A 55,444-nucleotide genomic window follows, 5' to 3' on the forward strand; every position below is an offset into this window, starting at 1 on the left:
CGCGACGTCGTCGCCGAGTTCCTCCGCGATAGTCGCCGACAACGGCTCGGCGTCGTCGACGTCCGCCACGCTGTACGGGCGGATCGTCTCCGCGAACAGATCGCGAACGTCCGCTCGGCGGTCGGCGTTGGCTGTCTCGCTATCGGCTATCGGTGCGGAGCGAACGGTGGCAACAGTCGAAGCGGGCACGGCCCGGCCGCCATCCGCGATGCGGGCGGTCGCGCGAGCGGGCGACGAAGACATCGCCGCCACCGCCGGAAGGGCATCGACGCCTTTGGCGAACCGGTCGACCGCCGACAGTTTTTCCGACACCGCTTCCCGTTCGTCCGTGACCCGCGCCGTTGCGTTCTCGAGTAACGCAGGAACGGCGTCGGTCATCAGCGGGTCACCCCGGACGCGAGGACCAGTCCTCGGGAGCGATCCATCGGATCGGTCGTAACTGTCGCCCGATAGGTCGACGGATCGGAGCCACACTCGACGCCGGTCTCAGCGTCAGCCTCAGCGCCGGTCTCAGCGCCGGTCTCAGCGCCGGTCTCAGCGCCGGCGATAGCCAGATTACGGCTCGGGGATCGGCGGAGGAGTTCGAGCGAGATCGGCAGCGTCACGATGCCGCCGTTGCCAGCGTTCGGGACGGGTTCGTCGAGTGCGTAGTCGTCGATAGTAACCGTCCACGAGCGCGCGCCAGTCCCCGGTTCGACCGTTCGGGACCGGATCGTGTATGCTCCGAGGAGCGCCGACCCCTGCAACTGTGCCAGCGTCGATTCGAGCGGGTCCTCCGCCGGCGGGGAAGCGGGAAGCCGCCGGGCGGCTCCGAGGAGAAGGTCTCGTTGCTCGGTCGGGTCGAGGACCGCCATCTCCGCGGCCATGCTCTCGAGCAGGCACAGACAGAGTTCGTCGGTGTGCTCGATACGCTCGGCGACATCGAAGTAGGTGTCCATGATCGCGTTCTCGAGGTCGTCGTGGGCAGAAACGGCGATCGCCTCGAACACCGCCCCGGCGACGGCGTGACAGAAGTCGATCAACGAACCGTCGCCGAAGGATTCGGTCGACGCCGGACGCTCCGGAGCCGTACTCTGCTCGGCCCGCTCCCGTGTGCTCTCCGACGACGAGTTGGGGGAGTCCCCCGCCGGTTCTCGGTTCCGCTCACAGACGATGACGTCGTAGGTCGGGAGACTCGGATCGTAGCGTCGAAGTGCTGCCCTGTACTGTTCGGTCGCTCGCGCCGCGGCCCTGGCAACCGGCCGATTCCGGAAAGACAGTCCCGCCGCCGGGACCGGTTGCTCGCCGGTCCGGCCGCAGACGAGGTAGTACCGGCCCGCATCGCTCGAGAGCGACGTGACGTACTGACGAATATCCTCGAGCGTCGTTCCAACCATTTTAGGTCAACCTAAATGCTGGCTGCCATAAATAGTTTAGGTGAACCTAAACGACTGGCGACGGGCCATGCTTTGAACTGTCGGTCCCCGCTGGTGGTGCGAAGAACCGGACCGGACCGCAGTCGATGCAGGCGGACCTATCGCTCCAGAGTGTACTCGGTTCGCGAAAGAACGGCCGTATTAGAACTCGTGTTCGACTTCTTCCTCGTCCGCTTTCTGGATGATAATTTTACCGTCCCGTACCCGGACGAAGACCTCGTCGCCGATATCCATGCCCGCGACTGCGAGTTCGTCCTCGTGGAGATTCAGATGGACGTTGTGGTAGTTGCCGTCTTCGTCTTTCGCACCGCTTGGACTCAGCTTCTTTTTCCGAACCATCGCGGGATTCTATGACGAACTTCGCCGTAGGATATACTTAAGTGTTTTCTACCCGCCAACGACCGGTCACTGGACACGAAACCGTTCTCCGGACAAAAGCCTCGGCCGCCGGAGACCGGATACTGCGGGGAAGTGACGTCCGTAACCACTTAAAGATACCGACGCAGTCGGTCGATTTTCGGGGATATCTTTATACTATCCCGTGCGCTGGGTTGACACGGAGGCGAAAACCATGGTACGCGAAGACGGGAAACGAAACTTTGCGCTGCGAGAATCGGACGGCGAAGAGTCGAGCGTCTTCTCGGGGAACACTCCCCGACAGGCGGCGCTCAAGGCAGCCCGGCGACTCGAGCCCGGCTCGAGCGAAGACGAGGCCGAGCGCGTCGAACTCCGACTCCGCGAGAAGGGAACCGACAAGGTCCACATCTACGACGGCTGGGCCTGGGAAGAGACCGCACCGGACGACAAGCCCGACTGGATGCCCGAGGAGATCACGGAGGCCAACGTCTCCAAGAAGGGAATCGAACACCTCGACGAGTGAGAGTCCGGCCTTTTTCACGCTCACACCCGCTCGAGCGGCTGTGACAACGAGCAGTAACGCGGACGAGAGCTCGGTCCCCGCGAGTGTGGCGACGGCACAGCCGCCGAACGCGCCGTGAACTCGAGATCCGAGACTCGGGATTCGAGAGTGCCTACTCCGTCGTGATCTCGAACCGGGCACCCCCCTCGTCGCCGTCCGTGACCGACACCGACCAGCCGTGGGCCGAGACGATCCGGTCGACGATCGACAGGCCGAGTCCCGTTCCACCGTCACCGGTGTACCCCTCCTCGAAGATCTGCTCGCGGCGATCTTCGGGGATGCCGACGCCGTCGTCCTCGAGCGCGAACCCCTCTTCTATCTCCTCGACCCGGATCGATACCGCGTCGCCGTTGTGTTCGACGGCGTTGCGGATCAGGTTCTCGAGCGCCTGCCGGAGCCGGCCCCGGTCCGCCTCCAGCGTGGGGAGATCGTCGGGCTCGAGTTCGAGGGTTGCGCCGTCGGTGGCGACGTCGTCCCAGGCGTCCCTGACGACCGACTCGAGGGCGACGGGTTCGGTGTCGCCGACGCGGACCCCGTCGCGGGCGAGCGTCAGGAGGTCGTCGATCATCGCCTCCATCCGGTCGGCCGCGTCGATCACGTCATCGAGATAGGCGTCGTCGCCGGTTTCGGAGACGAGTTCCGCCGACCCCGAGATGACGTTCAACGGGTTCCGAAGGTCGTGGCTAACGACGGAGGCGAACTGCTCGAGGCGCTCGTTCTGGCTGACGAGTTCCCGTCGCCGCTGGCGGCGCTCGAGCCGGTAGCCGACGAGTTCACCGAGCGTCCGGAGCTGTCGCCGGAGCTGTTCCGGCCAGGGACGGCACTGCCGCCCCGCGACGGCGAGGACGCCGGTCAGTTCCCAGTCGACGACGATCGGAACCGCGAGCAGCGCATCGAGGTCGCGTTCTTCGAGGTACGGATGCGGGTCCCGCGAGCAGTCAGGGGAGCCACGATCCGTGCCGCCGCGGATGCCCGCGGCCGCCCCCAGATCGCCGATGAACCCCTCGGGGATCTCGAGGCCCTCCTCGGCCCCCAGGTCGATCGCCGACTCCCCGACCGTACCGGTCGCCGTCTCCGCATCGGTCCCGGCCGGCACTGCGTGAACGTCGAACGCACGAATCGCCTCCTCGAACCCGGGGAACGACGCGGCCGGGAGCGGTTCCGGCTCCGAGTCGGTCGACTCGGGCCGGGCGAACCAGGAGTGAGTCGGGACGAGCCGTTCGTCGTCCCCGTCGTACTCGAAGACGAGCGACCGGTCGGCATCGAGCCGTCGCCCGACCGACTCGAGTCCCCACTCGATCTCGATGTCGACCTCGTCGTGGGCCGCTCCCATCAGCGAGCGCGCGACCTCGAGGACGGTCTCGCCGGCGTCGGAGATCGACGCCTCGTAGACGGCGTCGATCCGGTCCCGGAGCCGTCGGGGAGCGTCCGTTCCCGGCTCCGACCCGGCGTCCCGGTACACGACGTCGTCGACGCTCGCCCGGAGCAGCGCCCGCACCCACTCCGGGCTGTTGCCCGTCAGCTCCGACCGCGACACGAAGGGAACGATCGGAACGTCGGGACGGGCCGCGGCGACCGACTCGAGGCAGTCGACGACCGACTGCGACTCCGCGGTCGCCCCCGCTGCGAGCACGAGACAGTCGACGTCGTCCGCGAGCAGGTCGGCCGTCGAATCGACCCCGGCGACCGTCGTCACTCGATAGGTCGACTCGAGCGCGTCGACCGCCCGGTCGCGGACCGATCCATTTACCCCGGCGTACCGGACGTGAAAGGATCTACGCTCGCTCCCTACGGCCACTGGTGTGCACCTCCATCGTGAGCCAGTCCTTCCGTAAGAGTTCGTCAGTTAGCCGAAATAATTTGTGGCAGAGAATGAAGCACTGTCGTCGTCGACCCGACGCGTTTTTGCGGGCGTCCCTGCAATAGGCTGGCAATGACCGCAGTTACGCTCGGTCCCGAAGGAACCTACTCACACCGGGCGACGACCGCCGTCGCCGACGAGGACGAGATCGACTTCCGCCAGTCGGTGACCGCGATCGTCGACGCCGTCGCCGCCGGCGAACACGACCGGGGCGTCATCCCCATCGAGAACAGCATCGAGGGCTCCGTGACGGAGAGTTTAGACGCCCTCGCCGAGTACGAGGTCGCCGTCGTCCGCGAGATCGTCACCCCGATCAGGCACGCCCTGCTCGCCCAGGGACCGGAGTTCGACACGATCGCCAGCCACTCGCAGGCGCTCGCACAGTGTCGCTCCTACCTCGAGCGGGAACACCCCGACGCCACCCTCGAGGCGGTCGCGAGCACCGCCCAGGGAGTCGAGTTCGCCCGCGACGATCCCTCGATGGCCGGGATCGGCCATCCCGCAAACGCCAGCAACGGCACCGACCTCGAGGTGCTCGCGGAGGACATCCAGGATCAGGACTCGAACGCGACGCGGTTCTTCGCCGTCGCGCCGGCCGACGAGCGCTCGAAAGGGGGCGGCAAAACCTCGCTGGTCGTCTACCCGAACGCCAACTACCCGGGCCTGTTGCTCGAGTTGCTCGAGCCGTTTGCCGACCGGTCGATCAACCTGACCCGCGTCGAGTCCCGGCCCAGCGGCCGACGACTCGGCGACTACGTCTTCCACGTCGACATCGAGGCCGGCCTCTACGAGTCCCGGACGAAAGAGGCCTTAGAGGAGATCGAGGAACTCGCGGAGAACGGGTGGGTGCGACGACTGGGATCGTACGATACGGAACACGTCGTGGAGTGACGGCGGCCGAGGTTACCGAAAGCCGTTTCCGCCCGTTCGCAGTACGGGCACCCATGACGCTCGAGACCGGCGCGGACGCACCCGACGTCACCGCACCCAACCAGAACGGCGAGGAGGTCTCCCCCGCGTTCGAGGAACCGACCGTCCTCTACTTCTACCCGCGGGACGATACCCCGGGCTGTACCGTCGAGGCGAATCAGTTCCAGCGGGAACTCGAGACCTACCGCGACGCCGGGGTCGCGGTCTACGGCGTCTCGACCGACGACGTCGACTCCCACCGGGAGTTCCGCGAGTCGGAAGGCCTCGAGTTCGACCTGCTCGCGGACCCCGACGGGGAGGTCGCCGACGCCTTCGACGTCGACGTCCGAAGCGGCGCGACCGCACGGACGACCTTCGTGCTCGCCGACGGCGAGGTGAAAGCGGTCTACGAGGGCGTCGATCCGGACGGCCACGCCCGCGAGGTGCTGCAGGACGCCCTCGAGGAAGGGATCGCGACGCTGCCGGAGTGATCGTCGAAGGACCGAGGATCGCGAGAATCGCCGGAGGGAAGCGGCATCGAGCAGTCGTTCTGTCCTCGCGGTGCGGGCAGAATTTATCTCGCTGGAAGCCATACCACTGGACATGCGACGGAACCCGTTCGACGAAATCGAGGAAATGCTCGACCGCGTCAGCCGACAGGTCGAAGAGGGGATGACCGGCGGCGGCCTCCAGGTCCCGGGCTCGGTGCCGGTCGACGTCGCCGACACCGACGAGGAGTACGTCGTCACCGCCGACCTCCCCGGCTACGAGACCGACGACATCGAACTGACCCTCTCGGACGGCACCCTCCGCCTCGACGCGACGCGCGAGGACGACCTCGAGTTCGCCGAGGGCGAGTACCTGCGACGCGAGCGGACCCGCAAGACGGCGAGTCGCCGGGTTCGCCTGCCGGAGCCAGTCGAGGAAGACGAGGTGACGGCGGGGTACGAGAACGGCGTGCTCACCGTGCGACTGCCGAAGGTCGGCGGCGGCACGGGCTCGAAGTCGATCGACATCGAGTAGCGAGTCGTCACTCCGAGAGCAGCCGTTCGATCGCGGTCGCCGCGTCACGGAACGCGGCGACGTCCATGCTGTCGGTCGTCAGGACGACGCCGACGTCGTCGACGATCTTTCTGACCACGAACCCGTCCCCGTGGACCCGAATGGTAAAGGAGTACTCGCCGATCCCGTTGGCGTGCTCTACGGCCTCGAGGCCGTTGCGGATGGGCACTTCTGCGAAGCCGACGGTCTCCATGTCGATCAGTTCCGACTTCGCCTCGCGGGCCTCGTCGGTGGATTCGTACAGGTCCTGGCGGACGTAGAGGACGTCGAACGCGCTCGGCGTGAAGTAGATGGCGCTGCGGAGCTCGTCCCCGAGCCCGGTTCGAGCGATGCGTACGATTTCGTCGGCCGATCCTCCCGAGATGCCGGTTTCGAACGTGTGGTGTGTCATCGCGGAGTATACGCGCCTCGAGATATCAAGGGTTTCGGCGCTAAAACCGCCGAAATACCGACGTTTCGGCAGCTCGAGCCGCATCGGACGAGGGGCGGGCAACGACCCGACGGTGACCCCGAACGCGAATCCGGCCGACGAGGGACCTGGACCACGGCCGCCGGGAAATCGGTCTCCGTGGCTCGAATCCATTATAAGGTGTCAGGTCCCACGTCTACACAGCAATGAGTGACGCGGGATACGACCACGCAGCGGTCGAACGCCGCTGGCAAGAGGCGTGGGACGACGCGGACGCGTATCGGACGCCCGACGACGTCGAGGACCCGACGTACGTCCTCGGGATGTATCCGTATCCGTCCGGCAAGCTCCACATGGGCCACGTCCGCAACTACACGATCACGGACGCCTACGCCCGGTACCGACGAATGCAGGGCGACGACGTCCTCCACCCGATGGGGTGGGACGCGTTCGGCCTCCCGGCCGAGAACGCGGCAAAGGAACGCGACACCAACCCGCGGGACTGGACGTTCGACTGCATCGAGACGATGCGCGACCAGATGACGGCGATGGGCTTTGGCTACGACTGGGACCGGGAGGTCACCACCTGTACGCCGGAGTACTACCAGTGGAATCAGTGGCTCTTCCGGCGGTTCCACGAGGAAGACCTCGTCGAGCGCCGCGACGCCGAGGTCAACTGGTGTCCCCACTGCGAGACCGTCCTGGCCGACGAACAGGTCGAGGGCGAAGCCGAACTCTGCTGGCGCTGTGACACGCCCGTGGAGACGCGCGAACTCGAGCAGTGGTTCCTGAAGATCACCGAGTACGCGGACGAACTGCTCGAGGACATCGACGACCTCGAGGGGTGGCCCAACTCGGTGCGCCAGATGCAGCGCAACTGGATCGGCCGGCAGTACGGTAGCGAGGTCGACTTCGAGATCGAAGGACACGGACCAGTCACCGCCTTCACCACTCGTATCGACACCATCTACGGCGCGACCTTCTTCGCGCTCGCGCCGGACCACCCGATCAGCGAGGAACTCGCCGAGGAGGACGAGGAGGTTCGTCACTTCATCGAGCACGAGGCCGACCCCGACGGCGACGAGCCGAACGGCGTCGAGACCGACCTGACCGCCACGAACCCCGCGACCGGCGAGGAGATCCCGGTCTACGTCGCGGACTTCGTCCTCTCGGACGTCGGGACCGGTGCGCTGATGGCCGTCCCCGGCCACGACGAGCGCGACCACGCCTTCGCCGAGAAGATGGGCGAGGAGATCGTTCCTGTCGTCGCGCCCGAACCCGAGGACGGCGAGGACCCCGAAGCGCCCGACGTCGACGACGCGGCGTTCACCGAGGACGGCGTCCTGGTCAACTCCGGCGACTACTCCGGACTGGACAGCGAGACCGCCCGCGAACGCCTGACCGAGGACCTGGAGAGCGCCGAGCACGCGACACAGTACCAGCTCCGGGACTGGGGGATCTCGCGCCAGCGCTACTGGGGGACGCCGATCCCGGTCGTCCACTGCGACGACTGTGGCCCCGTCCTGGTCCCCGACGAGGACCTGCCCGTCGAACTACCGGAGTTCATCAACACCACCGGGAACCCGCTGGACGCCGCCGAGGACTGGAAGGAGACGACCTGTCCCGACTGCGGTGGGCCGGCCGAACGGGAGACGGACACGATGGACACCTTCGTCGACTCCTCGTGGTACTTCCTGCGGTACGTCTCCCCGGGCCTCGAGGACGCGCCGTTCGACCTGGAGCGGGCCAACGACTGGATGCCGGTCGACCAGTACGTGGGCGGCATCGAACACGCCGTGATGCACCTGCTGTACTCGCGGTTCTTCACGAAGGTACTGGCGGACCACGAGGGCCTCGAGCACCGCGAGCCCTTCACGAACCTGCTGGCCCAGGGGATGGTCCAGCTCGAGGGCGAGAAGATGTCCAAGTCGAAGGGCAACGTCGTCTCCCCCCAGCGGATCGTCGAGGAGTACGGCGCGGACACGGCGCGGCTGTTCATGATGCAGGCCGCCCAGCCCGAGCGCGACTTCGACTGGAGCGAAGAGGGCGTCCGCTCGACGAACGCCTTCCTGGCCCGACTGAAGGAGATGGTCGAGGAGTACGCGGCGCCACGCGCCGCGGAAGACGCGAGCGGCGAGGAGCCGCGAGCGAACGGGTACGACGGCGGGAAAGACGCCGTCGCGAGCTACGTCGACGCCGAGATCGACGCGACGATCGCAATCGCCGACGCGGAGTACGACGACCTCACCTTCAACAAGGCGCTGCGTGAGACCCAGGATCTGACGCGGACGCTACGACAGTACGCCGAGTACACCGAGCCCCACGCCGAAACCTACGAGCGCGGGCTGTCCGCGGTCGTCCGACTGCTGGCCCCCGTCGCGCCGCACCTCGCCGAGGAACTGTACGACGAACTGGGCAACGACGGCTTCGTCGTCGACGCACCGTGGCCGACCGCGGAGGTCGATCGCGACTACGTCGAGAAGCGCCGCCGCCTGGTCGAGAACACCCGCGAGGACGTCCGGGACATCGTCGAGGTCGCCGGCATCGAGGATCCCGAACGGATCGACGTCGTCGTCGCTCCCGAGTGGAAGTACGACGCCCTCGAGATCGCGATCGAGAGCGACGCCGACAACCTGATCGGCGAACTCATGGGCCACGACCACATCCGCCAGCAGGGCGACGCCGCGGCCGACTACGGTCAGGACCTGCAGGCCGAGCGCGAGGCCCTGGAGCGAACGCTCGGCCCCGACGAGGAGTACGCGGCCCTGGAGTCGGCCGCCTGGCTGTTAGAGCGCGAGTTCGACGCCGACGTGCGAGTCGTCTACGCGGAGGAAGTCGACGAGAGCGTGCTGAAAAACGCCGAACCGGGTCGACCGGCGATCGAGATCGAGGACTGACGGGCCTCGGCGGTCGGTAGTCCGTTCGATCCCGCCCGGGTTCTTTCTCCCGTTTCGACGGCGATCGTCCGCCGCCGAATCGTGACGAGTGCCGGCGCTGTCAGCACCGCGCCACCGCGCCGGTCCTGTAGAGCCCCGTGACGACTCCGTCGCGTCGCTCGTGTTCGTCGACCCGAAGGGGCGAAGGGAACGCAACACCGTTCAAATCGAAGCTCCGAAGAAGAGTCGCGACCGGTTCAGTCAGCCGCAATTTCTAGATCGGCCGTCTCCTCCCGACCGATCGCCTCGACGATCAGTTCGGCGACGTCGACGACCTCGATCTCGTCCTCGTAGCCGCCGGTCTTGCGGCCGTCCTCGTACATCGTCATGCACATCGGGCAGGCGACGACGAACTTCTCGACGCCCGCGCCGGCGTCGGTGTCCTCGAGCGCCTCCCGAATCCGTTCTTCGCTCGGTTTGGGCTCCTCCTCGAAGTCCATCCAGAGGCCGCCACCGCCGCCGCCACAGCAGAAGGAGTTGTCGCGGTTGCGGGGCATCTCGTCGAGTTCACAGCCCGTGGCACGGATGAGTTCGCGCGGGGCCTCGTACTCGTCGTTGTACCGACCCAGGTGACAGGGGTCGTGGTAGGTGACGGTGTAGTCGAGTTCGTCGCCGTTCAGGTCGAGTTTGCCCTCCCGGACGAGTTCCTCGACGGCCTGGGTCCAGTGGTAGACGTCGATCTCGCCGTCTTCGTTCCACTGCTCGTCGTACTCGAACGGCATCATCGGGTCGTCCGCGAACTCGTCGAAGTTGAGCTCGGGGTACTCGTTTTTGAACGTGTTGTACGAGTGGGGGTCCGTACAGACGATCGTGTCGAACTCACAATCCTCCCAGGTCTCGACGTGGTGGCCGGCGAGTTCGACGTACAGCAGTTCTTCGCCGACCCGGCGGATGTCGTTGCCGTCGTACTTCTCGTCGTCGAAGAGGATGCCGAAGCTGACGTCCGCCTCCTTCAGGATCGTCGCCAGCGAGCGGGCGACCTGCTTGTTGCGCTCGTCGTAGCTCGGGAAGTCACCGACGTACCAGAGGTAGTCGACTTCCTGCTCGCGGGCGTCGGGGACGTCGAACTCGAGGTCGTCGGCCCAGTCGCCCCGGTTGCGCGGCGAGTCGCCGAAGGTGTTGCCGTTCTGCATGACGTTCTGGAAGACGTCCTGCATGTTGGAGTCGACGTCACCCTGGTCGGTGAGCTGTCGGTTGAGTCGGGTGAAGGACTGGAGGTGTTCGATTTCGACCGGGCAGGCGTCCATGCAGGCCATACAGGCCATGCAGGACTCCATCGTCTCCGCGTTGATGACGGAGGTGCCGCCGTCGGCGACGATCGGCTGTTGCTCCCCGCCGGCCTCGAGTTCCTCGCGGTACTGTTTCAGGTCGAGGATGACGTTGCGCGGGTCGAGCGGACGATCGGACGCCTTGGCGGGACAGACCGACGAACAGCGGCCACACTTGGTACAGGCGTCCTGGTCGAGGATCTCCTTCCAGGTGAAATCGTCGATGGATTCGGCGTTGGTCGCGTCCAGGTCCGACGGGACGTTCGGCAGGCGCTTGCCGGCCTTCTCGTCGCGGACGACGACGTTCGCGAACGAGGAGAGCATGTGGAACGGCTTGGCGTAGGGGATCCACGCGATGAAGAAGAACGCGATCAGCGAGTGGGACCACCAGGCCAGCCAGTGGAGGTTCTCGGCGTTCAGCCCGGCGCCGTTGACCCCGGCCTGCTCCGCGCCCAGAACGGACAGCCCCGCCGCGTCGAAAGCCAGCGCGAGCCCGTAACCGACGAAGCTGACGATTTCGTGGTCTGGGATGCCGGCGCTGTAGATGCGCAGCCCCTCGAGGAGGAAGCCGCCGACGCCCAGCAGGAACAGCGTCCAGATGAAGACGTCGTCCTCGCTCGAGGTATGGCGATCCCAGAGGCGTTCGTTGCGGACCCAGTAGCGGCGATACATGGCCATCCCGATGCCGACGACGAACAGCAGTCCCATCGCGTCGACGATGAACTGGTAGGAGAGATAGAAGGTTCCTTCCCAGAAACTCGTGTGCAGGACCTTCTGGAAGGCGTACTCGTCGACCATCAGGATCAGCGTCGCGATGAACAGCGTCAGGAACCCCCAGAGGATAAACGAGTGCATCAGGCCGCCGTAGAGGTCCCTGTTGAACTGCTTCTCGTTCGAGAGGACGATCTTGGCCCCGTTGACGATTCGGCTCGGTAGATCGTTCAGCCGGGCGAACGGGTCGTCGTCGCCGTCCGTGTACCGGCTGAACCGCTGGTAGACCCCGTAGACGAACGTCGCGATAGCGATCGCCGCCAGGAGGTAGAACACCGCGTACTCGGTGTTCGTGATCCCCCAGTAGGTCTCGCGTGCGACGTCCGACTGGGCTAGGACGTTCATGTTCAATCACGGGGGTGGGCATGACTTAATTCTTGTCACACCGCACCACGTTGCACCCTGCCGCCGTCTTGCGGAAATTTTCCGTCTATTGCTCGTTTATAACTGTTGTTTGTGGTCGTTCTTCGCCCACGCTATCTGGCAACAGGCTTAAATAGCCGCCCGTCGCGAGTGTCCACCCATGAACGAAAAAACGGAGGAATTGCGCGATATCTTCACTGACGTCACCGACGGGGAGGAAACCGTCACCGAGTCCCAGCAGGACACCCGGGGCTCCCTCGATCGGGACGAGCGAACCGACGAGGAACGGCTGGAAAGCGTCGTCACGCAGATGCGTGAACGCTACGAGTTCGAGGTCGACCTCTCGAACGAAGAACTCATCACGATCGCCAGAGGGTTCTACGACGAGAAAACCGACGCCGAACTCGCCGAGGATCTCGACACCGATCCGGAGGAAATCTTCGAGGCGCGCATGTCGTTGCACCTGATCAGCGACGAAGACGCCGACGAGGTCGACCTGGCCGCGATCCGCGACCGCGACGAGGACGACGCGACGCTGGCCGAAGAGTACGGCGTCGACGAGGAGGCGATCCGGCGCTACCGGCGGGTCGCGAAGGCCGAAGACGAGTCCCGAACGGCGAACGACCGCTACCGGGACGAGTTCGACAGCATCCTCGCCGACGCGGAACTCTCCCAGCAGATTACCAGCGACGTCCGGGAGGACGGCCTCAAGGATGCGACCGAAGGGATGGAAACGGACGTCGACTTCTAGTCTTTCGACGGGTTCGGCTTCGCCTTCGCTGTCTCGTTCTATCGACTCGAGCGTTCGGGTTACCGTACCGTCGAACGCGGGTTTTTGTACGATCGGGCGGCCAACCGGGGCGTGACCGTCGAGTACGTCTCGTTTACCGACCTGCGAACCGCGGCGTTCTGTCCGCGACAGTGTTACTACCGCCGAACCCGGCGGAACGACGGCGAGGACGATCCGACACCGCCGCCGGAAGTCACCGCCGTCCGTGGACTCGAACCCCGGTACGAGCAACTGCTCGCTGCCGACGACGACGTGCTCGAGCGCGAGCCGATCGAACCATCATCCGCCGCGTACCGGGACCGACTGGCGGCGACCCGCGACCGACTCGCCTCGGCTGGCCACTGGGAGCGGCTTCGCGATCCCGATGTACGGGACGCGTTCGTGACGGGCCGGGACTGTCGCGGAATCGTCCACAAGGTCCTCGCGGACCCGCTCGAGCCCGTCCTGGTCTCCGCGGGGCGGCCCCCGGAACGGGGCATCTGGCACCCCCAGTCGGTCCACGCCGTCGCGGCGGCGAAGGCGCTCGCCTGGGAGCGGAAAACGGTGGTCGATCGGGCCTGGATCGAGTACCCTGCCTACGGCGAGATCCGCTCGCTCGAGTTGACCACGCGCCGAAAAGCACGGTACCGGCGGACGCTCCGGACGGTCCGGGAACTCGACGGCCCGCCGCCGCGGATCGACGACGAGGCGAAGTGTCGTACCTGCGAGTTCGCGGACGAGTGTGGCGTCCGAACCCGGTCGTTGCGGTCGCTGCTCGGGCTCTAGTCCGCGAGCCAGGCCTCGATCTCGTCGGCCATCGCGCCGCGGCGGTGGATCGTCTCGCTCGAGACGTCGACGACGGTACTTTCGGTGCCCTCGGTCCGGCCGCCGTCGAGGACGACCGCGGCCGCCTCCCGGATCTCGGAGCCGAGGTCCCCCGCGGTCCGGACGCTCTCCCGGCCGCTGACGTTCGCGCTCGTGGCCGTGATCGGCGTCCCGGCGCGTTCACAGAGCGCGAGCGCGAGGTCGTGGTCCGGCACGCGGACGCCGACCCGGTCCGCACCGGCAGTGAGGACGTCGGGGACCTCCTCGCCGCGGCGACAGAGGACGGTGACGGGACCGGGCAGGAACGTCGCCATGAACCGTCGCTCGCGCTCGGTCGCGCGGACGTGTTGCAGCGCCGCGGGCACCGAGGGGACGGCGAAGGAGATCGGTTTCGACCGATCCCGGTCTTTCGCCTCGAACACGCGTTCGACGGCGTCGGCCTCGAGCGCGTCCGCCGCGAGCCCGTAGACGGTTTCGGTGGGGTAGACGACCAGCTCCCCGGATTCGATCGCGTCCGCCGCACGGTCGATCTCGCTCATTCGGGTGATACTCGGCGGATCCCGGGCAAAAAACTGTCGTCCGGTTCCGGCACGCCGGCTACGCGAGGCCGAGTTCCGCCTCGAGGTCGTCGTAGTCGGGGAACTCGGGCCACTCCTCGGCGACCCAGACCGCCTCGACGGTCAGGTCGTCGTCGAGCGCCACGAAGGCGGGTCGTGGTTCGCTCACGCCGGCCATTCCGTCCAGGTCGTGGGCCAGGCCGTACTCCTCGGCGACTTCGTTGGCCGGGTCGGCAAAGAGATCGAACGGGTAGTCGTTGTCCTCGATGAACCGCTTGACACCGTAGGGGTTCGCGACGGTGACCCCGACGACGCGGGGGGCGGCATCGTCCCAGCCGCGGTCGGCGAGTTCGTCCCAGACGTACTTCGCGAGGAACGAGCCTGTCATAGGCGTGAAAACGAGGATCGCCCCGGTGCCGTCGCTTCCCCCTTCGGCGACGAGGTCGGACAGCGACCGATCCTCCCAGTACTCGTCGTTGACCAGCGGCCGGGTAAACTCGGGGGCGGTGTCGCCCGGTTCGACGTGCTCGGTCGACTCGAGCGAGACGACCTCGAAGTCGGGCATCAGGCGTCACCCCCGGCGGTTGCGCCCGTCCCCGGGCTCTCGGCCTCGGTTCCGGAGCCGTACGTCGACTCGAGGTAATCGACGATGTTCGCGCTCTCGGCCATCGTCACGCCCGTATTCTCGTCGACGATCACCGGCACCGTCCGGACGCCGGCGACCCGCTTGACGACGTTTCGGTCGGAGTGCATCGGCTCGACGAACCGCGATCGGTAGGCCAGGTCGTACCCCTCGAGCAGGCGCGTCACCCGTTCGCAGTAGGGACATCCCTGTAGTCGGTAGAACGTGATCGGCGGATCGGCGTCGGTTGCGCGCTCGGTCATACCCACCCGTTCGGGAAACGGCCGGGTAAACGTGTCGTCGCCGGTTACCTGGGCGGAAAACAGTAAACGGTTAACCGGTCGGGCGACAAGACCCCACATCGATGGCGTTTTCGCTCCCGCTCGAGATCTCGAATGTCCTGTTCGCCGCCGAGGTGCCGGTCGTGGGCCTCGACGTCGCCCAGTCGACGGTGACGATTCTCGGCACGCTCGCGATCGTCGTTCTCATCCTGCTGTCCGGCTTTTTCTCCTCCTCCGAGATCGCGATGTTCAACCTGCCGAAACACCGCCTCGACGGAATGGTCGAAGACGGTCTCGAGGGTGCGGAACTCACGAAGGCGTTGAAGGACGACCCACACAGGCTGCTCGTGACGATCCTGGTTGGAAACAACATCGTCAACATCGCGATGTCCTCGATCGCGACCGCAGTGCTGTCGATCTACTTCGGTGGGCTGATCGGCGTCCTGCTGGCGACGTTCGGCATCACCGCGCTCGTCCTCCTGTTCGGTGAGAGCGTGCCCAAGTCCTACGCGGTCGAAAACACCGATACCTGGGCGCGCCGCATCGCCAAACCGCTGAAAGCCACCGAGTACGTCCTCTATCCGCTGATCGTTCTCTTTGATTACCTGACCAGGCAGGTGAACAAACTCATCGGATCGACGGGAGCGATCGAGTCGCCGTACGTCACCCGCGACGAACTGCAGGAGATGATCGAATCCGGCGAGCGCGAGGGCGTCTTGGAGGAGGAAGAACACGAGATGCTCCAGCGCATCTTCCGGTTCAACAACACGATCGTCAAGGAGGTCATGACCCCGCGGCTGGACATGACCGCGGTCCCGAAGGACGCCGACATCGACGAGGCCATCGAGACCTGTATCCAGAGCGGCCACGCCCGCGTGCCGGTCTACGAGGGGAGCCTCGACAACGTCCAGGGGATCGTCCACATCCGCGATCTGGTCCGCGATCTGAACTACGGCGAGACCGAGACCGACGAACTCGAGCTGGCCGATCTCATCCAGCCGACGCTACACGTCCCCGAGTCGAAAAACGTCGACGAACTCCTCACCGAAATGCGCGAAAATCGGATGCACATGGCGATCGTCATCGACGAGTTCGGTACCACCGAGGGGCTGGTGACGATGGAGGACATGGTCGAGGAGATCATCGGCGAGATCCTCGAGGGCGGCGAGGACATGCCCATCGAGGAACTGGACGACCGAACCGTGATGGTCCGGGGCGAGGTCAACATCGAGGACGTCAACGAAGCCCTCGAGATCGATCTCCCCGAGGGCGAGGAGTTCGAGACGATCGCCGGTTTCATCTTCAACCGCGCGGGCCGACTCGTCGAGGAAGGCGAGGAGATCACCTACGACGGAGTCCGAATCACGGTCGAGAGCGTCGAGAACACGCGGATAATGAAAGCGCGGCTGCGAAAACTTGCGATGGAAACGGAGGAGGTCGACGGTGACGCAGCCGACGATACAAACGGCGACAGCGAGGAACAGCCGCTCGAGACGGAACCCGACACGAGCGACATCGCCGACAGCGCGCCGGAGTAGCGGACCGGTTCCGGTTCCCAGTTCCGGGTCACGGTTCCCGGTTCCGGGTCACGGTTCTCGTTTTTCGACGGTTGAGGACCGACAGCGAGGATCGGAATCTGGATCGGGATCGGGATCAGGATCGGGATCAGGATCGGGGTCAGGATCGGGATCAGGATCGGGATCAGGATCGGGATCAGGATCGGGATCAGGATCGGGATCAGGATCGGGATCAGGATCGGGATCAGGGACTCGAGTCCACCAGTCCAGTGATCTCTTCGGCGACCGACGGCGGGACGACGATCCGTCTCGGTCCGGCGACGTACTGCCCGCCAGGCTGGGCGTAATCGAGGCTCAACACGGCGATGTCGCCGATTCGCCGAACTGAGACGTCTCGGATCACCTCGAGATCGATCGCTCGGTCGGGATCGTAGAGGTAGATCGTTCGCTCGGTGCGATCGACCGCGCCGACCGACCGCAGGAAGGATGCGAGCACGAGGGCGACGAGCGCGAGCGGGATCGAGATGGCGGCCAGGCCGGTAAACGCTGCCGGGCCGAGTACGCCGCCGACTCCGTTGCCGGACGCCGCGACCGATCGACCGACCACGACCAGTCCGCCGATGAGCCCGCCCATCACGACGGTCCCGACCGCGGCGTCGAGCGCCTGCGACAGGCCGCGTCGGGACGGCGATCCCGACGGGACGGGGAGCGCCTCGAGGAGGCGCTCGAGGCGCTGGACGGAGTTTCCGGAGACGGCGAGTGCGAGAACCGTTACGGCGACGGCCGCGATCGTCGCGAGGAGGACCGTCTGGACGATCTCCATGGTCGCGCCGCCGGCTTGCTCGGTGAAGTCGTACAGTCGCCAGAACACCACGTTGGAGATGGCGGCGAAGAACGTGCCGACGCCGAGCGACCAGAGCAGGCGAACGGTCCAGGAGGTCGACGCGTCGCGGCGCCACTGGACGGTCCCGGGGTCGTCAGGATCGACGGGATCGACCGGATCGACCGGATCGACGGCGTCGGCAGGGGAACCTGCCTCGGAATTCGCGTTCGCGTCGGCGTTCCCGCTCGCAGTCGCGTCCTCGTCCATGGTCGAACTCGCCGCTCGCGGGGTAAAGACCGTTCGATGTTTGACCTTCCCGGGTTCGACGGTCGAGGCCGACAGCGACGACTCGCGGGCGGTCAGTGCCGACGGCGCGCTCGAGGGGCTCCGGTTTCACTCAACCGACGTCAGAGAATCAACGAAAACGCGGTGAATCCGGCGTAGGAGATGAGGATCGAGCCGACGAGCGATCCGATCCACGCCAGGACGGTGTATCCCATCTTTCGAGCGCTGACGCCGCCACCGCTACCCGAGGCCGCGGCGTAGCCGCTGCCGATGATGGCGCTGACGATGATCTCGTTGAACGAGACCGGGATGCCGTACAGGACGGCCGTCTGGGCGATGATGAACGAGGGGATCAGGGCGGCGATCGAGCGCCGCGGGCCCAGCGAGGAGTAATCCTGCGAAATCGCCTTGATCATCCGCGGCGCGCCGGTCCAGGAACCGAGCAGCAGGCCGAACCCGCCGCCGACCAGCAGCGCGATCAGCGGCAACCCGACGTCGCCCGACAGCGGGATCAACGGCCCGATCGCCAGCCCGACCTGGCTCCCGCCGGCCGAGAACGCGACCAGACCACCCAGCACCAGCAGGAAGTGCCGTTCCCCGCGTTCGGTGCCGTTCCGGAGATCGATCCCGATAGCCGCGGTCCAGAACAGCGCCATGACGAGCGTCATCGCGGCGACCCCGAGGAGGTCCGGTCCCGGGATCCAGGCGCTCGAGGCCTCGGCGATCGACGCGCCGCCGGCCTCGGCGGGACCAAGAACCGCGAACTCGATGTTGGCCACGATGACCCCGACGAACGCGGCAAGCAGGGCGATCAGGTACTCTTCGGCGATGGGTTCCCGGCGGAGCAGACGCGCGATCGCGTAGGCGAGGCCACCGCCGACGAACGGCGTCAGGAGCCACAGCGTCGCGATCTCGCCGTACTTCGCCCACGCCGGATCACCGCCCATCGCCAGCCCGACGCCGATGACCGCGCCGGTGACGGTAAAGGCAGTCGCGATCGGATATCCCGCGAAGACGCCGGTCGCGACCAGCCCCGCGGCGATGACCAGTGCGATCGTCGCGGCCATCGGGTCGAGGACGACTCCGCCGATCAGTTCCGTGCCGACCGCCTCTGAGACGTTCGCGCCCTGCAACACTGCGCCCGCGAATCCGAGGATACCAACGAAAAAGCCCGCTCGCATCACCGAAATCGCGTTCGCTCCGACCGCGGGTGCAAAGGGCGTCGATCCGCTCGAGCCGGCGCCGATCGCCCAGGCCATAAAGAGGCTCGCGAGGGCGGCTATCATGAACGTCGCGACCGTCGCGATCTCGACCATCTACGAGGGGGCTACTGGCGGACCCTACAAGTGTGTGCCGACCTGCGATCGTCGGGCGGTGCCCGCGGCCGACGGACCACTCCGTCGGATGCTGGCGCCGGGCACTCCGCCGAGCGACGAGCCGACGGCTCAGTTCGTCGTCGACTTCGGTTCGTCGTCTTCCGGCTCCGGCGGCGGCTCGGCCCCCTCGATCGCCTCCGCGGCGTCGGTGTCCTTCTCGACCTGGACGTGCCAGCGGTCGACCTCGTCCTCGAGTTCGGCGAGCCGATCCGAGACCGCGGCCTTCAGGTCGTCGTCGTTGATGTTGACCTCGAAGACGAACCGCTCGGCGTCGTCGTTTCCGCGTGCGGACTGCTGGATGTTCGCGCTGACCAGGTCGTTGTCGAAGTAGTAGGGCGCGAGCTGGGTCATCACGTTCTGGTAGACCGTGTCCTCGACGCGGCGCAGAGCCTTGCGGCTCGCCGAGTCGGCCGCCCGCGCGACGTAATCGATCGACTCCCGCCAGTTGTCGACCGCCGCCTCGGGATCGTCCTCCTCGAGCTGTTCGTACGACTCCGAGAGCTTCTCGCCGGCGGTCTTGATGTCCTCGTCGGGTTCCTTCCCGGCCTTTTCGCCCTTGCCCTCCTCGACGCTTGCCTGATCGGCCGTCTTCTCGCTGACGTCGCTCTCGAGGGTCTCGTGGGCTTTCGGGCGCCACTCCTCCCACTCGCGGAAGGCCTCGACGAACTGGTCCTCACGGTCCTTTCGGCCTTCTCGGTCCGGATGGTCGTCCTCGGCGGCCTCGTCGTCGGCCTCGTCATCGGCCTCGGAGCCGTCACCGTCGACGCTGCCGTCAGGGACCGGTCGATCGGGATCGTCCGCGCCGATGCCGGCGTCCCGCAGCGCGCGGGAGATCCGTTCGCCGTGCTCGACGACGTCGCCCCAGTCACCGCGAACTTTGAACCCCGAGATGCTCTCTTCCATTCGACTGGCGCGGTAGTATGGGGCGGATCGGTATAAACTTCTCCGCCGACGCTCGCGAGCCCATGTGTTCCCCTCGGGCGTTCGCGGTCGCGGTGGCGGTCGCGGGCGCACTCGAGTGCGACCGCGACTCGCACCGGCGCGTCATCGATACCATCAACTACCCGGCGCGAGCCAGTACGAGTATGCCGATCGAAGACCGGGACGACGCGTACCTCGTCACCCACGCACTGGCGAAACACACGCTCTCACAGATTCGGGACATCGAAACCGAGCAGGTCAGCTTCCGAAAGGGGCTGGTCAAACTGGGCCGCATCTGCGGCTACGAGATCATCGACGGCCGCATGGAAACCGAGTACGTCGAGATCGAGACGCCACTCGAGGCGACGATGGGCGAGCAGGTCCGTGGCCTCGACGACGTCGTCATCATCAACGTCTTGCGCGCGGCGACGCCGTTCGTCGAGGGGCTGCTGAAGGCGTTCCCGCGGGCCCGACAGGGCGTCATCAGCGCGAGCCGCGACGAGGAGGCCGGCCGCGACGAGGACGGTGCCTTCCCGATCACGGTCGACTACGTCAAGCTTCCCGAGATCACGGAAGACGACACCGTCATCATCGCCGACCCGATGCTCGCGACCGGTTCGACGATGTGTACCGTCCTCGAGCACGTCACGGAGAGCGGGCCCGATCCGGAGAACCTGATCGTCCTCTCGGCCGTCTCGGCCCCCGAGGGGCTGCTCCGGATCGACGACGAGTTCCCCGAGGCGGACCTGCTGACGGTGTCGATCGACGAGAAACTCGACGAGAACGGCTTCATCGTTCCCGGCCTGGGCGACGCCGGCGACCGAGCGTTCCGGACGACCTGAGGTCGCGACCATCGTCGGAATCGCCGCCGCCGTCGCCGGGCTTTTGACCGTTCCCGGAGACCAGTCGATATGGTCTCGGACGAGAGCGGGAACGGGAACGGGAACGAGGACGAGGACGAGGACGAGGACGAGGATGAGGACGACGGCGACTGGAAGGAAGAAAACCGGAACGAACGCGGGGCGTACGCCGTCGTCGACCCGACCGACCTCGAGTCGGTCGAGGACCGACCCTGTGATCTCCGCCGGATAAGCGAGGCGGTCGGACTCGAGGGCGTCGCGATCAACCGTTTTCTCGCGGAGCCGGGCGAACAGCTCCCGTTGACCTACCACTACCACGAGCGCCAGGAGGAGGCGTTCGCGGTCCTGTCGGGCGAGTTGGCCGTCGAGACCCCCGACGGGGAGTTCCGGGTGCCGGAGGGAGCGGTGTTCACCGCGGAGCCGGAAGCGCCCCATCGGGCGTACAACCCCGAGGACGCGACCGCGCCGGTCGAGGTGCTCGCGATCGGCGCGCCGTCAGTCGACGGCGACGCGGTTCCGTACGACCCGGACGAATCGTGATCCCGGTCAGTCGCAAGTGTCGATACCAAGCAAGGCGTTGACCGGACAGCGCTGGATGACCGCGGTCGCGAAGATATCGCTCCCGGCAACGAACGCGAGGGTTCCAGCGGTCCGGTCCCGGTTTCGGTAGCCGACGAGCAGCAGCGCTGCGCCGAGGACGAACCGGAGCGTACGGTCGAGACCGCCGACGTTTCTCTCCATGTACGAGCGAACGACCGGCACGCACGTAGTACTGATCCCTGACGGGATCGACGCCGCCTCGAGTAGGCGGATCCCGACGGGGATCGTCGAGTCGGTCGTCGGAGTCTACTCTTCCCCGCCGTCGTCCTCTTGCGCGCTCGAGAGGCCCGCGTTCCGGTCGCGCTCGAGCGCCGGCGGCGCCTCGGTGTAGTCGGAGTAGCCGTCGAACCAGCGGACGATCCGCTCGAGTCGGTCGACGACGTGCCCGGGTTCGCCCGAGCGGGAGAGCTCGTGGCCCTCGCGCGGGTAGCGGACGAGCCGGGTGTCGACGCCGTGTTTCTGCAGGCCGATGTAGAACAGTTCGGCGGTGTTGGCCGGCGTCCGGTAGTCCCGGTCGGAGTGGAGCACGAGCGTCGGGGTGTCGACCTCGTCGACGTGGGCGACGGGCGACTGCTCCCAGAGGAACTCGGGTTCCTCCCAGGGGGTAGTGTCGAAGTCCCCCTCGACGAGTTTGAACGCGTCCGTCGAGCCGTAGAAACTCGTGAGGTCGTAGACGCCCCGCTGGGAGACGGCGGCCTCGAACCGATCCGTGTGCGCGACCGTCCAGGCGGTCATGAACCCGCCGAAGCTGCCGCCCGTGACGTACTGCTCGTCCTCGTCGACGTAGTCCCGTTCGCAAACCGCCTCGACGCCTGCCAGAACGTCCGTGAGGGTGACCTCGCCCCAGTCACGTTCGATGGCCGTCGCGTGGTCCTCGCCGTAACCCGTCGAGCCCCGCGGGTTACACCAGAAGACGACGTACCCCTCGGCCGCGAGCGTCTGGAACTCGTGCCACATCGTCCCCGCGGTCGTCCACTGGGCGTGGGGGCCGCCGTGGATCTCGACGACCAGCGGGTACTCCTCGTCGGTCGCGTCGGCGTCGAACTCCGGCGGCGTCAGGACCCAGCCCTGGATCTCGGTTCCGTCGCTCTCGAACCGGATCTCCTCGGGCTGGCGGACGGCCCGATCCGAGAGGTAGTCGTCGTTGACCCGGGTCAACCGGGTGACCTCGTTGCCGCCGCGGGTCGAGAGGAAGACGTCGCCGGGGTGGTCCCACTCGCTCTGGACGTAGGCGATCGCGTTCTCGCCGACGGAGAAGTCCTCGATCGTGACGCCCTCGCCGTAGATCCGCGCGGGGTCGTCGCTCCCGTCGATCGGGACCGTCCAGAGGACCCGCGAGCCCTCGTCGGGCGTGGTGAAGTACAGCGACTCGCCCGCGGGATCGAGGCGGAACGCACAGTTGTGGCCGACGGTTCGATCCAGCGGCTCCGTCGGCGTGACCTCCGTTCCGTCCTCGCGGTCGTGGACCGTGATCTCGGTCTGGCGCATCGATGCGTTCTCCTCCGGCGTGTACGGGAACGCGACCCGGCCGTCGGCCGTCGCCTCGAGCGAGTCGACCCACCCCGTGGTCTCCGTGAACGCCGTCGCCTCGCCGCTCTCGAGGTCGTGCTCGTACAGTTCGTACGTGAGCGAGTCGTCCGGGTGCTCGTCCTCTTCCGCGGTTTTCGAGGCGTAGTAGACCGTCCCGTCGTCGCCCCACGTGGGCGCGATGTAATCCTCGTCGCCGTCGGTTAGCCGGGTGATGGGATGGTCGTCGGGGTCGACGGGGTCGCTCTCGTCGTTTTCGTCGTTCGCATCGTTCTCGTCGTTTTCCTCGTCCAGATCGCCGACCTCGCCGTGTAATACCTCGTCGTCGGCCTCAAGGGCAGCCTCCACGTCGAGGACGTAGACGTGGCTTCGGCGGCCGTCGAAGTACTCCGTCGCGGCGCGGTAGACCATCCGGTCGACGACCCGCGGATCGGGCTCTTCGGGATCGAAGTCGGGGTCGACGGCGTAGTCGCGGCGCGTCTCGCGGTCCTCGGCGGCTACCTGCTGGGTGAAGAGCAGCCGGGAGCCGTCCGGACTCCACTCGAGGTCGGCGATCCCGCCGACGACGCCGGTGACGCGGCGGGCCTCCCCGCCGGTCGTGGGGAGAATCCACAGCTGCTGGCGGTCGCTCTCGCCGCGCGTGCTGGCGAACGCGAGTCGGTCGCCGTCGGGGCTCCAGCGGGGCTGACCGTCGACGCCTTCGCTGACGGTGAACTGCGTCGGCTCGTCGCCGCCGACGGGGACCACGTGGATCGTCGCGCCGTAGGATTCCTCGTCGTCCGGTTCGCGGCGCACGAAGGCGACCCGCTCGTCGTCCGGCGAGACCCGCGGTTCCTCGGCATGAACGATGTCGTGATAATCGCTAGCATCGATCCTGTCCATAGCGGAGAACGACGGCGGGGCCGACTATAGGTTTCGGTCCCCCCAACGGCGTTCCGGAACTGCTGTAAAAATAGTTACCACAATTCGAACAAGTCTTTCGGAGACTACCTGCTAATATATCACCAGTATATGGTTTCGAACGGTGTCGAATCGAAGCTATTAATACCTTATTGTCTAATAGTATAGAGATATGGTGAAACACATTAACAGGCGTAAATTCGTCGCAGCGACCGGGATTGCCGGACTGACCGGACTGGCCGGCTGTATCGGCGAAGACGCGGTCGAGGACGAAGAAGACCCCGACGGGGACGACGGAGACGACGGCGCCGACGGAGACGACGGAGACGACGGCGCCGACGGAGAAGGACAGGTGCTCTCCTGGCACGCCGGCGGTACCGGCGGGACGTACTACCCGCTTTCGGGCGACTTCAAGAGCATCGTCGACGCCGAGACGCCCCACGAACTGCAGGTCCAGTCGACCGGCGCGAGCGTCGAGAACGTCGGCAGTCTCGCCCGCGAAGAGGCCGAGTTCGCGCTGATCCAGAACGACATCGGCTACTTCGCGTTCAACGGCACCGGCCTCGACCAGTTCGAGGGCGAGCCCGTCGAGAACCTCCGCGGCGTCGCGACGCTGTACCCCGAGACGATCCACGTCCTCACGCAGGGCGACTCCGGCATCGAGACCATCGAGGACCTCGAGGGCACGACGGTCAACACCGGCGACCTGGGGAGCGGGACCCAGGTCAACGCCCTGCAGATCCTCGAGAGCGCGGGCATCGAAGAGGGTGATTTCAACGAGCAGAACGGCGACTTCGACACCGCCGCGGACCAGATCCGCGACGGCGACGTCGACGCCGCGTTCGTCGTCGGCGGGTGGCCCGTCGGCTCCGTCGAGGAACTCGCGACGACCGAGGACATCTCGATCGTCGAGATCTCGGGCGACGTCCGCGAGGCCGTCATGGGCGACGCCGAGTGGTTCGCCGAGGACACGATTCCCGGCGGCACGTACGACGGCATCGACGACGACATCGAGACGGTGTCGGTCCAGGCGATGATCGCCACCCACGAAGGGGTCGACGAAGGCGTCGTCGAAGAAGTGACGACGGCGATCTTCGAGAACACCGACCAGATCACCCAGAAAGAGGAGTTCATCGACGCCGACTCCGCACAGGACGGCATGCCGATCGATCTCCACTCCGGCGCCGAAGCGTACTTCGGGTAACGATCGGTTCCGGACCGCGACCCGACTCCACTCGTTTCGGACCGAGCACCGAACGACCGGGCCGGCGACGCGAGCAGTCGAGCGCTCGATCGTGCCGGCACAGTTTCGATTTCACGCTCACGCCCGATCTCGACCGTGACTCGAGCGATTCACCGACGAACTGCAGTCGTTTTCCTTGCGTTACTGGGAGCGACGGCTCTCCTCGCCGGCGTCGTCGTCGGCGTCGGGACGGCACTGACCGCCGACGCGACCCTCGTGGTCGAACACGCCGACGGCGGCGACCGCGTCCTCGAGGTTCCAGTCGACGAAGGGACCGAGGTGACGATTTCGTACATGCATAGCGTGGAGAAGACGCCGGTCGAGGATATCTACGTCGTCGAGGACGGCGCGCTCCGGATGGACCGGATGGTATTCGTCTCCCACGGGGCGGGGCTCCCGTCGGACGCCGACATCGAGGAAACCGACGACGGGTTCGTCGTCTATCCGGACGGCACCTACGAACGGCTCAACGTCGTGCCGGGGGAGATCGCCGGCCACGAACTGATCGTCGGAGACGAACGCTACGACCTGGTCGAACGGACCGACGGGCCGGTCGTACTCTCCGTTGCCGACCGGTCGCTCGCCGACGCGGTCCCGGTCCCGGTCCCGTGGTCCGGCAGTTCCGCGAACGTTCCGGGGGAGGCGACCGTCGCGACGGACACCGGCAGCGACGGCGGCGTTCTCGAAACTGCCGGCGCTCGGGCCACGATATCACTCGCGGAACCGCTGTCGATACTCGCACCTACTCTCGATCCAGCCTCGCAGTCGAACCCTGATCCACTACACTATATCGTACCATGAGCACGGATACTCGCGATACGGACTCGCTCTCGGACGACGGACTCCCCGAGGAAGAAACCGAGGACGTTCTCCAGGAAGTCGAACGTAACCGCACCCATCGAGGGCTGACGGCGATCTTCGTCGCCCTGGTCGGTGTTACCTTCTCGGCGTTCCAGATGTGGATCGCCGCACGCGGCTACCAGTTCGAATTTACCCTCCCGGTCGCCGGCGAGGTCAGTCTCGTCTCGTTACAGCCGCTGCAAGTCTTTACGATCCACGTCACGTTCGCGCTGGTGCTCGCCTTTCTGCTGTACCCGCCGACCCGGGGCGACGGCCCCCTTTCCCGCCGGCTCGGCGCGATCGAACCCGCCGCTCGAGACCTGTTCGGGGCCGACAGCCCGGTCACGCGAGCGACCGAGCGACTCGGCGACGTCGTGCGCTGGCTCGCGGTCGACCCGTCGCTGAACCGGATCACGCCGCTGGACGTCCTCCTGCTGGTGCTGTCCCTGCTCCCGGCGGTGTACGTCGTGGGCAACTTCGACCAGATCCGGAACGCCGCCGTCTTCGGCATCCACTCGACGCCGCCGGTCCAGGAGGTCTACCCGTGGCTGCCGGGACTCGAGACGCTCGTCACGGGGCTTGCGGCCGTCGGGAGTCCGTTCCACGAGACCTCCTACGCGTTCGTGGTCGGCGTGCTCGGCATCCTGCTGGTCCTCGAGGCGACCCGCCGTGCGCTGGGCGGCCTGCTGATGGGCCTCGTCGCCGGGTTCATCGTCTACGCCCGCTGGGGGTACCTGGTCCCGCGGGACTCCGCTCTCGGCGTTCTCTCGATCCAGCCCGAATCCTGGGGGAACATCGTCTACAACCTCTGGTTCACCACCGAAGCCGGCGTGATGAGTACTCCCGTCTCCGTCAGCGTCCGCTTCATCTACATCTTCATCCTCTTCGGGGCCTTCCTCGAGATGAGCGGCGCGGGCAAGTGGTTCATCGACCTCGCGTACTCGCTGACCGGGACCAAGAAAGGCGGCCCCGCGAAGGCCAGCGTCGTCTCGAGCGGCTTCATGGGGATGCTCTCGGGGTCGTCGATCGCCAACACCGTCACCACGGGCGCGTTCACGATCCCGCTGATGAAGCGGTCGGGCTACACCCCCGAATTCGCCGGGGCCGTCGAATCCTCCGCCTCCTCGGGTGGACAGATCCTCCCGCCGGTGATGGGTGCGGCGGCGTTCCTCATCATGGAACTCACCGGAACGCCCTTCGCTGAAGTGATCATCGCCGCGACCCTGCCGGCGATCGCCTTCTTCTTCGGGATGTGGGTTATGGTCCACTTCGAGGCGGCCCGTGGCGGGATCGGCGGCCTCTCACGGGAGGAACTCCCCGACGCCCTCGAGAGCCTCCGAACGGGCTGGTTCTACCTCGTACCGATCGTTCTCCTGCTGTACTTCCTGGTGATCGCTCGGTTCTCGGTCAACCGGGCCGGCTGGTACACGATCGTCTCGATCGTCGCGCTCATTGCGGTCGTCGCCGCCTACAACGAGCGCACGCGAGCCCCACTCGTGGGAACGATTACCGTCCTCTCGCTCTTCCAGGCCGCCGCGTACCTCACGACCGGGGCCGGCGTCGTCGACGCCGTGCGGGCGGCCGTCGGCGCAAGCAGCGTCGCTGCCGAACCGTACTCGATCGGCGAGGCCGCCGTGGCGACGGCCTCCGACCTCGGAACCATCATCATCCTCGTCAGCCTCGCGTTCCTGCTCGCCACCCGGAGTTCGAACTCGCCGCTGCTCGAGCTCGACGACGACGTCGACGAGGCGGCTCGAGCGGGGGCGTCGGCCGTCGACCGGCCGTCGCTGTCGAGTCACACCGCGTACCGCTTTGGCACCTTCATCCTGAAGTCGATGGACTCGGGCGCACGGACCGCGACGACCGTCGTCGTCGCCGTCGCCGCGGCAGGGATCGTGCCGGGAGTCATCAGCGTCACTGGGCTCGGGCCGAACCTCGCCGCGCTCATCGGCGCGATCAGCGGCGGATCGATGCTCGCCTTGCTCACGCTGACCGGGATCGCGGCGATCCTCTTCGGAATGGGGATGCCGACGACCGCGATGTACATCATCCTGGTCGCGATGCTCGAGACGCCGCTGGTCGACGCCGGCATCGGCGTCCTCGCGGCACACCTGTTCGTCCTCTACTTCGGCCTGATGGCGGACGTCACCCCGCCGGTCGCTGTCGCCGCCTTCGCCGCAGCCGGCGTCGCGAAGGCCGAGGAGCTCAAGACGGCGACGACCGCGTTCCTGCTCTCGCTGAACAAGATCCTCGTCCCGTTCGCGTTCGTCTTCTCGCCGGGCATCCTGCTCGTTCGCGACGGCGAGGTCATCGGCTGGAGCGACGTCGCCGACGTCGGGTTCTTCACCAGCGAGGTTCTGGTCCCGGTCGTCGGGATGTTCCTCGGCGTCTACGCGCTCGGCGTGACGATCATCGGCTACCAGTACGCCGACGTCGACTCCCTCGAGCGCGGGCTCTACTCGCTTTCCTCGATCCTGCTGATGGTGCCGGAGATACCCCTACTGATCGTCGAAGGGCTGCTCGGCTTGCTTGGCATCCCCTCGGCGCTGACGATCTTCACGATCACGGCCTCGCTTCGGGGGGTCGGGCTGGCTATGCTGGTCGGACTCACCTACCGGAACCGGTCCCGCGAGAGCCCCACGAGCGCCGACGCGGACGTGTCGACGCCGGCAGCCGGCGACGTCTGAGCGCATACCGCCGGCCCGACCGGCCCGACGTGACAAGCTATTTCCACGTCGCCCCCGAACTCGCCGTTGATGTCCGCGGCCTCCCCGTCCGATGCGGGCGACGACCCAGCCCGTGACGGAGTCGTCGCCCGACTCGCCGCCGTCTACGCCGGCGTGGTCCTCTCGAGTACCGCCGCCACGATCGCGACGGCAGCCGACGGATCGAACGCGTTTCGCGTCCTCGCGCTCGCTGTGGTCGCGCTCGGCGTCGGCACCGTCTCGGGACTTTTTCTCTCGCGGCGCGTGTCGCCGCTCTCGAAGCGACTGGGGCGTAGTCGTCGCCGTCGAATCGGGGCCTTCCTGCCGGCGGTCCCGTTCGCAGCCGTCGGCCTCGCCGCAGGTCTCGGTCGTCTTCCCGAGGTCACCGGCGTCGTCGCCCTCCTCTCGGGGGTCGCGATCACCGTCGTCACCCTCGTCCTGACCGCGGCCGCGACGACGCGATACGTCGACACCGTCGTCGGCGAGCCCCACGCGACCTGTCGGTGGACGCCGCCGCGTCGACCGGTGCTCGACGCCGTGCTCCTCGTTCTCTGGGTGCTATTGGCCGGAATCAACGCGCTCGGCGGGGACGGCCTCTGGGCGGTCGTCTGGGCTGGTCTCGGAGTCCTCTGGGTCGTCAGCGGTCTCGTCGAGGGCCGGCTCCGCTCGCCCGGGACTGGCGTCGAGCCCGAACTCCGCGTCCACGACGTCGGGCTGGTCGAGCGACGGCCGTACACGGCAACCCTCGTCCGCTGGGACGACGTCGATCACGCCCGTCTGCGCGAGGGGGAACTCGTCCTCGAGCGCGGGCTCTTCGACGTTCGGTTCGACCGCGACGACCTCGAGGATCCCGACGCGGTCCTCGCCGCGAGCGAGCGGTTCGTGGACCGGATCGGGTAACTGCGAGAGCGGGCCCATCGTCTCCCGTCTCTCGTCTCCCGTCTCCCGTCTCCCGTCTCTCGGGCCGTCTATCCCTAGGCGAGGTCCACGCGCCCGCTGGTCGCGCTGCGCAGCCGATCCCGAAGTGCCTCCGCCTCGGCGATCGGCACCCGCACGTGGAAGGTGACGTCCGCCTCGTAGTCGGCCTCGAACTCGTAGCCCTCGCTCTCGAGGACCCCCCGGACGGTGCCGGAATCGTCGTACTCGACCGTGACGGTGACCGTCTCGTGCGGTCGCTCCTCGACGACGCCGGCCGCATCGACCGCGTCTTTCACCGCCTTCGAGTAGGCCCGGACGAGTCCCCCGACCCCGAGGTTCGTCCCGCCGTAGTAGCGCGTCACGACGACCGCGCAGTTCTCGAGGTCGCGCTGTGCGAGGACGTTCAGTGCCGGCTTGCCCGCCGAGCCGGAGGGTTCGCCGTCGTCGCTCGAGTACTCCCGCAGGAGTTCGCCCGCGGGGTCGGCCCGGACGCGGTAGGCGGGAACGTTGTGCGTGGCGTCGTCGTACTCCGCCCGAACGGCGTCGACGAACGACTCGGCGGCCTCGACGGAGTCGACGGGGCGGACGTGGCCGAGGAACTCGGAGCCCTGGACGACGAACTCGGCGGTCGCGGGGTCGGCGACGGTCCGGTACGCGTCGCCGTCGCCGTCGGCGTCGCCATCGGTCACGGCCGCTCACCTGCCGACACGGACCGCGATCCGGCCTCGAGTCCGGGAACGAACATATCGGTAGTTGACCGGAACGGGAAAAGAGCCCGTCGGTCGCCCGGCGGTGTGGAACCACCCCATACGCTATTGCCGCTCGCGCCAGTATATTCGAACGAATATGTCCGCGGTCGACGACGAACTCATGGACGAACTGCTGTCCGCCTGTCGGACCGCCGTCGGCGACGAACTCCGGAGCATCACGTATTTCACCGAAGACGAGGTCGAACAGGTGTATCTGCGATCGGATCTCGAGCGTACCGCCGACCTGGTCGGGTTCGCCGATCACGAACGCGTCGGCTTCCGGGCCCAGTCGGCATACCGGAACACCCAACTCGGCGACTACGAGGCGACGATCAGGATGTTCGAGAACGGCTACCTGACGCGGGTCATCCGCGGCGACCACGGCGTCTGGGTGACGACCGATTCCATGTCGATCGAGCGGTTCGAGGAACTGGCCAGCACGCTCACGACGGTGCTCGAAGACGCGGGCTCGAGCGCAGGGACGGCGAACCCGGCCTCGAGTCCGAACTCCGGCCAGAACTGGAATTCGGACGAGTAGCGCTCACTGGATCTCGATTTTCCGAACGAAATCGAGGTCGCGAAGTTCGGTGATCACGTCGCCGGGCAGGTCCTCGTCGGTGATCAGGTAGAGCCGCGGTTCGTCGGTAAACTCCGGGTCCTCGCTGATCGTCTGGCGGATCGAGATGCCGTTGTCGGCGAGCGTCCCCGTGATACCGGCGACGATCCCCTCCCGTTCGGGGTCGTCGACCGCGATCGACAGCACCGTCAGGTCGAGCACCGGCGCAAGGTCCATCAGGCTGGGCACCTGCGAGATGTTCTGGAAGATGCGCCGCAGTTCGGGATCCTCGAGGATGACGTCGGTCGTGGAGTCGACGACGCGGCGATCGACGTCGATCTCGCGGGCGATTCCGGTGTTCGGGATCTCGATGCCGCCGGAGACGACCCGCCCGTCGTCGTTGACGGAGAAGCCCCGCTCGAGCAGTAGCCGGATGACCGCCTGCTGGCTCGGGGAGCCCTCGAACTTCTCCATGATCTCGTCGAACATTCGTTGCCGAGTGTACGTGTGCAACGGTATAATGGTCGGTGGTTGATGCCGACGGCGCCCGTTCCTCGAGTTTCGACCCGGGTCGGCGGGGGCGGGGGCGGGGGCGGGGACGGAGACGGCGCGTCTGACGGACGTTTATTAGTTTGACGGCCATCACCGGAGGATATGCGACCACTCCGGAACTGTGACTTCTGTGACGCCGACGCCGCCGGTACTTTCGAGGTGCTGCCGCGGGATCTCGAACCGACCCCGACCGAGGACGAACAGCGCCGCGTCGTCCTCTGTGCCGAGTGCAAGGACCGCCTCGAGGTGCTGCTCGAGCCGCTGCTGGCCCGTGCCGCGGGCGGGGGCGGGGAGGAAGGCTCCGCGACCGCGACCACGGGCGCGACCGACGCGAAAACGGAACGAGCACGGACCGACCGCGATTCGAGCGGCACCGACGACCCCGCTCGCTCGGAGCGCGCCGGCTCCCGCTCCGGGTCGGACTCGCCTCCCGAACTCGAGGCCGCTCGTCCCGTCGAGACCGAGACGACCCGCACCGAGACGAGGTCGGCCGACGACGGGACAGCGGACTCGAGCGAGGACCCGACCCCAGACGCGACGGCCGACTCGAGTGCCAAGGAGGAGATCACGTTCGGTGACGACGGAATTCCGGAGCGATCCGCGACGGGAACTGACGCCGAGACGGGCGTCGAAGCCGATGCCGGCGAGAAAACCCGGGCGCGCGGGAGTGACGGGTCCGAGTCCGGAGAGACGAAGGCATCGGCATCAGCATCGGAATCGGCATCGACATCGGAGACATCGGCGACATCGGAGACATCGGGCACGAGCGACGAGGAATCGACCCCGACCCGCCCCTCGAGGGCCTACGCGAAGGTCGTCCGCCTGCTGCGCAACCGCGATTTCCCCGTGAAACGGTCCGAAGCCGAGGCGCTGGCCGCCGGCGCGTACGACCTCGAGAGCGACGAAGTCGAGGCGATCGTCGATCACGCGATCGAACAGGGGGAGTTCGAGGAACACCGGGGGAAACTCCGCCGACCGTAACGGGTTCGGCCCGGCAGAACCGCTCTTAGGAAGGATTTGATTGCTGCCATGACAATCCTCGTTAGGTAAAAGACACTACTTCCGAACGGTCCTAGGAAGCGGAGTGAACACCGCGACCCTCTCGTCACCCCTCTCGATCACTCTCCTCGTTCTACTCGGCACGTTGTTCGTGCTGTACGCCCTCTCGGCCCTGTGGTGGCTGTACGAGGTATTCGTGCTCTCGCGGAATCGGGATCGGGACCGGGACCGGGACGCCGAGGCGTTCGAATGGGGACTCGAGGACGTCCAGGTCCGCATCCTCACGGTCGACGGCAAACGGGTGGTTCAGGGAACCGTCGACGCAGTTCCCTCGGCTATCGACGACGTCCACGTGATCGCCGAAGCGCCGATGGACGTCAGCGGGGCGACCGTCCACGTCGTCCCCGAGGAGTTCGACTGCGAGGCGACGAACAAGGGCCGGGCGCTCGAGTGGGCCAGCCGGACGCTCCAGTGTGAGAAGGAGTACGTCCTCTACCTCGACGAGGACACCATCGTCACCGACTTCACGGGCGTTCCGGACGCGGACGTCGTCCAGTTCACGGAGTTGCCGATCTACACCGGATCGTGGTTCACCTACTGCTGTGAGGTGTTTCGCGTCGGCTACCAGTTCGAGCAGTTCGGGTTTCCGCGGCTACGATACCCACTCTACGCCTGGGGCGGCGGCATCGCGATTCGACGCGACCTCGAGGAACGGATCGGGTGGGACGTCGGGACCGTCACCGAGGATACGAACTTCGTCTGGCGGGCGGCCCGCGAGAAGGGATTCTCGTTTCGAGTGGTCGACGCCCGGTTCCGGAACCAGGCCCCGCCCACGATATCGGCAATGATCCGCCAGCGCCGGCGCTGGATCTCCGGTTCGCTCCAGGACGGCGGTATCCTCCCGCTCTCGTACCGGCCGCTGTACGGGACGCGGGTGGTCGTGTGGGCCTGTTCGCCGCTCGTCCTGATCTGGATTCTCGGCGTCGTCGTCGACACGGGAACGGCGGGGCTGCCCACTCGAGCGTTCGGCGGGATTTCGGCGGCGCTTGCGGTCGTGCTCGTCGTGTTCATGTGGTTCGGAATCCGGGCCTACCGACTCGAGCCGTACCTATGGCCGGCGTTTCTCCTCGCGACGCCGCTGGCCGTCGTGCTCCACGCGGCCGGCGCGGCCTGGGGCATCGTCTCGCCCGTCTCCGAATTTCAGGTGACCGAGAAGATACCGCCCGAGACGGTCGAAACGGTCAATCCGGCCCTCGAGCGGGGCGACATCCGGGCACACGATGGAACCGAGTCGCTCGTCGGGGAGGGCCCGCAGGCGAGCGAAACCGGGGGGAAAGTGGAGGTGGAGGTGGAGGTGGAGAGAGAGGACGAGGTCGAGGAACAGGAACATGAACAGAAACAGAAACAGGAGCAGGAAGGGGATAGAGCCCGCCCGCTCGACTAGAGCGCTCCCTTCGTACTCGGCGTGTCCCCTCGGCGCTCGTCGAGTCGCGTCGCATCGTCCAGCGTCCGGGCCAGCGTCTTGAACAGCGCCTCCACCTCGTGGTGAGCGTTCTCACCCGTCACCTCGAGGTGCAGCGTCAGGCCGGCGTTCATCGCAAGCGACTCGGCGAAGTGACGCGCCATGTCGCTCGTGAACCCGCCGATCGACTCCTGTGAGAACGTCCCGTCGAAGTAGAACCGGGGCCGCCCGCTGACGTCCACCACTGCACCCGCGACGGCCTCGTCGAGGGGAACCCGCCGGTCGGCGTACCGGACGATCCCCGTACGGTCGCCCAGCGCCTCGTCGAACGCCTCCCCGAGGACGATCGCCACGTCCTCGACCGTATGGTGGTCGTCGATCTCGAGGTCGCCGTCGCAGTCGACCTCGAGGTCGAACAGGCCGTGTTTGGCGAACGACTCGAGCATGTGATCGAAGAAACCGATCCCGGTCTCGACGTCGGCGTCGCCGGAGCCGTCGATCGTCACGGTACAGTCGATCGCCGTCTCGGCGGTCTCGCGGGTGACGGTCGCGGTGCGATCGTGGTCGCTCATGTCGAACCGATCGGACCCGCGGTACAAGGCGGTTGCGCTCGCCCCGGCGGCGGGTACCGCTCCCGACTTCGCCCGTTCTGACCCGACAGCGAGGACGAAACCGGAAAACGCCCGCAGATCGCTCTATAAAATTTTAACGCCGTTCTAAAACCCCCGCGAAACGACGTTGGCCGGCGGCTAATGACGTGAAACGGACCGAAACCGAGTCAATATTCACCCCCTTATATCCTCTCCAGGATGAATGTCGTGATCGAGAAGAGGTGATCCCGATGTCGAACCCCTCCCCGCTTTCGAACGAATCGATCGGTCCGTCCGGCCCTGAAACGGACCGCCAGCACGACCGACGCCGCCGTATCGTCCACTCGCTGAAAGGCCCCGCACAGTTCCTCTCGTTCTGGGTCGCTATCGCCCTCCCGTTCGTCCACGTCCCCCTGCTCGCCCAGGGACTGGGCGACCCGAGCGTGACGCTGACCTTCCTGCTGTTGCTCGGTCTGAACGTCCTCGCGCTGTATCTCGGACACGGCTACAACCAGTCGTAACGTCACGAGCCCGGAGACGGCCGGATCGGACCATCGCCCGGACGAGCCCTCCACCGGTCCGCCTCGCTCCTCGGCGCGCTTCTTCCCGTGGCCGACACCCGACACCCGACGCCCGGTAGCTGGCAGTTTGCGTCCGTAACCGGCGTCGTTACCGTATCTGTTATGGGCCTCCCCCTCACAGGTCAGGACAGTCGATGAGGATTCGCGTCGACTGGCGCTCGAGTTGTAGCCTCACGGGTACCATGCTGCGGTGGCTGGCCGTGCCGCTCGCAGCCCCGCTTGGCCTCGCGTTGCTCGACGGCGACGATCCACGTCCGTTCCTCGTCGCCATCGCCATCACGGTCGTCGTCGGGGCCGCCCTCGAGCAGCTGAAAGCGGACCGTGACCTCGGCCAGCGCGAGTCGTTCCTGATGGTCGCGCTCACCTGGCTCGGCGTCGCCGTCGTCGGGGCCGTTCCGTTTTTCGTCGCGGGCACGGGAACGATCGCCCATCCGGTTGACGCGCTCTTCGAGAGCATGAGCGGGCTGACGACCACCGGCGCGACCGTCCTCGAGGACTTTACGATCCACGACCGGTCGATACTGCTGTGGCGACAGCTCCTCCAGTGGCTCGGGGGGCTGGGGATCCTGATCGTCGCCATCGGCCTGCTTTCGCACCTGATGGTCGGCGGTGCCCAGCTGATGGAGACCGAGACCCAGACACAGAACGTCCGGAAACTCCGCCCCCAGATCTCCGAGACGGCACGGCTGATCTGGGGGCTGTACGTCGGTCTCACGCTGCTTGCGATCGCCGTCCTCTACGGGCTCCATCTGCTCGGTTTGGCACCCCAGATGGACCTCTTCAACGCCGTCTCGCACGCGTTGACGAGCGTCGCTACCGCCGGATTCTCGCCACAAGGCGAGAGCGTCGGGGCCTTCACCCCGATCGTCCAGTGGGCGATCATCCCGTTCATGGTCGTCGGCTCGACGAACTTCGTGTTGCTGTACTATCTCACCCAGGGGGAGTTCAAGCGCCCGCTCGAGTCGGAAGAGCTCCGGTTCTACCTGGGAACGATCGCGTTCTTCGGCGCGGTAGTCGTCGGGATCCTCTGGTTCGATCCCGACGTCGCGAGGGGCCTCGAGGAGACGGTTCGCCACGGGCTGTTCAACGTGGTTTCGATGATCACGACGACCGGGTACGCCTCGACCGATTTCAACGTCTGGACCCCGGGCGCGAAACACGCGCTGTTCCTGTGTATGTTCCTCGGCGGGATGGCCGGGAGCACGACCTGTTCGATCAAGTCGCTGCGCTGGCTGGTCGTCCTGAAGACGTTTCGCCGGAATCTCTTCACGTCGGTTCATCCCGACGCGGTACGCCCGCTGCGGCTGGGCGGCGAGGTCGTCGACGAGGAGACGGTCAACGACATTTTCAACTACGTGCTGCTGGCCATCGTCATCTTCTTCCTGCTGACGGTCGTCATCGTCGTCGACGCGGCCCGTGCGGGGACCGCGGTCACCGAGTTCGAGGCACTGAGCGCGGCGGCCTCGATCTTCCTCAACATCGGCCCGGCGTTCGGGATGGCCGGACCGATGGACAACTACCACGGGTTCCCGGCGACGACCCGCTCGATCATGATCGTCATGATGTGGATCGGTCGCATCGAGATCATCCCCGTGCTCGTCCTGCTGACGCCCGCGTTCTGGCGATCGTAAGCGGCTCCGGTCTCGAGCGAGGGCAGTCACTCGAGCGGTCGACCGTTCCGGCGGCACCGATACAGCATACACCCCGCGAGCATCAGCAGACAGCCGACGAGCATCGGCGTCGCGAGCGTCAGCAGCGGCGTCCCGATCGCCAGCAGCGGTTCCCCCACCGCAGGCGGTGTTGCGGCCGCGACGTCCTCGAGCGTCCCGGCCGTGATCGCCAGGTTCGCCAGCCCCGCGCCGCCGAGGAACAGGCCCCGTACGGCGGGGTCCTCGAGCAAGTACAGCAGCGGGAGCAGCGTCGCGAACGCGATTACGTAGTACAGAGGGAACGACGGGAAGAAGACGAAAACCGCGAGCACGGTCGCGTGCGCGGCCACGAGCCGATCGATCGGCGTCTCGAGCGGACCAGCGTAGACGAACGCGAGCGGGACGAGCAAAACGATGGCGGCGACCGCCGACAGCGCCGTCGGCTCGAGGTCGACGAAGACGGACAGCGGACGCCGCACCGTCACGTAGGGCGCGGCCGGGTCGAGGCCGCCGACGAACGCCTCGCCGTCGCTCCGGGGGAGCAAGGCCTCGAAGAAGAACGTCCGAGTGCGGTCGAGACCGAAAACGGCGGCCCCCAGCGCGAGGCCGCCCAGGCCGGTCGCGGTCGCGGCTCCCACGGCCAGCCACGCCCGCAGGCGGAGGAGCCAGACGCCGACGGCGGCCGGGAAGACCTTCAGCAGCGCCGCGGCTCCGAGCGCGACGCCGGCGAGCCCCTCGAGTCGAGAGTCGTCGGCTGCGACAGCCCGCTCGAGCAGGAACAGGCCGACGCCCACCGAAAGCGCCATCCGGAGGTTGACTTGCCCGTACACGAGCGACGGCACGGAGTGGATCGACGCGACGACGAACCCCGCGATCAGCGCGCGGTCGAGCGCGGCGAGCGGGCGGTGGCGCTCGATCCAGCGGACGATCAGCGCCGCCAGGACGAGCGCGAGCGCGATCTCGAGGGCAGTGTGAACGAGGAAGCCGGACCACCGGCCGACCGCGGCGAACGGGAGGAACGGGACGATCGTGATCGGGGGGTACAGGTAGTAGAACTCGGGGAATCGTTCGGGCGCGACGTCGTAGAAGTCGCCGCCGGCGAGGGCCGCCTCGGCGGCGACCCGGTAGACCTCGAAGTTGGCCGCGAGCATGTGCCGGCGGTCGGTCAGGAGGACGGCGAGCATGACGACACCGAGCAGGATGCCACTCGCGAGGACGGCTCGAGCCCCCGCTGTCGGCCTCGAGCGGTCGGACTCCCGCTCGACGTCGGCATCTGAAGCGTCCGCGGCGTCGGACGGTTCGGGGGGTCGCGACACGCATGAGGGTTACGCGGACGGCGTTTCAGTGTAGCGATCGGAACCGGCCCCTTGCCAGTCGAACCCACGGTCAGCGGATTTTGCCGTTACTACGACGCATATACACGTGCAGGAGTATGCGTACTAAACATGAGCGACGACGCGAGCGACGGGGACGACGCCGACCCGGCCAGCCGAGGGTTCGGGACACGGAGCGTACACGCCGGTCAGGGACCGGATCCGGCGACCGGCGCGCGGGCGACGCCGATCCACCAGACCACCTCCTACGTCTTCGAGGACGCCGACACGGCCGCCGCGCGATATGCCCTCGAGGACGACGGCTACATCTACTCCCGGATCGCGAACCCGACGGTTCGGGCCCTCGAGAAGCGCCTCGCGACACTCGAGGGCGGGGCAGGCGCGGTCGCGACGGGCAGCGGGATGGCGGCGCTGGACGCGGCAACGTTGCTCCTCGCGACGGCCGGCGACAACGTCGTCTGTTCGACCGACACCTACGGCGGGACGACCACCTACCTCTCGACGACCGCGACCCGGCGGGACATCGAGCCGCGGTTCGTCCCCACCCTCGAGTACGACGCCTACGAGGCAGCGATCGACGAGGACACCGCGTTCGTCCACGTCGAGACGGTCGGCAACCCGTCGCTGGTCACCCCCGACTTCGAACGCCTCGCCGACCTCGCCCACGATCACGGCGTCCCGCTCGTGGTCGACAACACCTTCGCGACGCCGGCGCTCTGTCGCCCGCTCGAGCACGGGGCCGACGTCGTCTGGGAGTCGACGACCAAGTGGCTCCACGGCTCCGGGACGACGATCGGCGGCGTCCTCGTCGACGGCGGGTCGTTCCCCTGGGGCGAACACGGCTACGACGAACTCGCTGGACAGAACCACGCCTACCCCGACGTCGACTTCTCGCGGGACTTCCCGGAGGCCCCGTTCGCGGCCGCGGCGCGATACCGGTCGCTGCGGACGCTCGGCAACCAGCAGTCCCCGTTCGACGCCTGGCAGACGCTGCAGGGACTCGAGTCGCTGCCGCTGCGCGTCGAGAAACACTGCGAGAACGCCGCCATCGTCGCCGACTACCTCGCGGATCACGACGACGTCGCGTGGGTCACCTACCCCGGCCTCGAGAGCCACCCGACTCACGACAACGCCGCCCGATACCTCGAGGACTTCGGCGGGATGATCGCGTTCGGGCTCGAAACCGGCGGCGGGGACGGGGAGACGTCCGCCCGCGGCGGCTACGAGGCGGGGAAGACGTTCTGCGAGAGCGTGGAACTGGCCTCGTTCCTCGCGAACATCGGCGACGCGAAGACGCTGGTCACCCACCCCGCGAGCACGACCCACGGCCAGCTATCGCCGGAAGAGCAGAAGGAGGCGGGCGTCACGCCCGACCTCGTCCGGCTGTCGGTGGGAATCGAGGACCCCGAAGACATTCTGGCCGACCTCGAGCAGGCGATCGATCGGGCGACGCAGGCGACGCGAGCGAGCGGCGATTCAGAACCGTCAACACGCCCGAGCGAGGAGGGGGAGTAACGTGACCGCCAGAGACACGGTCGACCTCGGCGAGTTCGAGTTCCGCTCGGGCGAATCGATCCCGTCGCTCGAGGTGGCCTACGAGACGTACGGCGACTTCACGGGCGACAATGCCGTGCTGATCTGTCACGCCCTGACCGGAAGTTCCCACGTCGCCCGCCGGCCGGACGCCGACGACGACACCGCGGGACAGGCCCGCGCGTGGTGGGGCGACGTCGTCGGCCCCGGGAAAGCGATCGACACCACCGAGTACTACGTCGTCTGCGCGAACGTGCCGGGCTCCTGTTACGGGACGACCGGACCCGCAAGCGAGAACCCCGAGACCGGCGAACCCTACGGCACCGACTTCCCACCGGTTACGGTCGGCGACTGGACCCGCGCCCAGCGCGAACTGCTCGACGAACTCGGCGTCGGCCGCCTACACGCCGTCGTCGGCGGCAGCGTCGGCGGGATGAACGTCCTGGACTGGCTCCGGCGCTACCCCGACGACCTCGAGCGCGCCGCCGTCGTGGCCGCCGCCGCCAGGCTCGACGCGCAGTGTCTCGCGCTCGATACCGTCGCCCGGCGAGCCATTACCAGCGATCCGAACTGGGCGGGCGGCCACTACTACGGCGGCCCGGAGCCGGAGGACGGCCTCGCCCGCGCCCGCCAGATCGGCCACATCATGTACCTCTCGAAGGCCTCGATGGCCCGGAAGTTCGGCCGCCGATCGGCGGGTCGAGAGACCGTCCGCGAGGAGCCGCCGGATCCCGCGGCCGCGTTCTTTCCGTATCGGGAGGTCGAGTCCTACCTCGACTACCAGGCCGAGAAGTTCGTCGACCGGTTCGACGCTAACAGCTACCTCTACCTGACCCGCGCGATGGACGACTTCGACCTCTCTGCGGGCTACGAGAGCGATGCGGACGCGCTCGCAGCCTTCGAGGGGGAACTCCTGATGCTCTCCTTTACCGGCGACTGGCACTTCACCGTCGAACAGTCCGAGTCACTGGCCGGGGCCGCCCGCGAGGCGAGCGTCGACGTCGCCCACCACGTCGTCGACTCCGACCACGGCCACGACGCCTTCCTGGTCGAACCCGAGAAGGTCGGCCCGCCGCTGTCGGGCCTGCTCGAGGAGGGGCTGTCGGCCCGAGCGATCGTCGACACGGACGACCCCGACGAAGACGACTTCGCGCCGGTACACGCGAGCCTCTTTTCCGCCTGAGACGGACGGAACCGACGCAAGACGAGAAAACGCCTCTACGACTCTACTGCTCCCGTTCGTGTGACCTCACTCCCGGCCGACGGCTGCGGAGTCGGAGTCGGACTCGGTCTCCCCGCTCCGGCCGCCGGTCCCCGGTTCCGTGTGCGTGAGCACCGTCGGACCCTCGTCCGCGCTCTCGCCGAGCGCGTTCGACTGGAACTCAGCGGCCGCGGTTTCGACCGCCTCGGCCAGTTTCTCGAAGTCCGACTCGAGTCGGTCCTCGTCGTAGAGGGAGGTGCACTTCGCGCCGACGGTCACCGAGAGGACCGCGCCGGTCGCCGGCGAGGAGATCGACGGATCGACGCTGTACTCGACGCCCTCGAGGACGTCGTCGGCGTACTCGTTCGTCCGCGTGGCGTAGGCCGTCCCTTCCTCGACGCAGTAGAGTTCGCCCCACTCTCGAGTACGGGTGACGTAGTCGTAGGCGATTACCGCGACCCCGAACAGGGCGAGCGGAATTCCGAGGATCGGCAGGCTCTCGGCCAGTTCGTCGCCGACGGAGAACACGAGGATTCCGAGCGAGAGCGCGAAGACGCCGAGCGTCGTCACCGTCAGGAGCCGTTCGGCGTAGGGATCGTTGAGTTCCGACGCGAGCGGCTTCGCGTCCTCGATCGGACGCTTTCGGGCCTTGAATCCGCCCTTGGCGTGGAGTACGTCGTCGTCGATCGGCGACTGCGACCCGCTTTCGGCCGGCGACGCGTTCGTGACGATCCGATACCCCAGATCCTCGGCTCGCTGTCGGACCGCGATGTGAAACGAGTGCAGAGAGAACACGTCCGGCGACCGAACCGAGATCGTGTGCGTTCGATCGGCCTCGATCTCGTGGGCGAACCGCCAGGAAACGGCCTGGACGACGACCCCGGCCGCCGCGACGGCCGCCCACAGGCCCGCCTGTGAGAACTCCTGTAAAGCGAGCGAGAGGACGAACAGCACGCCGCCGGACACGGCGAGTGCGCTCCCGAACGAGCTCCGGAGCGTGTACTTCCCGATCCGCGACCAGTCCGTCGACGCGACGACGTCCTGACGGTCGAGCGCGAGTTGGCTCTTCACGCCGGGCAACGAAACGTCGAATCGACTCAGTCCGACCAGCAACGCCCCGAAGACGAGCAACGAAGCGGCTTCAGGGCCGCCGACACCCCCTGCGGTGGTGCCGAAAGCCAGTGCGAGCAATCCCCCGATAATGAGTACCTTTCCGACCGTAGCCAACCGTGACATACAGCGGTACTGGTGAACAGGTAACAATAAATCTATTCGCCGATGATATTTTCATACGCCCAATACGAGGGGGAGAAAAGCGGTCAGGGAACCCATTCGCGCGGGAAAAGCGAGAGAGCGGAGAACCCGAAATCGGATCAGTCGGCCGCCTGATCGTAGGCCGGGCGATCGATCTCGTACTGCTCGAGCGGGTCCGAACCGGTCGCACGTCGCTTCGCCCAGCGGGCGGTATCCAGAACGAAGAGGGCCATCTCCTCGCGCCGGGTGAGCATCCAGGACTGTGCGCCGGGGGATCGGAACAGTGCGATCAGCGCCCACATCGATCCGGCGGTGAACGAACCCGTCGCCGAGAAGGTCATACCGAGCGTCGCGAACGTCAGGGAGTAGACGTACCCGATCGTCATCGACGGGACGCTCGTTCCGAGCGGAACGCAGGCGTCCGAGTCACGAAGCGTCGGTGCCAAAAATACCACCGAGAGACTGCTGCCGATCAGGAACACGAGGTCTTGCCACATCATCAAAACTACTTACTCGGTCTTGAGTTAATAACTCGCTCGGTCGCGAAATCGGCAGTTAGACCGGACAGTTCCCTCGAGAAGACCGTTCGGACGGGTGACGTGGGCGCGGAGAGAACCGGGAAGACGGCCGGCTCGAGGCTGTTTCCGATCGAGGTGCTCCGATAATTGGTCATTAGAAGAGCGGTCGTGCCGTCGTTCCAGCGACCTGTCAGTCGTCCACGAGGACGCCCTCCTCGACGAGCGTCTCACGGGCTTCGTCCATGGAGTTCACGACGACGTCGCAGGCGGGTTCGACGGCCGGCTTCGGTTCGAACCCGATCGAGAGGCCCGCAACCTCGAGCATCGGCAGGTCGTTGGCCCCGTCGCCGACCGCGACGGTATCGGCGAGGTCGACGCCGACGTCGGCAGCCAGTTCCTCGAGGGCGTCGTCCTTGGTGCCCTCGATCAGCGGCCCCTCGACCTCGCCGGTCAGTTCGGTCCCGGCCTCGCTCATTGGAAGGCGGTTCGAGACGATGTGGTCGACCGACGCGCCCTCGCGCTCGAGGGCGGCCGCGACGCCGCGTTCGAACCCGCCGGTGAGGATCGCCGTGGTGACGCCCGCGTCGTTCAGGTCGGCGACGAGGTCGGCCGCGCCCTCGCGGAGTTCGACCTCGTCGAAGGCGGCGTGGGCGTCCTCTGCCGGCAGCCCCTCCAGCAGGGCCGCGCGTTCCCGCAGGCTCTCGGCGTAGCCGATCTCGTCGTTCATTGCACGTTCAGTGATCGCGGCCATGTCGTCGGCGACGCCCCGGCGGTCGCCGAGCAGGACGGTCATCTCCGAGTCGGAAAGCGTCCCGTCGAAGTCGAAGGCGACGACTGTCATCGTCGGAGGTTGTGAGCGACGGGATAAACCAGTTCAGGTTCCACCGCGTTTTGCCGCCCCGCCGACCACAGCTACTTCGAGTCCGGCGCCGAACCGGGGTGTATGTACCGCGACCTCTCCCAGCCGATCGAATCCGGGATGCAGACGTTTCCCGGCGACCCCGCAGTCGACGTCTCGCGGGCCGCGACGATCCCGGAGGACGGCGTCGCGGTCCGGGAACTTCACTGTGGGAGCCACACCGGGACCCACATCGACGCGCCGGCACACACCGAACCCGACGGCGACACGCTCGAGGCCCGCGACGTCGGCGAGTACGTCTTCGACGCCCGGTTCGTCGACGTCTCGCCCTGCGAGCCACGCGAGCGGATCGGAGCCGAAGCGATAGTGGACGCCCTCGAGGTCGACGACTCGGTGGACCTGCTGGTGATCCGAACCGGCCACGACGCCTACTGGAATACCGACGCGTACCGCGATCATCCGTACCTCGCGCCGGAGGCGGCGAGCCTGCTCAGGGAAGCCGGCTGTGGCGTGGCGACTGATACGCTGAGCCCGGATCCGACGCCGTCGCCCACGTCGACCGACGTCGAACCGGCGGACGAACCCGACGGCTTCCCCGCCCACCGGGAACTCCTGGGGGCGGACCTGCCGATCCTCGAGAACCTGACGAACCTCGCGGGGCTCCCCGACCGGTTTACCCTCTACGCGTTTCCGCTGCCGCTGCGAGAGGGCGATGGCGCACCCGTGCGGGCGGTTGCGGGGCTCGAGTAGCCAGAGTAGCCCGAAAACCCGAAAGCCCGAATAGCCGAAAGCCCGATCGGCCGGAAAACCTCGCAGTCGAAGCGTACGTTACTCCTCGACCGGCGTCTTGACGATCGTTACCGGACGCGAGGCCAGTCGCGCGACGCGGTCGGTGACGCTGCCGAGCAGCCGACGGTACTCGCCCGAGCGCTCCTTCGACCCCATGACGATCAGGTCGACGTCGCCCTCCTCGGCGTAGTCGATGATCTCCTCGTGGGGCGAGCCGTGGCGTACGACCGTCTTCGACTCGAGGCCGGCCTCACGGGCCGATTCCGCGGCCGCCTCGAGCGCGTCCTCGCCCTCCTGCTCGAGGGCGGACTCGAGGCCCTCGAACTCGTGGACGTACTCGTCGCCGGTGTAGGAGCCGTAGACGTCGCTGTCGACGACGTACAGCAGGTGCAGTTCCGCATCGGCGTGGTCCGCGACGGCGATGGCGTGTTCGATCGCCTGTTCGGTCCCCTTTTCGGCGTCCGTCGGGAGCAGGATACGGTCGTACATACGAGAGGGTACGCTCCCGGCGTAAATAACGGTAGCCGTCGTTCCAATCCAATGATAACTCGAGGGTGGACTCGAGCGTACTCGCCGCAACCGCAACGCTCTCCCCGGTTCCGTACCCAGACTCGGACGATCGATGGACGAGTCGCGACGACGCGATCCGACGACGCCCTCGAGGCCGTCTAGCCGGCGGCCCCGACCGAGGGTCAGCTGGCACCCACATCGCCTGCGGAGATCGCTCGGCGAAGCCACCGGACGGAGGGGAACGACGGGTGGTCCGCCGCGATGACCGGCCCACTCGCCCTCGGGGTCGAGTCGAGCGCGACCCTCGAGGTTCTCGCGCTCGCCCTGCTCCCGGCGATCCTGTGGGGGCTGGCCCCGATCTTCGACAAGCGCGGGATGGCCGCCGGCGGCGGGTCGGTCCAGGCGTCGCTGGTCGTCGTGGTCGTCGACTCGTCGATCTACTGGCTCGTCATCGCGCTCCTCTATGGCCGGTCGGCGTTTACGGGCCTGACTCTCGAGACGGCTGCCGTCTTCGCGTTCGCGGGCGTGATCGGCACCGCGCTGGGCCGAATCACCATCTTCGTCGGCGTCGACAAGGTCGGCGCGAGCCTCAACAGCACGATCCTGAGCACGCGCCCGCTGTTCGCGACCCTGATCGCGCTGGTCTTCCTGAACGAACCGCTCGGCCCGGTCACCGGCGTCGGCGTCGTGATCCTCGTCGCCGGCCTCGCCTCGCTGACCGCCTCGCAGGGCGGCGACCTCTCGGGGTGGCAGCCCCGCGAGTTGCTGTGGCCGATCGCCGCCGCGGTCACCTTCGCCGTCGCGAACGTCGCCCGCAGGTACGGGATGCTCGAGACGCCGCTGTCGGCGCTCGAGGCCGTGACGATCAACGAGACCGCGGGACTGATCGCGCTCGTCGCCTACGTGGCCGCCGTCGGGGGCCGGGACGTCCTCGAGAAGCCCCGCGCCTCCTACCGTTACTTCCTGGGGAGCGGCCTGCTGACGACCGTGGCGATGCTCTCGCTGATGGCCGCGCTCGGCCTCGAGGAGGGCCGGATCGCGATGGTCGATCCGCTGGTCGCGACCGCGCCGCTGTTTACGCTCGTGTTCGCCGCGGTGCTGTTGCGCGACCTCGAGCGGGTGACGAGGGGCGTCGTCGTCGGCGCGGTGCTGGTCGTGGTCGGTGCGGCGCTGATTACCCTCTGACCGAACCGACGGCGTCGAACCGCTCCGAACAGCGAAGCGGTCGATTTATCGTCATTAGCCCGAACAGTTCCGTAGACCGAACGGAGATGGTCAGACCGATGCGTTCCTCCACACCCACGGGTCGAGACGGCTTCCTCCCGATCCTCCTCGCGAACCTGCTCCCGCTTGCCGGGGTCGTCGTCCTCGAGTGGGATCCCGCCACCCTCGTGTGCGTCTACGGACTCGAACTCTTCGTGACGCTGCTGCTTGCCGGCGGCAAGGCGCTGTTCGCCCAGCAACCGCCGCCGGCCGACCGGGAGGGCGTTCTGACCGTCTCCGACGCGGCGCTCGTGGACAAACGGGGCAGCGTCCGTCCGTTCGACTGGCTGCCGCCGGTCTACCCGCGGAACGTCCCTTTCGTGCTCGCTGTGGTCGGTGCAGTCGCGATGTATCTGGTCTTCTTCGGCGTCGTCGTGGTCGCGATCTTCGACGGCGACCCCGGACCGACGCGCCCGGCCGTGCTCGGAAGCGTCGTCGCCCTCGCGATCGGCCAGCTGTTCGAAACCCGGCGGGAGTACTTCGGCCGCCGGCGGTACGAGCGCGTCTCCCCCTACGGCGTCGTCGAGGTGCCCGCCCGCCAGTTGTTCGTGGTACTGATGGCGCTCGGCTTCCTCGGGGCTCCACTCGAATCGTTCGAACGGCTCGTGTTCGTCGTCGTCGCCAGTCTGAAGCTGTTCCTCGAGTGGTCGACGGTTCGCGCCGCCCGGGCCGACGAAGGGACGAATCGGTTCGTCGACCGTATCGCGTCCTGGTTCGCCGGCCCGACGGAAGACGCAGCGGTCGACGACCGCGAGGAAGCCGTTCACGTCCCCGGGACGGCGCCGGACGCGCGGTTTCGGCCGGTGCCGACGGTGGTCGCCGCCGACGGACTCCTCCGGGCGCTCCGGCGGACCGTCTTCTACCTCCCCTTCCTGACGGTCGCCTGGTTCGTCGCCCTGTTCGTCGTCGTGGCGCGGGTGGACTCGCCCGTCGTCTTCTGGCTCGGCGTCGTCGGGTACCTGCTCCTGCTGGTCGTGATCGTCGGCGTCCAGACAGTGCGACACTACCTCGCCCGGGGTACGCTCGAGTACCAGCGCCGCGAGGATCGCCTCGTCGCGTACGATCGCCTGCTGGCGGAGCCCCAGTGGGTCGCCCGGATCGACGCGCTCCGGAACCCCCGGGTGGCGAACGACCACCTGACGGATCGCCTCCTCGGGACGCGTACCCTCCGCGTGACGACCGGCTGGGGGTCGACGGAAACGGACCGCACCCTCGGGCCGCTCGCGGAACCCGACCGCGCCGTCGAGGCCTTCGAACTGGGGCTGTCGACGACCGACCTGGAGCCGCTGCATCGACCGATCGCGGCCGCGGCCGTCGGACTCGGTGTCGGCATCGTCATCGCCATCCTCGGGCTTCAGGTCGTGCCGGGGCTCTCGACCGAGACCCGGTTCAACGCGGTGATGGCGCTGCCGTTCCTGCTCGTCGTCCCCCTGCTTTTGTGGGAACTCGCCGTTCCCGACGAGGCCAGTGACGCGTGACCGTCACGAACGCGGCCATCCCCGCTTGCGTGCTTCACGACGGCTACGGTTGTGGTAGTTTTTGCCAGTCACTGCGACAACGGAAGGGTTTACCCGCTGCGCTCGATTGTCTCGCGCATGAAGGTACTCGTCACGGACCCGATCGCCGACGCGGGTCTGGACGTACTGAGAGACGCCGGCCACGAGGTCGAAACGGGGTACGAACTCGAGGGGGAAGACCTCCTCGAGGCAGTATCCGACGCCCACGGACTGATCGTCCGCTCGGGGACCGAGGTCACCGAGGAAGTACTCGAGGCCGCCGAGGAACTGGTCATCGTCGGTCGCGCGGGGATCGGCGTCGACAACATCGACATCGATGCCGCCACCGACAAGGGGGTCATCGTCGCCAACGCGCCACAGGGGAACGTCCGCGCGGCGGCCGAACACACCGTCGCGATGACCTTCGCCGTCGCACGCTCGATCCCACAGGCCCACGTCCGGCTCAAGACCGGCGAATGGGCGAAAAGCGACTACCTCGGGGCCGAACTCGACGGGAAGACGCTGGGCGTCGTCGGTCTCGGCCGGGTCGGCCAGGAAGTGGCGAAGAAACTCGACTCGCTCGGGATGGACATCGTCGCCTTCGACCCGTACATCTCCGAGGAGCGCGCCGCCCGTCTCGGAGCCGAACTCGTCGACTTCGAGGACTGTCTCTCCCGCGCCGACTTCCTCACGATCCACACGCCCCTGACCCCCGAGACCGAGGGGATGATCGCCGAGGACGAACTCGACATGCTCGAGGACGGCTACCTCGTCAACGTCGGCCGCGGCGGGATCGTCCAGGAGGACGCCCTCGCGGCGAAAGTCGAGGACGGCACCCTCTCCGGTGCGGCACTGGACGTCTTCGCCGAGGAACCCCTGCCCGAAGACTCGCCGTTGCTCGAACACGACGACGTCATCGTTACGCCCCACCTCGGGGCCTCGACGGAGGCTGCCCAGGAGAACGTCGCGACCTCGACCGCCGATCAGGTGGTCGCCGCATTCGAGGGTGAGCCGGTCGCGAACGCGCTGAACGCCCCCTCGATCGACGAGAGCGCGTTCCCCCGCCTCGAGCCGTACATCGAGATCGCCGAGACCGCCGGCAAGGTCGCCGCCCAGTTGCTCGACGGCCGCATCGAGGAAGTCGAGATCACCTACGAAGGCGACATCGCCGACGAGGACGTCGAGTTCGTCACCGCCTCCGCCCTGAAGGGCGTCTTCGAACCGCTCGAGTGGCAGGTCAACGCCGTCAACGCGCCCCAGATCGCGGAGGATCGCGGGGTCGACGTCACCGAGTCCAAGACCCGACAGGCCGAGGACTTCCAGAGCCTGATCTCGGTGGCGGTCAGCGACGGCGAGGAGGAACTCGCGGTCGACGGCACGCTGTTCGCCGGCGACGACCCGCGCATCGTCCGGATCGACGGCTACCGCGTCGACGCCATCCCCCACGGGAAGATGGTCGTCACCCGAAACACCGACGAACCCGGCGTCATCGGCCTCATCGGCAGCGTCATGGGCGAACACGACGTCAACATCGCGGGGATGTTCAACGCCCGCGAGGCTCACGGCGGCGAGGCACTGACCGTCTACAACGTCGACACGGAAGTCCCCGACGAGGCCAAAGCGGAGTTGAACGAGGACGACCGGATCATCGGCGTCAACTACATCACGCTGAACGGCCAGGCCTGACCGCCCTAGGAGAACGAGGGCGGCGCGCCGACCACCGTCGCCGTCCGCCCGTCGATTCCCGACTCGCGGACGTCCGCCGATATTTCTTCGAGCGACGCGAGGGCCTCCTCCGTCAGGTCCGCCTCCCGGGCGAAGACGAACTTCCACGTCAACTCGTCGGCCGTCGGCGACTCGCTCGAGACGCCCCAGAGGTAGATGCCGTCGACGTCGACGCCCTCGGCCGCTGGCGCACCGTAATGGCCGGTGATCGTCTCGTCGTGGGGCAGTTCCCGGAACAGGTGCGTGAACTCGGGGTCGGCCTCCTCGAGCCGTTCGTACTCCCCCCGGTGGGCGTCGATCCGGCGTTCGTAATCCCGGCCGACGACGACGGCGTCCGGGCCGACCGCGAGCCGACGGGTATCGCCGCCGACGGACTGCTCGAGAACCGCGTACCCTTCGTAGTCGTCGACGACCTCGAGGTCGTCTGCGGTCTCGGCGTCCTCGCTGACCGCCTCGCGGACGGCTTCGGGGTCGAACGTCCCGAAGAAGACCTGCGTGTACGACTGGATCAGGTGGCCGTCGACGGTGTCGGTCGACAGCCCCACGGCGTCGGGGAACCCCGCCCCGAGTTCGGTCCCCTCGGGGAAGACGGACGTGTAGTCGAACCGGCGATTGCCGTCGAGGACGGTGTCCGCGAGCAGCCAGGTCCGGAACTCGGCGGCCTCGTCCCAGTCGGGCTCGATGTCGCGTTCCGGTGGCTCGAGCGAGCCCGCGTCGTCGCCGTTCGATTCCGGATCGGTATCGCCGTCGGCGGAATCGTCGGTATCTTCGGGGTCGTCGGACTGCTCGTCGTCGCTGCCGAGACAGCCGGCCAGCCCGGCCGCCGCGAGCGCGACGACGCCGCGGCGCGTCACGGTGTGGTCCATACGAGCCGCCACCACGAGCGGAGTAATAACGTCTCGTGACTGTCCGCTGAGTGAGAACGTCGGCGCCCGATCGGAATTCTACGAGTCCTTTCCGCCACCGAACAGCCCGCGGATACGCTTGCCCCACCAGGGGAGTTCACCGCGCCTGAGTTCCGTCCCCCTGACCAAACACCAGAGCGCGATGCTACCGAAGATGACCGGGCCGACGATCGTCTCGACGGTTGCCACGGCGAGAACACCACAGACCAGCGCGCTCAGGTAAAAGGTGAGATACTCCTCCATACTCGGCCGGTAGCGAGCACGCCCCTTAATTGCCGCCCATATGGATCAGCATCCCCCGGTCCAGCACCCAGTCTCTCGGAGCGGTCCCGGGCGACTCTCGAGGCCGATTCGACGAGAGAGCCGGCAATCAGGGCTCGTCGGACTCCGCCTCGAGGCGCTGTCGCCGTTTCTCGTACTCCTCGTCGGTGAGGTCGCCGCGGGCGTACGCCCGGCGGAGTTCCTCGAGAGCGGCGTCGCCGTCGTCGCCGCCGTCGCCGCCGAGCAGCCGGATCGCCCCGTAGCCAAGCAGGAGGAGCAAGAGCAACGGGACCGCACTCATCCACAGCCAGCCGGTCGTTCCCATCCCGCCGGACCACATGCCGGTGCCGCTGCCGGCGTGCATCGCCCCGGCGAACGGCATCGCGACGAGCATCATCACGAGCGGGATCGCGAGGACCGCCAGGAGGACGACGACGATCGTTCGGAGCAGCGGATCCGAGTCGGTCATACGACTAGCTACGCCGGACCGCTTTTCCCCTTTTGCGGCTGTGTATCGAAAGATATCGGGCGCACAGACTTTGGGATCGAAAGTGAAGTGGGCGCTCGGTGGCCCGCGAATCGACGGCGACGACCTGCCGGCGGCAAAAGACCTATCGCCCCGACGACCGACCGCTTCGGTATGGACGACGGCATTGCGGTCGACTTCGGCGAGGACGGACTCGTCCCCGCCGTCGCACAGGACGCCGAGACGGGCGAGGTGCTCATGCTCGCCTACGTCTCCCCCGAGGCCCTCGAGCGAACCCGCGAGACCGGCCGCGCTCACTACTACTCCCGGAGCCGGGACGAGCTGTGGGAGAAGGGCGCGACCAGCGGCCACGTCCAGGCGGTCGAAGAGATCCGCGTCGACTGCGACGCCGACACCCTCCTCTATCTCGTCGACCAGGAGGGCGGCGCGTGTCACACCGGCCACCGGTCGTGTTTCTACCGGACGATCGAGGGGGAAACCGTCGGCGAGCAGGTGTTCGATCCCGACGCGGTGTACGACGACGACAACGAATGAGCGAACGCGCCCGTAGCCGCGGCGGTTCGGGGTCCGGTTCTGCCGTCGACGGCACCACCCCGCTCGAGGCCCTCGAGGCCGCCCGCGACCGGTACGAGCGGATCCAGGGCCGGATCGACGACGAGAGCGAGGAAACCGTCGAGCAGGTCGCCGACGCCTACCGCTCGGCGACCGACCTCCTCGAGTCCTACGTCGACCGGGCGACGGGAACCGGGCGGGAGAACTTCAAGGCCTACGTCGAACTCGAGGGGCAGTTCGCGACGCTCGTCGAGAACCTGCCCGACGACCTCCGCGATCGGACCGCCTTCGAGGACGCCCTGGACGCCATCGACAAGCGCCGGCTCAGCGAGTCCGACTTCGAGAACGCCCACGCAGCCCTGGAGCCGGCGGCCCGGTACGACGAACTCCTGCGGGACCGGGAGGAGGCCCGCGAACGGATCGCCGACGCCCGCACGGCCGCAGCGCGTCGACGCCGGGAACTCGGCGACGAGATCGCCGACCGCGAGCGGCTGCTCGAACTCGCAGACGCGGACCTGGACGCGCCCGTCGAGCGGTTGCGGGAGCCGATCGAGGCGTACAACGAGGCGATCCGCGACCGGTTCGGGTCCTACCGCCTCGAGGCGTCGGCCCGCGAGGTCTTCGAACTCCTCGATCGCAGCCGGTGGTACCCCTTCGTCGGCTACGAACTGCCGCCCGCGGACCTCCGGGAGTACGTCGCGGACAGCCCCGACGGGAAGCACACGATCCCGGAACTGCTCGAGTACGCCGAGTACTCGCGGTCGAAACTGGACCACTACGTCGCGGACGCGGACGTACTCAAACGACGGGTCGCCACCCAGCGGACCTTCCTCGACGGGATCGACGCCGACCCACTGACGATCGAGTGGCCGCCCGGCCCCGCCGGCGAACTCCGGCGTCGGGCGCGTGAGTACCGGCCGTTCGTCGACCGCGTCGCCGACGAGGAGACCGTCGCCCGCCTGCGGGAAGTCCGTCGGCTGACGACGGACGAGGACTACGACCGGCTCCAGACCGCGGCCGAGGCGGTCGCTCAGCTCTCGCCCGGGGAACGCGAGCGGGTCGCCGACAGCCGCGTCGCGGACGAACTCGAGGCCCTGCGGGAGGAGCGCCGGCGGCTGGCGGCCGCTCTCGAGGTCGAGGACCCGATCTGAGTCGCGGTCCCGCCCGTCTCGAGTCCCCCGATCATTTTTATTCGGCCCGCGAACGACCCGCCATGTCCAGACACCTGCTCGTCCCGATGGACGACTCTGAGACCGCCCGGCGCGCCCTCGAGCACGCGCTCGAGGTCTTTCCCGACGCCGAGATCACGGTCGTCCACGCGGTCGACGACCTCGAGGCGGCCTACGGCGGCGGGCCGGCGATCCCCGACGCGGGCGGCCGCGAGGACGAACCCGACTTCTTCGCCGACGTCCGCGACCTCGCCGCCGCTCGCGGCCACGGCGGGGACGTGGAGACGGCGGTCGTCGAGGGAACCCCAGCCGACGCCGTCCTCGAGCACGCCCGGGAGGGAGACGCCGACGCGATCGTCATGGGCAGCGAGGGTCGGTCGGGCGTCTCGCGCGTGTTGCTCGGCAGCGTCGCGGAGGCGGTGACCCGCCGGGCGTCGATTCCCGTGACGATCGTTCCGTGATGCTCGTCGCCTCGAGTGAAGTTCCGGCGCCACAGGAGGACGAAGCGCCGGGGTTTTGGGCTCGAGCGGGCAACGGACGGGCATGGACGACCGGACGGGGACGACGCTACACACCGGCCTCCTGCTCTCGACGACGGCCGTCGTGGCGTGGCTGTCGGGGCTCCCGACGCTCTTCCCCAGCCTCGGCCCGTCCGCGTTCGTACTCGCCATGTTCCAGGACAGCGACGCGACCTCGCCCCGGCGGGTGCTCGGCGGCCACGCGATCGGCGTCGTCGCCGGACTCGCCGCCTACCACCTGCTCGCACCGGGACTCGCGATGACGGCGACGACCGCTCCCGGCTCGCTCGCGGGGCTCCGACTCGCGGCCAGCGGCGTGGTGGCGACGACGCTGACCGCCGGCGGGATGCTCGCGACCGACACCCGCCACCCGCCGGCCTGCGCGACGACGCTGATCGTCTCGCTGGGACTGCTCTCGACGGTCCTCGAGGGTGCGTTGATCGTCCTCGCCGTGGCGGTGCTGCTCGCTGCACACCGGCTGTTGCTGGCGACCGAGCGGTTGGGGGCACGGTACGGCGAGCGGCTCCGGTCCTGAACCGATGCCGCTCGCCGTCGGAAAAAGAACGGAGTCGAAACTCAGGCCTCGTCTCTCGCGTCGAGCAGCGTCTCGTACATCTCCTCGGCCAGCCCGTTCGCGCGGTCGACGTCGCGAGCCTCGGCGTAGATCCGGACGAGCGGTTCGGTACCGGAGGGACGGGCAAGCACCCACGCGTCGCCGTAGTCCAGGCGGTAGCCGTCGCGCGTGTTGAGGTCGGCGTCGGCCGAATGGGCGTGGTTGGCCGCGGCGTCGAGCATCGCGTCGCGTTCGGCCGTCGACTCGTACTCGATGTTGCGCCGGACGTTGGCGTAGTCGTCGTACGGCGCGGCGATCTCGCTGACCGGGCGTTCCGCGACGAGTTCGAGGAACCGGGCGGCGGTGAACGCCCCGTCCCGCGAGAGCCGGTACCCGGGGAAGAAGATCCCGCCGTTGCCCTCGCCCGCGATCGGGACCCGCCGGCCGTTGGCCTCGAGTTCCTCGATCCGCGTGATGATGTTCGTCGAGCCGATCGGCGTCAACTCGAGGTCGGCACCGACGTCGTCGACGACGTCGACGAGCCGTTGGGAGACGTTGACCGCCGAGACGGTCGTGTCTCCTTCCTCGAGTTCCGCGGCCGCGAGGGCGGCGAGGGTGGCGTCGCCCTCGACGTACTCGCCGTTCTCGTCGAAGAAGATCGCGCGGTCGGCGTCGCCGTCGTGAGCGATGCCGACGTCCGCGTCGGTCGCCCGGACCAGCCGTCCCAGGTCCTCGAGGTTCTCGGGGACGGGTTCGGGGTCGCGTCCGGGGAAGTGGCCGTCGGGCTGGCCGTTGACCGTGACGACGCGACAGCCGAGTTCGCGGAAGAACTCCGGACTCGTGAGCGAGCCGGCGCCGTGGCCGGGGTCGAGCGCGACCGTCAGGTCGGCGTCGGCGATCGCCTCCCGGTCGACGGCCGCGAGCAGGGCGTCGACGTAGTCGGTGGTGACGCCCTCGACCTCGCGGACGCGGCCGGTCTCGTCCCACGGCGCGTCGGTGTAGCTTTCCGCGAGCAGCGCCTCCTCGATGCGCTCGAGGTCGGAGACGGCGAGTTCGACGCCGTCGCTGCCGACGAGTTTGATGCCGTTGTACTGTGGCGGGTTGTGCGAGGCCGTGACGACGATGACCGGCACGCCCTCGCGTTCCGCGTAGAACTGTGCCCCCGGCGTGGGGACGACCCCGAGGCGATCGACGTCGGTACCCGTACTGGCCAGGCCGCTCGCGGCCGCGTCGGCGAGCATGCGCCCGGTGTAGCGCGTGTCTCGCGCGATGGCAACCCGGTCGACCCCCCAGGCCGTCCCCGCCGCTTTCGCGACGCGCAGGACGAACGCGGGCGTCAGCTCGTCGTTGGCGACGCCCCGCGTCCCGCTGGATCCGAACACTTCCATCGGGCGTTACTCCGGTCGGACTCCCCATAGGGATTCCGAAGGCGAGCGGGAGTCGCCGCCGGCCGAACTCCCGCGGGCTCGGAGCGAGGGGAACGCTTTCGGCGGACCACACCGACGGTGTACGCGAAGAATGCTCTCTATCGAGGAAAAACGCGTCTACGACGAGCGCAGGACGGTGACGGAGGCGTACGTCTCGAGCGCGATGGGGGTCGTCCAGGTCCGGATCGCGGGCGACACCGTCGGCGAGTTCGCGCTGTGTGAACGCTGCGACGCCCGGGACGTCGCCGCGGCCGGGGGCCAGGTGGCGATCGCCACGGGGGAAGACGTGCTCGTGCTCGAGGACGAGGACGATGAGAGAGAGGAGGGAGCCGACCCGGATCCCGACCCCGACTTCGCAGAAACCGGCTTCGGCCCCGCCGTCGCCGTCGGCTACGACGGCACGGCGCTGCTCGCGGCGAGCCCCGACGGCCGCGTCGCACGGCGGCCGCCGGGGGAGGACTGGGTCACCG

57 protein-coding genes (2 of these 57 only partly in view) are annotated in these 55,444 nt (G+C 67.4%); 31 read left to right on the forward strand and 26 right to left on the reverse strand.

Annotation, left to right across the window (positions count from 1 at the left end):
* The 3 genes from BM113_RS10985 to BM113_RS10995 all read right to left on the reverse strand — a co-directional run.
* Positions 1–378 carry the beginning of a DUF7260 family protein gene (locus tag BM113_RS10985; RefSeq protein ID WP_089787967.1) on the reverse strand. Its footprint begins 471 nt before the window's first position, so only the first 378 of its 849 coding nucleotides appear in the window; the start codon lies at positions 376–378; its stop codon lies beyond the left edge, outside the window.
* Positions 378–1,376 (reverse strand): DUF7551 domain-containing protein, encoded by a 999-nt coding sequence (locus BM113_RS10990; protein ID WP_089787969.1) that lies wholly within the window; start codon positions 1,374–1,376, stop codon positions 378–380. The genes BM113_RS10985 and BM113_RS10990 overlap by 1 nt, the downstream gene beginning before the upstream one ends.
* A 180-nt stretch (positions 1,377–1,556) precedes the next feature.
* The gene (locus BM113_RS10995) at positions 1,557–1,754 is read right to left on the reverse strand and encodes a hypothetical protein (protein WP_006674053.1); all 198 of its coding nucleotides are present in this window, start codon (positions 1,752–1,754) and stop codon (positions 1,557–1,559) included.
* 232 nt (positions 1,755–1,986) lie between these two features.
* On the opposite strand from BM113_RS10995, the gene BM113_RS11000 reads away from it, so the two are divergent.
* Positions 1,987–2,295 (forward strand): non-histone chromosomal MC1 family protein, encoded by a 309-nt coding sequence (locus BM113_RS11000; protein WP_007141523.1) that lies wholly within the window; start codon positions 1,987–1,989, stop codon positions 2,293–2,295.
* Positions 2,296–2,446: 151 nt separating this feature from the next.
* Here BM113_RS11000 and BM113_RS11005 read toward each other — a convergent pair whose 3' ends face one another.
* Positions 2,447–4,132 carry a sensor histidine kinase gene (locus BM113_RS11005; RefSeq protein WP_089787971.1) on the reverse strand — a complete coding sequence of 562 codons (1,686 nt, stop codon included), beginning with the start codon at positions 4,130–4,132 and terminating at the stop codon, positions 2,447–2,449.
* Between the two features lie 135 nt (positions 4,133–4,267).
* On the opposite strand from BM113_RS11005, the gene pheA reads away from it, so the two are divergent.
* From pheA to BM113_RS11020, 3 genes are all read left to right on the forward strand, one after another.
* Positions 4,268–5,086: a prephenate dehydratase gene (pheA, locus tag BM113_RS11010; RefSeq protein WP_089787973.1), complete on the forward strand. Its 819-nt coding sequence runs from the start codon at positions 4,268–4,270 to the stop codon at positions 5,084–5,086.
* 53 nt (positions 5,087–5,139) lie between these two features.
* The gene (locus BM113_RS11015; RefSeq protein ID WP_089787975.1) at positions 5,140–5,595 is read left to right on the forward strand and encodes a peroxiredoxin; all 456 of its coding nucleotides are present in this window, start codon (positions 5,140–5,142) and stop codon (positions 5,593–5,595) included.
* A 112-nt stretch (positions 5,596–5,707) separates the two neighbouring features.
* Entirely contained in the window at positions 5,708–6,127 is a 420-nt protein-coding gene (locus BM113_RS11020; RefSeq protein WP_089787977.1) for an Hsp20/alpha crystallin family protein, read from the forward strand.
* A 7-nt stretch (positions 6,128–6,134) separates the two neighbouring features.
* On the opposite strand, the gene BM113_RS11025 is transcribed toward BM113_RS11020, so the two are convergent.
* Complete coding sequence (locus BM113_RS11025) at positions 6,135–6,557, reverse strand: DUF7522 family protein (RefSeq protein ID WP_089787978.1); 423 nt, start codon at positions 6,555–6,557, stop codon at positions 6,135–6,137.
* A 224-nt stretch (positions 6,558–6,781) separates the two neighbouring features.
* Between BM113_RS11025 and leuS the strand changes: the two genes are divergently transcribed.
* Positions 6,782–9,472 carry a leucine--tRNA ligase gene (leuS, locus tag BM113_RS11030; protein ID WP_089787980.1) on the forward strand — a complete coding sequence of 897 codons (2,691 nt, stop codon included), beginning with the start codon at positions 6,782–6,784 and terminating at the stop codon, positions 9,470–9,472.
* Positions 9,473–9,708: 236 nt separating this feature from the next.
* Here the strand turns inward: leuS and BM113_RS11035 are convergent, their stop codons facing one another.
* On the reverse strand, positions 9,709–11,895 hold the full coding sequence (locus BM113_RS11035; protein WP_089787982.1) for a heterodisulfide reductase-related iron-sulfur binding cluster: 2,187 nt from the start codon (positions 11,893–11,895) through the stop codon (positions 9,709–9,711).
* 178 nt (positions 11,896–12,073) lie between these two features.
* On the opposite strand from BM113_RS11035, the gene BM113_RS11040 reads away from it, so the two are divergent.
* Positions 12,074–12,664 (forward strand): conditioned medium-induced protein 4, encoded by a 591-nt coding sequence (locus tag BM113_RS11040; protein ID WP_089787984.1) that lies wholly within the window; start codon positions 12,074–12,076, stop codon positions 12,662–12,664.
* 111 nt (positions 12,665–12,775) lie between these two features.
* Positions 12,776–13,468, forward strand: a complete 693-nt coding sequence (locus BM113_RS11045) for a CRISPR-associated protein Cas4 (RefSeq protein WP_089788348.1) — start codon at positions 12,776–12,778, stop codon at positions 13,466–13,468.
* On the opposite strand, the gene BM113_RS11050 is transcribed toward BM113_RS11045, so the two are convergent.
* From BM113_RS11050 to BM113_RS11060, 3 genes are read right to left on the reverse strand one after another with little or no spacing between them, the layout of a single operon-like run.
* Complete coding sequence (locus BM113_RS11050; protein WP_089787986.1) at positions 13,465–14,046, reverse strand: L-threonylcarbamoyladenylate synthase; 582 nt, start codon at positions 14,044–14,046, stop codon at positions 13,465–13,467. The genes BM113_RS11045 and BM113_RS11050 overlap by 4 nt on opposite strands.
* 58 nt (positions 14,047–14,104) lie before the next feature.
* Positions 14,105–14,629 (reverse strand): redoxin domain-containing protein, encoded by a 525-nt coding sequence (locus BM113_RS11055; RefSeq protein WP_089787988.1) that lies wholly within the window; start codon positions 14,627–14,629, stop codon positions 14,105–14,107.
* Positions 14,629–14,949, reverse strand: coding sequence for a glutaredoxin family protein (locus BM113_RS11060; RefSeq protein WP_089787989.1), 321 nt, complete (start codon positions 14,947–14,949; stop codon positions 14,629–14,631). Before BM113_RS11060 ends, BM113_RS11055 begins: the two co-directional genes overlap by 1 nt.
* 101 nt (positions 14,950–15,050) lie before the next feature.
* Here BM113_RS11060 and BM113_RS11065 point away from each other — a divergent pair, with 101 nt between their 5' ends.
* A complete protein-coding gene (locus BM113_RS11065; RefSeq protein WP_089787992.1) occupies positions 15,051–16,505 on the forward strand; it encodes a hemolysin family protein in 1,455 nt (484 codons plus the stop codon).
* Between the two features lie 223 nt (positions 16,506–16,728).
* Here the strand turns inward: BM113_RS11065 and BM113_RS11075 are convergent, their stop codons facing one another.
* The gene (locus BM113_RS11075; protein ID WP_089787994.1) at positions 16,729–17,574 is read right to left on the reverse strand and encodes a hypothetical protein; all 846 of its coding nucleotides are present in this window, start codon (positions 17,572–17,574) and stop codon (positions 16,729–16,731) included.
* Here BM113_RS11075 and BM113_RS22305 point away from each other — a divergent pair.
* Complete coding sequence (locus BM113_RS22305) at positions 17,573–17,740, forward strand: hypothetical protein (protein WP_177209150.1); 168 nt, start codon at positions 17,573–17,575, stop codon at positions 17,738–17,740. The genes BM113_RS11075 and BM113_RS22305 overlap by 2 nt on opposite strands.
* Here BM113_RS22305 and BM113_RS11080 read toward each other — a convergent pair.
* A complete protein-coding gene (locus tag BM113_RS11080; RefSeq protein WP_089787996.1) occupies positions 17,715–18,908 on the reverse strand; it encodes an inorganic phosphate transporter in 1,194 nt (397 codons plus the stop codon). The two genes, BM113_RS22305 and BM113_RS11080, sit on opposite strands and share 26 nt — an antisense overlap.
* A gap of 129 nt (positions 18,909–19,037) precedes the next feature.
* Positions 19,038–19,871, reverse strand: coding sequence for a DUF5828 family protein (locus tag BM113_RS11085; RefSeq protein WP_089787998.1), 834 nt, complete (start codon positions 19,869–19,871; stop codon positions 19,038–19,040).
* 182 nt (positions 19,872–20,053) lie between these two features.
* On the opposite strand from BM113_RS11085, the gene upp reads away from it, so the two are divergent.
* Both upp and BM113_RS11095 read left to right on the forward strand, forming a co-directional pair.
* A complete protein-coding gene (gene upp / locus BM113_RS11090; RefSeq protein WP_007141506.1) occupies positions 20,054–20,731 on the forward strand; it encodes a uracil phosphoribosyltransferase in 678 nt (225 codons plus the stop codon).
* A gap of 69 nt (positions 20,732–20,800) precedes the next feature.
* On the forward strand, positions 20,801–21,289 hold the full coding sequence (locus tag BM113_RS11095; RefSeq protein WP_089788000.1) for a cupin domain-containing protein: 489 nt from the start codon (positions 20,801–20,803) through the stop codon (positions 21,287–21,289).
* 6 nt (positions 21,290–21,295) lie between these two features.
* Here the strand turns inward: BM113_RS11095 and BM113_RS11100 are convergent, their stop codons facing one another.
* Both BM113_RS11100 and BM113_RS11105 read right to left on the reverse strand, forming a co-directional pair.
* Positions 21,296–21,490, reverse strand: a complete 195-nt coding sequence (locus BM113_RS11100; RefSeq protein ID WP_089788003.1) for a YgaP family membrane protein — start codon at positions 21,488–21,490, stop codon at positions 21,296–21,298.
* A gap of 105 nt (positions 21,491–21,595) precedes the next feature.
* On the reverse strand, positions 21,596–23,758 hold the full coding sequence (locus tag BM113_RS11105; protein WP_089788005.1) for a S9 family peptidase: 2,163 nt from the start codon (positions 23,756–23,758) through the stop codon (positions 21,596–21,598).
* Positions 23,759–23,948: 190 nt separating this feature from the next.
* On the opposite strand from BM113_RS11105, the gene BM113_RS11110 reads away from it, so the two are divergent.
* From BM113_RS11110 to BM113_RS11125, 4 genes are all read left to right on the forward strand, one after another.
* Complete coding sequence (locus BM113_RS11110; protein ID WP_089788007.1) at positions 23,949–24,980, forward strand: TAXI family TRAP transporter solute-binding subunit; 1,032 nt, start codon at positions 23,949–23,951, stop codon at positions 24,978–24,980.
* A gap of 135 nt (positions 24,981–25,115) precedes the next feature.
* On the forward strand, positions 25,116–25,820 hold the full coding sequence (locus tag BM113_RS11115) for a DUF1850 domain-containing protein (RefSeq protein ID WP_089788009.1): 705 nt from the start codon (positions 25,116–25,118) through the stop codon (positions 25,818–25,820).
* The gene (locus BM113_RS11120) at positions 25,817–28,546 is read left to right on the forward strand and encodes a TRAP transporter permease (RefSeq protein ID WP_089788010.1); all 2,730 of its coding nucleotides are present in this window, start codon (positions 25,817–25,819) and stop codon (positions 28,544–28,546) included. The genes BM113_RS11115 and BM113_RS11120 overlap by 4 nt, the downstream gene beginning before the upstream one ends.
* Positions 28,547–28,615: 69 nt before the next feature.
* Positions 28,616–29,464: a hypothetical protein gene (locus BM113_RS11125; RefSeq protein WP_089788012.1), complete on the forward strand. Its 849-nt coding sequence runs from the start codon at positions 28,616–28,618 to the stop codon at positions 29,462–29,464.
* 74 nt (positions 29,465–29,538) lie between these two features.
* Here the strand turns inward: BM113_RS11125 and BM113_RS11130 are convergent, their stop codons facing one another.
* Entirely contained in the window at positions 29,539–30,171 is a 633-nt protein-coding gene (locus BM113_RS11130; RefSeq protein WP_089788014.1) for an IMPACT family protein, read from the reverse strand.
* 157 nt (positions 30,172–30,328) lie between these two features.
* Here BM113_RS11130 and BM113_RS11135 point away from each other — a divergent pair, with 157 nt between their 5' ends.
* Positions 30,329–30,769 (forward strand): DUF7522 family protein, encoded by a 441-nt coding sequence (locus BM113_RS11135; protein ID WP_089788016.1) that lies wholly within the window; start codon positions 30,329–30,331, stop codon positions 30,767–30,769.
* Positions 30,770–30,772: 3 nt separating this feature from the next.
* Here BM113_RS11135 and BM113_RS11140 read toward each other — a convergent pair whose 3' ends face one another.
* Positions 30,773–31,276, reverse strand: coding sequence for a TrpY family transcription regulator (locus BM113_RS11140; RefSeq protein WP_007141496.1), 504 nt, complete (start codon positions 31,274–31,276; stop codon positions 30,773–30,775).
* A gap of 165 nt (positions 31,277–31,441) precedes the next feature.
* Here BM113_RS11140 and BM113_RS11145 point away from each other — a divergent pair, with 165 nt between their 5' ends.
* Positions 31,442–32,320, forward strand: coding sequence for a hypothetical protein (locus BM113_RS11145; protein ID WP_089788018.1), 879 nt, complete (start codon positions 31,442–31,444; stop codon positions 32,318–32,320).
* Between the two features lie 103 nt (positions 32,321–32,423).
* Positions 32,424–33,782 carry a glycosyltransferase family 2 protein gene (locus BM113_RS11150; protein WP_089788019.1) on the forward strand — a complete coding sequence of 453 codons (1,359 nt, stop codon included), beginning with the start codon at positions 32,424–32,426 and terminating at the stop codon, positions 33,780–33,782.
* Here the strand turns inward: BM113_RS11150 and hisB are convergent.
* On the reverse strand, positions 33,779–34,372 hold the full coding sequence (gene hisB, locus BM113_RS11155) for an imidazoleglycerol-phosphate dehydratase HisB (protein ID WP_089788021.1): 594 nt from the start codon (positions 34,370–34,372) through the stop codon (positions 33,779–33,781). The two genes, BM113_RS11150 and hisB, sit on opposite strands and share 4 nt — an antisense overlap.
* A 269-nt stretch (positions 34,373–34,641) precedes the next feature.
* Between hisB and BM113_RS11160 the strand changes: the two genes are divergently transcribed.
* Entirely contained in the window at positions 34,642–34,911 is a 270-nt protein-coding gene (locus tag BM113_RS11160; RefSeq protein WP_089788023.1) for a DUF8028 family protein, read from the forward strand.
* A gap of 194 nt (positions 34,912–35,105) precedes the next feature.
* Positions 35,106–36,602, forward strand: a complete 1,497-nt coding sequence (locus tag BM113_RS11165; RefSeq protein WP_089788024.1) for a TrkH family potassium uptake protein — start codon at positions 35,106–35,108, stop codon at positions 36,600–36,602.
* Positions 36,603–36,628: 26 nt separating this feature from the next.
* Here BM113_RS11165 and BM113_RS11170 read toward each other — a convergent pair whose 3' ends face one another.
* Positions 36,629–37,936, reverse strand: coding sequence for a glycosyltransferase family 87 protein (locus BM113_RS11170; protein ID WP_089788025.1), 1,308 nt, complete (start codon positions 37,934–37,936; stop codon positions 36,629–36,631).
* Between the two features lie 129 nt (positions 37,937–38,065).
* Here BM113_RS11170 and BM113_RS11175 point away from each other — a divergent pair, with 129 nt between their 5' ends.
* Positions 38,066–39,469 carry an O-acetylhomoserine aminocarboxypropyltransferase/cysteine synthase family protein gene (locus tag BM113_RS11175; protein ID WP_089788027.1) on the forward strand — a complete coding sequence of 468 codons (1,404 nt, stop codon included), beginning with the start codon at positions 38,066–38,068 and terminating at the stop codon, positions 39,467–39,469.
* Between the two features lies 1 nt (position 39,470).
* Entirely contained in the window at positions 39,471–40,670 is a 1,200-nt protein-coding gene (metX, locus tag BM113_RS11180) for a homoserine O-acetyltransferase MetX (protein ID WP_089788028.1), read from the forward strand.
* A 66-nt stretch (positions 40,671–40,736) separates the two neighbouring features.
* Here the strand turns inward: metX and BM113_RS11185 are convergent, their stop codons facing one another.
* The 3 genes from BM113_RS11185 to serB all read right to left on the reverse strand — a co-directional run bounded on the left by BM113_RS11185 (position 40,737) and on the right by serB (position 43,301).
* Positions 40,737–41,924: a hypothetical protein gene (locus tag BM113_RS11185; protein WP_245758029.1), complete on the reverse strand. Its 1,188-nt coding sequence runs from the start codon at positions 41,922–41,924 to the stop codon at positions 40,737–40,739.
* Between the two features lie 137 nt (positions 41,925–42,061).
* The gene (locus BM113_RS11190; protein ID WP_089788032.1) at positions 42,062–42,442 is read right to left on the reverse strand and encodes a hypothetical protein; all 381 of its coding nucleotides are present in this window, start codon (positions 42,440–42,442) and stop codon (positions 42,062–42,064) included.
* Between the two features lie 208 nt (positions 42,443–42,650).
* Positions 42,651–43,301, reverse strand: a complete 651-nt coding sequence (gene serB / locus BM113_RS11195; RefSeq protein ID WP_089788033.1) for a phosphoserine phosphatase SerB — start codon at positions 43,299–43,301, stop codon at positions 42,651–42,653.
* A gap of 102 nt (positions 43,302–43,403) precedes the next feature.
* On the opposite strand from serB, the gene BM113_RS11200 reads away from it, so the two are divergent.
* Entirely contained in the window at positions 43,404–44,069 is a 666-nt protein-coding gene (locus BM113_RS11200) for a cyclase family protein (RefSeq protein WP_089788035.1), read from the forward strand.
* A 78-nt stretch (positions 44,070–44,147) separates the two neighbouring features.
* Here the strand turns inward: BM113_RS11200 and BM113_RS11205 are convergent, their stop codons facing one another.
* Complete coding sequence (locus tag BM113_RS11205) at positions 44,148–44,597, reverse strand: universal stress protein (protein ID WP_089788037.1); 450 nt, start codon at positions 44,595–44,597, stop codon at positions 44,148–44,150.
* Between the two features lie 282 nt (positions 44,598–44,879).
* Between BM113_RS11205 and BM113_RS11210 the strand changes: the two genes are divergently transcribed.
* The 3 genes from BM113_RS11210 (at position 44,880) to serA (ending at position 49,063) form a co-directional block, all read left to right on the forward strand.
* On the forward strand, positions 44,880–45,803 hold the full coding sequence (locus tag BM113_RS11210; RefSeq protein ID WP_089788038.1) for a DMT family transporter: 924 nt from the start codon (positions 44,880–44,882) through the stop codon (positions 45,801–45,803).
* Positions 45,804–45,901: 98 nt separating this feature from the next.
* Positions 45,902–47,359: a DUF6498-containing protein gene (locus BM113_RS11215; protein WP_245758030.1), complete on the forward strand. Its 1,458-nt coding sequence runs from the start codon at positions 45,902–45,904 to the stop codon at positions 47,357–47,359.
* Positions 47,360–47,476: 117 nt separating this feature from the next.
* On the forward strand, positions 47,477–49,063 hold the full coding sequence (gene serA / locus BM113_RS11220) for a phosphoglycerate dehydrogenase (RefSeq protein ID WP_089788041.1): 1,587 nt from the start codon (positions 47,477–47,479) through the stop codon (positions 49,061–49,063).
* Between the two features lie 5 nt (positions 49,064–49,068).
* Here the strand turns inward: serA and BM113_RS11225 are convergent, their stop codons facing one another.
* The 3 genes from BM113_RS11225 to BM113_RS11235 form a co-directional block, all read right to left on the reverse strand.
* On the reverse strand, positions 49,069–49,968 hold the full coding sequence (locus BM113_RS11225) for a hypothetical protein (protein ID WP_089788043.1): 900 nt from the start codon (positions 49,966–49,968) through the stop codon (positions 49,069–49,071).
* 78 nt (positions 49,969–50,046) lie between these two features.
* Complete coding sequence (locus BM113_RS11230) at positions 50,047–50,250, reverse strand: hypothetical protein (RefSeq protein ID WP_089788044.1); 204 nt, start codon at positions 50,248–50,250, stop codon at positions 50,047–50,049.
* 127 nt (positions 50,251–50,377) lie between these two features.
* Complete coding sequence (locus BM113_RS11235) at positions 50,378–50,737, reverse strand: SHOCT domain-containing protein (protein ID WP_089788046.1); 360 nt, start codon at positions 50,735–50,737, stop codon at positions 50,378–50,380.
* A gap of 171 nt (positions 50,738–50,908) precedes the next feature.
* On the opposite strand from BM113_RS11235, the gene hisI reads away from it, so the two are divergent.
* From hisI to BM113_RS11255, 4 genes are all read left to right on the forward strand, one after another.
* Positions 50,909–51,289, forward strand: coding sequence for a phosphoribosyl-AMP cyclohydrolase (gene hisI, locus BM113_RS11240; RefSeq protein WP_089788047.1), 381 nt, complete (start codon positions 50,909–50,911; stop codon positions 51,287–51,289).
* Positions 51,286–52,458, forward strand: a complete 1,173-nt coding sequence (locus tag BM113_RS11245) for a DUF7118 family protein (RefSeq protein ID WP_089788050.1) — start codon at positions 51,286–51,288, stop codon at positions 52,456–52,458. Before hisI ends, BM113_RS11245 begins: the two co-directional genes overlap by 4 nt.
* 62 nt (positions 52,459–52,520) lie before the next feature.
* Positions 52,521–52,937, forward strand: a complete 417-nt coding sequence (locus BM113_RS11250; RefSeq protein ID WP_029601408.1) for a universal stress protein — start codon at positions 52,521–52,523, stop codon at positions 52,935–52,937.
* 82 nt (positions 52,938–53,019) lie between these two features.
* Positions 53,020–53,529: an HPP family protein gene (locus tag BM113_RS11255; protein ID WP_089788052.1), complete on the forward strand. Its 510-nt coding sequence runs from the start codon at positions 53,020–53,022 to the stop codon at positions 53,527–53,529.
* A 41-nt stretch (positions 53,530–53,570) separates the two neighbouring features.
* On the opposite strand, the gene glmM is transcribed toward BM113_RS11255, so the two are convergent.
* Positions 53,571–54,935 carry a phosphoglucosamine mutase gene (glmM, locus tag BM113_RS11260; RefSeq protein ID WP_089788054.1) on the reverse strand — a complete coding sequence of 455 codons (1,365 nt, stop codon included), beginning with the start codon at positions 54,933–54,935 and terminating at the stop codon, positions 53,571–53,573.
* A 130-nt stretch (positions 54,936–55,065) separates the two neighbouring features.
* On the opposite strand from glmM, the gene BM113_RS11265 reads away from it, so the two are divergent.
* Positions 55,066–55,444, forward strand: the beginning of a protein-coding gene (locus tag BM113_RS11265) for an HVO_0234 family beta-propeller protein (RefSeq protein ID WP_089788056.1). Its footprint extends 524 nt past the window's final position; 379 of the gene's 903 nt are visible here — the first part of the coding sequence; it begins with the start codon at positions 55,066–55,068; its stop codon lies beyond the right edge, outside the window.

The organism is Natronobacterium haloterrestre (assembly GCF_900112205.1).
GTDB lineage: Archaea > Halobacteriota > Halobacteria > Halobacteriales > Natrialbaceae > Natronobacterium > Natronobacterium haloterrestre.

Excerpts from the sequence above, each read along its gene's own strand:
- BM113_RS11235 (WP_089788046.1), bottom strand. The coding sequence starts at position 50,737 with ATGACCGACTCGGATCCGCTGCTCCGAACGATCGTCGTCGTCCTCCTG.
- BM113_RS11135 (WP_089788016.1), top strand. The coding sequence starts at position 30,329 with ATGTCCGCGGTCGACGACGAACTCATGGACGAACTGCTGTCCGCCTGT.
- BM113_RS11085 (WP_089787998.1), bottom strand. The coding sequence starts at position 19,871 with ATGGAAGAGAGCATCTCGGGGTTCAAAGTTCGCGGTGACTGGGGCGAC.
- BM113_RS11125 (WP_089788012.1), top strand. The coding sequence starts at position 28,616 with ATGTCCGCGGCCTCCCCGTCCGATGCGGGCGACGACCCAGCCCGTGAC.
- BM113_RS11215 (WP_245758030.1), top strand. The coding sequence starts at position 45,902 with ATGCGTTCCTCCACACCCACGGGTCGAGACGGCTTCCTCCCGATCCTC.
- BM113_RS11185 (WP_245758029.1), bottom strand. The coding sequence starts at position 41,924 with ATGTCACGGTTGGCTACGGTCGGAAAGGTACTCATTATCGGGGGATTG.
- BM113_RS11060 (WP_089787989.1), bottom strand. The coding sequence starts at position 14,949 with ATGACCGAGCGCGCAACCGACGCCGATCCGCCGATCACGTTCTACCGA.
- upp (WP_007141506.1), top strand. The coding sequence starts at position 20,054 with ATGCCGATCGAAGACCGGGACGACGCGTACCTCGTCACCCACGCACTG.
- leuS (WP_089787980.1), top strand. The coding sequence starts at position 6,782 with ATGAGTGACGCGGGATACGACCACGCAGCGGTCGAACGCCGCTGGCAA.
- BM113_RS11100 (WP_089788003.1), bottom strand. The coding sequence starts at position 21,490 with ATGGAGAGAAACGTCGGCGGTCTCGACCGTACGCTCCGGTTCGTCCTC.
- BM113_RS11230 (WP_089788044.1), bottom strand. The coding sequence starts at position 50,250 with ATGGAGGAGTATCTCACCTTTTACCTGAGCGCGCTGGTCTGTGGTGTT.
- BM113_RS10990 (WP_089787969.1), bottom strand. The coding sequence starts at position 1,376 with ATGGTTGGAACGACGCTCGAGGATATTCGTCAGTACGTCACGTCGCTC.
- BM113_RS11055 (WP_089787988.1), bottom strand. The coding sequence starts at position 14,629 with ATGCCCGACTTCGAGGTCGTCTCGCTCGAGTCGACCGAGCACGTCGAA.
- BM113_RS11190 (WP_089788032.1), bottom strand. The coding sequence starts at position 42,442 with ATGATGTGGCAAGACCTCGTGTTCCTGATCGGCAGCAGTCTCTCGGTG.
- BM113_RS11020 (WP_089787977.1), top strand. The coding sequence starts at position 5,708 with ATGCGACGGAACCCGTTCGACGAAATCGAGGAAATGCTCGACCGCGTC.
- BM113_RS11210 (WP_089788038.1), top strand. The coding sequence starts at position 44,880 with ATGACCGGCCCACTCGCCCTCGGGGTCGAGTCGAGCGCGACCCTCGAG.
- BM113_RS11075 (WP_089787994.1), bottom strand. The coding sequence starts at position 17,574 with ATGGACGAGGACGCGACTGCGAGCGGGAACGCCGACGCGAACGCGAAT.
- BM113_RS11040 (WP_089787984.1), top strand. The coding sequence starts at position 12,074 with ATGAACGAAAAAACGGAGGAATTGCGCGATATCTTCACTGACGTCACC.
- serB (WP_089788033.1), bottom strand. The coding sequence starts at position 43,301 with ATGACAGTCGTCGCCTTCGACTTCGACGGGACGCTTTCCGACTCGGAG.
- pheA (WP_089787973.1), top strand. The coding sequence starts at position 4,268 with ATGACCGCAGTTACGCTCGGTCCCGAAGGAACCTACTCACACCGGGCG.
- BM113_RS11245 (WP_089788050.1), top strand. The coding sequence starts at position 51,286 with ATGAGCGAACGCGCCCGTAGCCGCGGCGGTTCGGGGTCCGGTTCTGCC.
- BM113_RS22305 (WP_177209150.1), top strand. The coding sequence starts at position 17,573 with ATGGTCGAACTCGCCGCTCGCGGGGTAAAGACCGTTCGATGTTTGACC.
- BM113_RS11050 (WP_089787986.1), bottom strand. The coding sequence starts at position 14,046 with ATGAGCGAGATCGACCGTGCGGCGGACGCGATCGAATCCGGGGAGCTG.
- BM113_RS11250 (WP_029601408.1), top strand. The coding sequence starts at position 52,521 with ATGTCCAGACACCTGCTCGTCCCGATGGACGACTCTGAGACCGCCCGG.
- BM113_RS11175 (WP_089788027.1), top strand. The coding sequence starts at position 38,066 with ATGAGCGACGACGCGAGCGACGGGGACGACGCCGACCCGGCCAGCCGA.
- BM113_RS11015 (WP_089787975.1), top strand. The coding sequence starts at position 5,140 with ATGACGCTCGAGACCGGCGCGGACGCACCCGACGTCACCGCACCCAAC.
- glmM (WP_089788054.1), bottom strand. The coding sequence starts at position 54,935 with ATGGAAGTGTTCGGATCCAGCGGGACGCGGGGCGTCGCCAACGACGAG.
- BM113_RS11160 (WP_089788023.1), top strand. The coding sequence starts at position 34,642 with ATGTCGAACCCCTCCCCGCTTTCGAACGAATCGATCGGTCCGTCCGGC.
- BM113_RS11110 (WP_089788007.1), top strand. The coding sequence starts at position 23,949 with ATGGTGAAACACATTAACAGGCGTAAATTCGTCGCAGCGACCGGGATT.
- BM113_RS11225 (WP_089788043.1), bottom strand. The coding sequence starts at position 49,968 with ATGGACCACACCGTGACGCGCCGCGGCGTCGTCGCGCTCGCGGCGGCC.
- hisB (WP_089788021.1), bottom strand. The coding sequence starts at position 34,372 with ATGAGCGACCACGATCGCACCGCGACCGTCACCCGCGAGACCGCCGAG.
- BM113_RS11255 (WP_089788052.1), top strand. The coding sequence starts at position 53,020 with ATGGACGACCGGACGGGGACGACGCTACACACCGGCCTCCTGCTCTCG.
- serA (WP_089788041.1), top strand. The coding sequence starts at position 47,477 with ATGAAGGTACTCGTCACGGACCCGATCGCCGACGCGGGTCTGGACGTA.
- BM113_RS10995 (WP_006674053.1), bottom strand. The coding sequence starts at position 1,754 with ATGGTTCGGAAAAAGAAGCTGAGTCCAAGCGGTGCGAAAGACGAAGAC.
- BM113_RS11105 (WP_089788005.1), bottom strand. The coding sequence starts at position 23,758 with ATGGACAGGATCGATGCTAGCGATTATCACGACATCGTTCATGCCGAG.
- hisI (WP_089788047.1), top strand. The coding sequence starts at position 50,909 with ATGGACGACGGCATTGCGGTCGACTTCGGCGAGGACGGACTCGTCCCC.
- BM113_RS11145 (WP_089788018.1), top strand. The coding sequence starts at position 31,442 with ATGCGACCACTCCGGAACTGTGACTTCTGTGACGCCGACGCCGCCGGT.
- BM113_RS11080 (WP_089787996.1), bottom strand. The coding sequence starts at position 18,908 with ATGGTCGAGATCGCGACGGTCGCGACGTTCATGATAGCCGCCCTCGCG.
- BM113_RS11140 (WP_007141496.1), bottom strand. The coding sequence starts at position 31,276 with ATGTTCGACGAGATCATGGAGAAGTTCGAGGGCTCCCCGAGCCAGCAG.
- BM113_RS11095 (WP_089788000.1), top strand. The coding sequence starts at position 20,801 with ATGGTCTCGGACGAGAGCGGGAACGGGAACGGGAACGAGGACGAGGAC.
- BM113_RS11065 (WP_089787992.1), top strand. The coding sequence starts at position 15,051 with ATGGCGTTTTCGCTCCCGCTCGAGATCTCGAATGTCCTGTTCGCCGCC.
- BM113_RS11000 (WP_007141523.1), top strand. The coding sequence starts at position 1,987 with ATGGTACGCGAAGACGGGAAACGAAACTTTGCGCTGCGAGAATCGGAC.
- BM113_RS11200 (WP_089788035.1), top strand. The coding sequence starts at position 43,404 with ATGTACCGCGACCTCTCCCAGCCGATCGAATCCGGGATGCAGACGTTT.
- BM113_RS11165 (WP_089788024.1), top strand. The coding sequence starts at position 35,106 with ATGAGGATTCGCGTCGACTGGCGCTCGAGTTGTAGCCTCACGGGTACC.
- BM113_RS11035 (WP_089787982.1), bottom strand. The coding sequence starts at position 11,895 with ATGAACGTCCTAGCCCAGTCGGACGTCGCACGCGAGACCTACTGGGGG.
- BM113_RS11025 (WP_089787978.1), bottom strand. The coding sequence starts at position 6,557 with ATGACACACCACACGTTCGAAACCGGCATCTCGGGAGGATCGGCCGAC.
- BM113_RS11205 (WP_089788037.1), bottom strand. The coding sequence starts at position 44,597 with ATGTACGACCGTATCCTGCTCCCGACGGACGCCGAAAAGGGGACCGAA.
- BM113_RS11120 (WP_089788010.1), top strand. The coding sequence starts at position 25,817 with ATGAGCACGGATACTCGCGATACGGACTCGCTCTCGGACGACGGACTC.